The sequence below is a fragment of the Agrobacterium larrymoorei genome (assembly GCF_037722385.1).
GTDB classification, from domain to species: domain Bacteria; phylum Pseudomonadota; class Alphaproteobacteria; order Rhizobiales; family Rhizobiaceae; genus Agrobacterium; species Agrobacterium larrymoorei_C.
Genome location: NZ_JBBKAQ010000020.1, coordinates 512,055 through 567,981, shown reverse-complemented (window position 1 = coordinate 567,981; position 55,927 = coordinate 512,055). Strand labels below are relative to the sequence as shown.

At 58.1% G+C, this 55,927-nt stretch carries 57 protein-coding genes (2 of these 57 only partly in view); 24 read left to right on the top strand and 33 right to left on the bottom strand.

Annotated elements, in window-relative coordinates; all coding sequences use genetic code 11:
• Both WKI41_RS21635 and WKI41_RS21630 read right to left on the bottom strand, forming a co-directional pair.
• Positions 1-540 carry the 5' portion of a DUF58 domain-containing protein gene (locus WKI41_RS21635; protein WP_062440233.1) on the bottom strand. The gene continues 381 nt to the left of window position 1, outside the view, so the window shows 540 of its 921 coding nt (coding positions 1-540); its start codon is at positions 538-540; its stop codon lies beyond the left edge, outside the window.
• A gap of 46 nt (positions 541-586) precedes the next feature.
• Positions 587-1,597: an AAA family ATPase gene (locus WKI41_RS21630; protein WP_340195478.1), complete on the bottom strand. Its 1,011-nt coding sequence runs from the start codon at positions 1,595-1,597 to the stop codon at positions 587-589.
• Positions 1,598-1,778: 181 nt separating this feature from the next.
• Between WKI41_RS21630 and WKI41_RS21625 the strand changes: the two genes are divergently transcribed.
• The 3 genes from WKI41_RS21625 (at position 1,779) to WKI41_RS21615 (ending at position 4,490) form a co-directional block, all read left to right on the top strand.
• Complete coding sequence (locus WKI41_RS21625; protein ID WP_340195477.1) at positions 1,779-2,402, top strand: DUF1285 domain-containing protein; 624 nt, start codon at positions 1,779-1,781, stop codon at positions 2,400-2,402.
• A 169-nt stretch (positions 2,403-2,571) separates the two neighbouring features.
• Positions 2,572-3,231 (top strand): NUDIX hydrolase, encoded by a 660-nt coding sequence (locus WKI41_RS21620; protein WP_340195476.1) that lies wholly within the window; start codon positions 2,572-2,574, stop codon positions 3,229-3,231.
• The gene (locus WKI41_RS21615) at positions 3,228-4,490 is read left to right on the top strand and encodes a CCA tRNA nucleotidyltransferase (RefSeq protein ID WP_340195475.1); all 1,263 of its coding nucleotides are present in this window, start codon (positions 3,228-3,230) and stop codon (positions 4,488-4,490) included. Before WKI41_RS21620 ends, WKI41_RS21615 begins: the two co-directional genes overlap by 4 nt.
• A 56-nt stretch (positions 4,491-4,546) precedes the next feature.
• Here the strand turns inward: WKI41_RS21615 and WKI41_RS21610 are convergent, their stop codons facing one another.
• The 4 genes from WKI41_RS21610 to hemF all read right to left on the bottom strand — a co-directional run bounded on the left by WKI41_RS21610 (position 4,547) and on the right by hemF (position 6,837).
• Positions 4,547-4,735, bottom strand: coding sequence for a DUF1059 domain-containing protein (locus WKI41_RS21610; RefSeq protein WP_340195474.1), 189 nt, complete (start codon positions 4,733-4,735; stop codon positions 4,547-4,549).
• 138 nt (positions 4,736-4,873) lie between these two features.
• A complete protein-coding gene (locus tag WKI41_RS21605) occupies positions 4,874-5,140 on the bottom strand; it encodes a hypothetical protein (RefSeq protein ID WP_340195473.1) in 267 nt (88 codons plus the stop codon).
• 120 nt (positions 5,141-5,260) lie between these two features.
• Positions 5,261-5,794, bottom strand: coding sequence for a thermonuclease family protein (locus WKI41_RS21600; RefSeq protein WP_340195472.1), 534 nt, complete (start codon positions 5,792-5,794; stop codon positions 5,261-5,263).
• Positions 5,795-5,925: 131 nt separating this feature from the next.
• Complete coding sequence (hemF, locus tag WKI41_RS21595; protein ID WP_340195471.1) at positions 5,926-6,837, bottom strand: oxygen-dependent coproporphyrinogen oxidase; 912 nt, start codon at positions 6,835-6,837, stop codon at positions 5,926-5,928.
• 185 nt (positions 6,838-7,022) lie between these two features.
• On the opposite strand from hemF, the gene WKI41_RS21590 reads away from it, so the two are divergent.
• The gene (locus WKI41_RS21590) at positions 7,023-7,298 is read left to right on the top strand and encodes a hypothetical protein (protein ID WP_062440259.1); all 276 of its coding nucleotides are present in this window, start codon (positions 7,023-7,025) and stop codon (positions 7,296-7,298) included.
• Between the two features lie 169 nt (positions 7,299-7,467).
• Here the strand turns inward: WKI41_RS21590 and WKI41_RS21585 are convergent, their stop codons facing one another.
• Both WKI41_RS21585 and WKI41_RS21580 read right to left on the bottom strand, forming a co-directional pair.
• Entirely contained in the window at positions 7,468-9,120 is a 1,653-nt protein-coding gene (locus tag WKI41_RS21585; RefSeq protein ID WP_340195470.1) for a sodium-dependent inorganic phosphate transporter, read from the bottom strand.
• A gap of 190 nt (positions 9,121-9,310) precedes the next feature.
• Positions 9,311-9,772, bottom strand: a complete 462-nt coding sequence (locus WKI41_RS21580) for a tRNA (cytidine(34)-2'-O)-methyltransferase (RefSeq protein ID WP_340195469.1) — start codon at positions 9,770-9,772, stop codon at positions 9,311-9,313.
• 414 nt (positions 9,773-10,186) lie between these two features.
• On the opposite strand from WKI41_RS21580, the gene WKI41_RS21575 reads away from it, so the two are divergent.
• From WKI41_RS21575 to WKI41_RS21565, 3 genes are all read left to right on the top strand, one after another.
• Positions 10,187-12,043, top strand: a complete 1,857-nt coding sequence (locus tag WKI41_RS21575) for an ABC transporter ATP-binding protein (RefSeq protein WP_340195468.1) — start codon at positions 10,187-10,189, stop codon at positions 12,041-12,043.
• A 195-nt stretch (positions 12,044-12,238) separates the two neighbouring features.
• Positions 12,239-14,182 carry a methyl-accepting chemotaxis protein gene (locus tag WKI41_RS21570; protein WP_340195467.1) on the top strand — a complete coding sequence of 648 codons (1,944 nt, stop codon included), beginning with the start codon at positions 12,239-12,241 and terminating at the stop codon, positions 14,180-14,182.
• 167 nt (positions 14,183-14,349) lie between these two features.
• The gene (locus WKI41_RS21565; protein ID WP_340195466.1) at positions 14,350-16,212 is read left to right on the top strand and encodes an ABC transporter ATP-binding protein; all 1,863 of its coding nucleotides are present in this window, start codon (positions 14,350-14,352) and stop codon (positions 16,210-16,212) included.
• Positions 16,213-16,274: 62 nt separating this feature from the next.
• Here WKI41_RS21565 and WKI41_RS21560 read toward each other — a convergent pair whose 3' ends face one another.
• Positions 16,275-17,210 (bottom strand): endonuclease/exonuclease/phosphatase family protein, encoded by a 936-nt coding sequence (locus tag WKI41_RS21560; protein WP_340195465.1) that lies wholly within the window; start codon positions 17,208-17,210, stop codon positions 16,275-16,277.
• Between the two features lie 311 nt (positions 17,211-17,521).
• Here WKI41_RS21560 and petA point away from each other — a divergent pair, with 311 nt between their 5' ends.
• The 5 genes from petA to WKI41_RS21535 all read left to right on the top strand — a co-directional run bounded on the left by petA (position 17,522) and on the right by WKI41_RS21535 (position 21,523).
• Complete coding sequence (gene petA, locus WKI41_RS21555; RefSeq protein WP_340195464.1) at positions 17,522-18,100, top strand: ubiquinol-cytochrome c reductase iron-sulfur subunit; 579 nt, start codon at positions 17,522-17,524, stop codon at positions 18,098-18,100.
• Between the two features lie 13 nt (positions 18,101-18,113).
• A complete protein-coding gene (locus tag WKI41_RS21550; protein ID WP_340195463.1) occupies positions 18,114-19,397 on the top strand; it encodes a cytochrome b in 1,284 nt (427 codons plus the stop codon).
• A 12-nt stretch (positions 19,398-19,409) separates the two neighbouring features.
• Positions 19,410-20,327 (top strand): cytochrome c1, encoded by a 918-nt coding sequence (locus WKI41_RS21545; protein ID WP_340195462.1) that lies wholly within the window; start codon positions 19,410-19,412, stop codon positions 20,325-20,327.
• Positions 20,328-20,502: 175 nt separating this feature from the next.
• Complete coding sequence (locus WKI41_RS21540) at positions 20,503-20,895, top strand: GFA family protein (RefSeq protein ID WP_340195461.1); 393 nt, start codon at positions 20,503-20,505, stop codon at positions 20,893-20,895.
• 85 nt (positions 20,896-20,980) lie between these two features.
• The gene (locus WKI41_RS21535; RefSeq protein WP_340195460.1) at positions 20,981-21,523 is read left to right on the top strand and encodes an adenine phosphoribosyltransferase; all 543 of its coding nucleotides are present in this window, start codon (positions 20,981-20,983) and stop codon (positions 21,521-21,523) included.
• A gap of 83 nt (positions 21,524-21,606) precedes the next feature.
• Here WKI41_RS21535 and WKI41_RS21530 read toward each other — a convergent pair whose 3' ends face one another.
• The 8 genes from WKI41_RS21530 to WKI41_RS21495 all read right to left on the bottom strand — a co-directional run bounded on the left by WKI41_RS21530 (position 21,607) and on the right by WKI41_RS21495 (position 29,764).
• Positions 21,607-22,074, bottom strand: coding sequence for a MaoC family dehydratase (locus tag WKI41_RS21530; protein WP_340195459.1), 468 nt, complete (start codon positions 22,072-22,074; stop codon positions 21,607-21,609).
• A complete protein-coding gene (locus WKI41_RS21525) occupies positions 22,071-22,526 on the bottom strand; it encodes a MaoC family dehydratase (protein WP_340195458.1) in 456 nt (151 codons plus the stop codon). The genes WKI41_RS21530 and WKI41_RS21525 overlap by 4 nt, the downstream gene beginning before the upstream one ends.
• Before the next feature lie 357 nt (positions 22,527-22,883).
• Positions 22,884-23,987, bottom strand: a complete 1,104-nt coding sequence (ychF, locus tag WKI41_RS21520) for a redox-regulated ATPase YchF (protein ID WP_340195457.1) — start codon at positions 23,985-23,987, stop codon at positions 22,884-22,886.
• 113 nt (positions 23,988-24,100) lie between these two features.
• Complete coding sequence (locus tag WKI41_RS21515) at positions 24,101-24,727, bottom strand: exopolysaccharide biosynthesis protein (protein ID WP_340195456.1); 627 nt, start codon at positions 24,725-24,727, stop codon at positions 24,101-24,103.
• Positions 24,728-24,914: 187 nt separating this feature from the next.
• Positions 24,915-25,631, bottom strand: a complete 717-nt coding sequence (gene pth / locus WKI41_RS21510) for an aminoacyl-tRNA hydrolase (protein ID WP_340195455.1) — start codon at positions 25,629-25,631, stop codon at positions 24,915-24,917.
• 87 nt (positions 25,632-25,718) lie between these two features.
• Entirely contained in the window at positions 25,719-26,447 is a 729-nt protein-coding gene (locus WKI41_RS21505) for a substrate-binding periplasmic protein (RefSeq protein ID WP_340195454.1), read from the bottom strand.
• Positions 26,448-26,467: 20 nt separating this feature from the next.
• Positions 26,468-28,864, bottom strand: coding sequence for an EAL domain-containing protein (locus tag WKI41_RS21500; protein ID WP_340195453.1), 2,397 nt, complete (start codon positions 28,862-28,864; stop codon positions 26,468-26,470).
• 261 nt (positions 28,865-29,125) lie between these two features.
• Entirely contained in the window at positions 29,126-29,764 is a 639-nt protein-coding gene (locus WKI41_RS21495; protein WP_340195452.1) for a 50S ribosomal protein L25/general stress protein Ctc, read from the bottom strand.
• A 281-nt stretch (positions 29,765-30,045) separates the two neighbouring features.
• Here WKI41_RS21495 and WKI41_RS21490 point away from each other — a divergent pair, with 281 nt between their 5' ends.
• The 4 genes from WKI41_RS21490 (at position 30,046) to WKI41_RS21475 (ending at position 35,270) form a co-directional block, all read left to right on the top strand.
• On the top strand, positions 30,046-31,005 hold the full coding sequence (locus WKI41_RS21490) for a helix-turn-helix domain-containing protein (protein ID WP_340195451.1): 960 nt from the start codon (positions 30,046-30,048) through the stop codon (positions 31,003-31,005).
• A gap of 159 nt (positions 31,006-31,164) precedes the next feature.
• Positions 31,165-32,682, top strand: coding sequence for an aldehyde dehydrogenase (gene adh / locus WKI41_RS21485; protein WP_340195450.1), 1,518 nt, complete (start codon positions 31,165-31,167; stop codon positions 32,680-32,682).
• Positions 32,683-32,887: 205 nt separating this feature from the next.
• Positions 32,888-34,402, top strand: coding sequence for an ArnT family glycosyltransferase (locus WKI41_RS21480; protein ID WP_340195449.1), 1,515 nt, complete (start codon positions 32,888-32,890; stop codon positions 34,400-34,402).
• Complete coding sequence (locus WKI41_RS21475; RefSeq protein WP_340195448.1) at positions 34,392-35,270, top strand: phosphatase PAP2 family protein; 879 nt, start codon at positions 34,392-34,394, stop codon at positions 35,268-35,270. The genes WKI41_RS21480 and WKI41_RS21475 overlap by 11 nt, the downstream gene beginning before the upstream one ends.
• Before the next feature lie 46 nt (positions 35,271-35,316).
• On the opposite strand, the gene WKI41_RS21470 is transcribed toward WKI41_RS21475, so the two are convergent.
• The 6 genes from WKI41_RS21470 to lgt form a co-directional block, all read right to left on the bottom strand.
• Entirely contained in the window at positions 35,317-36,249 is a 933-nt protein-coding gene (locus WKI41_RS21470) for a ribose-phosphate diphosphokinase (protein ID WP_340195447.1), read from the bottom strand.
• A gap of 268 nt (positions 36,250-36,517) precedes the next feature.
• The gene (locus WKI41_RS21465) at positions 36,518-37,225 is read right to left on the bottom strand and encodes a hypothetical protein (protein WP_340195446.1); all 708 of its coding nucleotides are present in this window, start codon (positions 37,223-37,225) and stop codon (positions 36,518-36,520) included.
• An 83-nt stretch (positions 37,226-37,308) separates the two neighbouring features.
• The gene (locus WKI41_RS21460; protein ID WP_340195445.1) at positions 37,309-38,460 is read right to left on the bottom strand and encodes a M24 family metallopeptidase; all 1,152 of its coding nucleotides are present in this window, start codon (positions 38,458-38,460) and stop codon (positions 37,309-37,311) included.
• A 1-nt stretch (position 38,461) separates the two neighbouring features.
• Positions 38,462-39,256, bottom strand: coding sequence for a peptidoglycan editing factor PgeF (gene pgeF, locus WKI41_RS21455; protein ID WP_340195444.1), 795 nt, complete (start codon positions 39,254-39,256; stop codon positions 38,462-38,464).
• 195 nt (positions 39,257-39,451) lie between these two features.
• Positions 39,452-40,552, bottom strand: a complete 1,101-nt coding sequence (locus WKI41_RS21450; protein ID WP_340195443.1) for a class I SAM-dependent methyltransferase — start codon at positions 40,550-40,552, stop codon at positions 39,452-39,454.
• A gap of 5 nt (positions 40,553-40,557) precedes the next feature.
• The gene (gene lgt, locus WKI41_RS21445) at positions 40,558-41,379 is read right to left on the bottom strand and encodes a prolipoprotein diacylglyceryl transferase (RefSeq protein WP_340195511.1); all 822 of its coding nucleotides are present in this window, start codon (positions 41,377-41,379) and stop codon (positions 40,558-40,560) included.
• Between the two features lie 301 nt (positions 41,380-41,680).
• Between lgt and WKI41_RS21440 the strand changes: the two genes are divergently transcribed.
• The 4 genes from WKI41_RS21440 (at position 41,681) to WKI41_RS21425 (ending at position 44,192) form a co-directional block, all read left to right on the top strand.
• Complete coding sequence (locus WKI41_RS21440) at positions 41,681-41,944, top strand: accessory factor UbiK family protein (protein WP_340195442.1); 264 nt, start codon at positions 41,681-41,683, stop codon at positions 41,942-41,944.
• Between the two features lie 461 nt (positions 41,945-42,405).
• Positions 42,406-42,906 carry a YbjN domain-containing protein gene (locus tag WKI41_RS21435; protein ID WP_340195441.1) on the top strand — a complete coding sequence of 167 codons (501 nt, stop codon included), beginning with the start codon at positions 42,406-42,408 and terminating at the stop codon, positions 42,904-42,906.
• Between the two features lie 5 nt (positions 42,907-42,911).
• The gene (proC, locus tag WKI41_RS21430; protein ID WP_340195440.1) at positions 42,912-43,730 is read left to right on the top strand and encodes a pyrroline-5-carboxylate reductase; all 819 of its coding nucleotides are present in this window, start codon (positions 42,912-42,914) and stop codon (positions 43,728-43,730) included.
• A gap of 120 nt (positions 43,731-43,850) precedes the next feature.
• Positions 43,851-44,192 (top strand): tRNA-binding protein, encoded by a 342-nt coding sequence (locus tag WKI41_RS21425; protein WP_340195439.1) that lies wholly within the window; start codon positions 43,851-43,853, stop codon positions 44,190-44,192.
• Between the two features lie 34 nt (positions 44,193-44,226).
• Here the strand turns inward: WKI41_RS21425 and WKI41_RS21420 are convergent, their stop codons facing one another.
• The 4 genes from WKI41_RS21420 to WKI41_RS21405 form a co-directional block, all read right to left on the bottom strand.
• Positions 44,227-45,606 (bottom strand): ATP-binding protein, encoded by a 1,380-nt coding sequence (locus tag WKI41_RS21420; RefSeq protein WP_340195438.1) that lies wholly within the window; start codon positions 45,604-45,606, stop codon positions 44,227-44,229.
• Positions 45,607-45,656: 50 nt separating this feature from the next.
• The gene (locus WKI41_RS21415; protein WP_340195437.1) at positions 45,657-46,367 is read right to left on the bottom strand and encodes a response regulator; all 711 of its coding nucleotides are present in this window, start codon (positions 46,365-46,367) and stop codon (positions 45,657-45,659) included.
• A gap of 2 nt (positions 46,368-46,369) precedes the next feature.
• Positions 46,370-46,867 (bottom strand): MarR family winged helix-turn-helix transcriptional regulator, encoded by a 498-nt coding sequence (locus WKI41_RS21410; RefSeq protein ID WP_340195436.1) that lies wholly within the window; start codon positions 46,865-46,867, stop codon positions 46,370-46,372.
• Positions 46,868-47,085: 218 nt separating this feature from the next.
• The gene (locus WKI41_RS21405; protein ID WP_340195435.1) at positions 47,086-47,688 is read right to left on the bottom strand and encodes a DUF1236 domain-containing protein; all 603 of its coding nucleotides are present in this window, start codon (positions 47,686-47,688) and stop codon (positions 47,086-47,088) included.
• 234 nt (positions 47,689-47,922) lie between these two features.
• Between WKI41_RS21405 and WKI41_RS21400 the strand changes: the two genes are divergently transcribed.
• On the top strand, positions 47,923-48,621 hold the full coding sequence (locus tag WKI41_RS21400) for an MBL fold metallo-hydrolase (protein ID WP_340195434.1): 699 nt from the start codon (positions 47,923-47,925) through the stop codon (positions 48,619-48,621).
• 90 nt (positions 48,622-48,711) lie between these two features.
• On the opposite strand, the gene WKI41_RS21395 is transcribed toward WKI41_RS21400, so the two are convergent.
• The 3 genes from WKI41_RS21395 to WKI41_RS21385 all read right to left on the bottom strand — a co-directional run bounded on the left by WKI41_RS21395 (position 48,712) and on the right by WKI41_RS21385 (position 50,805).
• Positions 48,712-48,927, bottom strand: coding sequence for a cold-shock protein (locus tag WKI41_RS21395; protein WP_003494703.1), 216 nt, complete (start codon positions 48,925-48,927; stop codon positions 48,712-48,714).
• Between the two features lie 429 nt (positions 48,928-49,356).
• Positions 49,357-50,259 (bottom strand): DMT family transporter, encoded by a 903-nt coding sequence (locus WKI41_RS21390; RefSeq protein WP_340195433.1) that lies wholly within the window; start codon positions 50,257-50,259, stop codon positions 49,357-49,359.
• 234 nt (positions 50,260-50,493) lie between these two features.
• A complete protein-coding gene (locus tag WKI41_RS21385) occupies positions 50,494-50,805 on the bottom strand; it encodes a hypothetical protein (protein ID WP_340195432.1) in 312 nt (103 codons plus the stop codon).
• Positions 50,806-51,179: 374 nt separating this feature from the next.
• Between WKI41_RS21385 and WKI41_RS21380 the strand changes: the two genes are divergently transcribed.
• Complete coding sequence (locus tag WKI41_RS21380) at positions 51,180-52,382, top strand: pyridoxal phosphate-dependent aminotransferase (protein WP_340195431.1); 1,203 nt, start codon at positions 51,180-51,182, stop codon at positions 52,380-52,382.
• Between the two features lie 47 nt (positions 52,383-52,429).
• Here the strand turns inward: WKI41_RS21380 and WKI41_RS21375 are convergent, their stop codons facing one another.
• Both WKI41_RS21375 and WKI41_RS21370 read right to left on the bottom strand, forming a co-directional pair.
• Entirely contained in the window at positions 52,430-52,957 is a 528-nt protein-coding gene (locus WKI41_RS21375; protein ID WP_340195430.1) for a GNAT family N-acetyltransferase, read from the bottom strand.
• An 8-nt stretch (positions 52,958-52,965) separates the two neighbouring features.
• Positions 52,966-54,078 carry a calcium:proton antiporter gene (locus tag WKI41_RS21370; protein ID WP_340195429.1) on the bottom strand — a complete coding sequence of 371 codons (1,113 nt, stop codon included), beginning with the start codon at positions 54,076-54,078 and terminating at the stop codon, positions 52,966-52,968.
• A 273-nt stretch (positions 54,079-54,351) separates the two neighbouring features.
• Here WKI41_RS21370 and WKI41_RS21365 point away from each other — a divergent pair, with 273 nt between their 5' ends.
• Complete coding sequence (locus WKI41_RS21365; RefSeq protein WP_340195428.1) at positions 54,352-54,624, top strand: DUF2188 domain-containing protein; 273 nt, start codon at positions 54,352-54,354, stop codon at positions 54,622-54,624.
• A gap of 15 nt (positions 54,625-54,639) precedes the next feature.
• Here WKI41_RS21365 and WKI41_RS21360 read toward each other — a convergent pair whose 3' ends face one another.
• A complete protein-coding gene (locus WKI41_RS21360) occupies positions 54,640-55,584 on the bottom strand; it encodes a LysR family transcriptional regulator (protein ID WP_340195510.1) in 945 nt (314 codons plus the stop codon).
• Positions 55,585-55,687: 103 nt separating this feature from the next.
• Between WKI41_RS21360 and WKI41_RS21355 the strand changes: the two genes are divergently transcribed.
• Positions 55,688-55,927, top strand: partial view of an NAD-dependent epimerase/dehydratase family protein gene (locus WKI41_RS21355; RefSeq protein ID WP_340195427.1) — the start only. Its footprint extends 783 nt past the window's final position; 240 of the gene's 1,023 nt are visible here — the first part of the coding sequence; it begins with the start codon at positions 55,688-55,690; the stop codon falls past the right edge of the window.

Genomic DNA, 55,927 nt, shown 5'->3' with positions numbered 1-55,927 from the left:
GCTGGCGCCACGGATCATGCTCGTATCGGGAAGGCCGGTGGTGGCGGGTGCGTGCATGATGGCATTGGCCAATCGTTCGGCTGCGTTGCGGGCCGAGACCGGCTCCATGATGCCAGGGCAGCCGATGCGCTCGCCGGAGCGGGCAAGGATTTCCGCCAGCGCCAGCAGCAGGACGAGCGCGCGGCTTTCCTTGGAGACGGTTCCAAGCGTGGATTTATACATCATCGATGGCGATAGATCGGCCCAGAGCCAGATGGTGTGAGCGGCTTCCCATTCGCGATCGCGCACATAGGTATGATCGTCCCGCGCGGAGCGCCGCCAGTCGATGCGTGACAGGCTTTCGCCATCGGCGTACGGCCGGAACTGCCAAAAGTTTTCGCCGATGCCGCGCTTGCGGCGGCCATGCCATCCGGCGGTGACAGTGTTGGCGATGCGCCTGGCCTCCACCATGCAATCCGGCACCAGAGCGGCGCGCTGGCGCGCTCGGGCCAGCACGTCGCTGCCCGATGTCTGCTCTACGATCTGGCCGATGGATGCCACATGCGCTCCTGTCTGTTCCTGAGGCCGCTTCCTGTCGGATGGCGGCTTAGTGCTTGGCGTGCTCTACAAGGCCGGCGATCACATCACGCACCGACATGCCCTCGGCACGGGCTGCAAAGGTGAGCGCCATACGATGTTCCAGCACGGGCTCTGCCAGTGCATAGATATCGTCGAGCGAGGGCGCCAGACGGCCTTCGTACAGCGCGCGCGCACGCGCCGTCAGCATCAGCGATTGCCCGGCACGCGGGCCAGGGCCCCATGCGACGTTCTTGTCGGTCAGTTTGTTACCCTGTCCCGGGCGGGCGGAGCGGACGAGCGAAAGGATCGCATCCACCACCTTGTCGCTCACGGGCATCTGGCGGATCAGCGTCTGAATTTCGATCAGCCGCTCCGACTCGATCATGCGGCGTGCTTCTGCCGATGCGGTGCCCGTGGTGTCGAGCAGGATCTGGCGCTCAGCCGCAAGCTCTGGATAATCCACATCCACCTGCAACAGGAAGCGGTCGAGCTGGGCTTCGGGCAGCGGATAAGTGCCTTCCTGCTCCAGCGGGTTCTGGGTTGCCAGAACGTGGAAGGGTTTGGGCAGATCGTAGCGCTGGCCAGCAACGGTGATGTGATATTCCTGCATGGACTGTAGAAGGGCAGACTGGGTGCGCGGGCTGGCGCGGTTGATTTCGTCGGCCATCAGCAGCTGGCCGAAGATCGGACCCTTGATGAACCGGAAAGAGCGGCGGCCGCTTTCATCCTGGTCCATGACTTCGGAGCCAAGAATATCGGACGGCATCAGGTCGGGGGTGAACTGGATGCGGTTGGCATCGAGCCCCAGCACCGTGCCAAGCGTGGTGACGAGCTTGGTCTTTGCCAGACCCGGCACGCCGACGAGCAGCGCATGACCGCCGGAGAGAATGGCGAGAAGTGTATTCTGCACCACTTTTTCCTGACCGAAGATGACCTTGGAGACTTCGCCGCGAATGGCGGCGATGTCGGCCAGCGCCTTCTCCGCCGCGGCGACGATCGCCTTTTCGTCCAGGGTTTCGGTGGTGTTCATCACGCCCATATGGCTCTCCTCAAAACCCCGCCGCAGCGGCTTTTAACGTTCAACCTTCCTATTGGAATACAGGAGGGATTTAGCGCTGCCTATAGCTTATTGCCACGCTTACCGCTGACAAGCATCCTTTAAATGACTATCTCGTTACCCATGTTCCTTTATTGCATAATTGGCAAAGCAGGGCTCGAATATGGCAGATGACAGGATTAATGCGGCAACCGATGCGGCAGGGCTTGCGGCACTGATTTCCCGCGCCAGCGAGCAGGTCGGCGACAAGCCGCGCGGGCCGGCCCCGGTCGAGAAATGGAACCCGCCTTTCTGCGGCGATCTCGATATGGAAATCCGCGCCGATGGCACTTGGTTTTACATGGGTACGCCCATCGGCAGAGCCCCGCTTGTGCGCCTGTTTTCAACGGTTTTGCGCAAGGACGAGGACGGCAAGACCTACCTTGTAACCCCTGTGGAAAGGGTTGGCATCCGGGTGGTCGACGCACCCTTCATTGCCGTCGAGATGAGCGTGAGCGAGAAAGAGGGCGCGCCGCTTTTGACCTTTCGAACAAATGTTGGTGATGTGGTGGAAGCTGGGCCTGAGCACCCGCTGCGCTTCACCACTGGCGGCGAAAATGATGAGCTGAAACCCTATCTCCTTGTGCGCGGGCGGCTCGAGGCTCTGGTGTCGCGTGCGGTGATGTATGATCTGGTGGAACTCGGCGAAGTGATCGAGGTCGATGGCCGCGCGATGTTCTCGGTGCGCTCCGGCGGTGAGGTGTTTCCTATCATGCCGGCGGATGAATTAACTAAAGCATCTCAATGAGAATGAGGTTGGCGGAAATGTTTCTCTCCTCATTCCTGTTCCCCGGATCAAGTCCGAGGACGTCACGGGAATCCAGCCAGCCCAGTCTTGGACTGAAAGAGCCTTCCCGTCGCGCCGACGCACGACGACCGAATCCCTGTCACGAGCACAGGGATGAGGGAGATCCACGTTGACTCCCGTTGCCAAAATTCAAGGTGCAATCTTCACGGCTGCGGACTTCCGGCGGCGGGTACTGGAAGATGGCGCGGGCGTTGCCGAGCGCGAAGATCGCGAAGCGCGAGACATCGGCGATCACATCCTCAATCCCGGCGTTCAACTGTCCGGGGATGGTATTCGGCTGAAGGACGCGGCGGTGCTGGTGCCGGTTATCGATGACGGCGATGAGGCCAGGGTGATCTTCACCCAGCGGACAAAGACATTGCGAAATCACTCCGGCCAGATTTCCTTTCCGGGCGGCGGGATCGATGCGCAGGATCGCTCACCGGAAGACGCGGCACTGCGAGAGACGGAAGAGGAAATCGGGATGTCTCACCATTTCATCGAAACGGTGGGGCGGATGCCGGATTATATCTCCGGCACAGGGTTTCGCATCAAGCCGGTCCTTGCCGTCGTCAGGCGCGGCTTTACGCTGACGCCGAATCCGGCTGAAGTGGACGAGGTCTTTGAAGTGCCGCTGTCCTTCCTGATGAACCCGGCCAACCACAGCCGAGGCAGCCGGATGTTTCAGGGGAGAGAGCGGTTTTTCTACGAAATGCCCTATGGCGAGCGCTACATTTGGGGCATTACGGCGGGCATCGTGCGCAGCATTTACGAGAGGTTTTATTCATGAGCGGCATTGCCGGGCAGAGCTGGTTTTCCAAACCCGGCCTTCAGCGGATTTTTTCGCTTCTGAACGCCGATGGCGGCGAAGTGCGCGTGGTGGGCGGGGCCGTGCGCAATGCGCTGATGGGAATGTCGGTCGGCGATATCGACATGGCGACGACCTTGCCGCCGCAGGACGTGGTGGAGCGGGCAAAAGATGCCGGTATCAAAGCTGTGCCGACAGGGATCGAGCACGGCACGGTGACGCTGGTCGTCGATGGCGAAGGTTATGAAGTGACGACGCTTCGGCGCGATGTGACTACAGATGGACGCCACGCCGAGGTTGCTTTCGGCACAGACTGGCAAGAGGACGCCGAACGCCGCGACCTGACGATCAATGCGCTTTATGCCGATTCGTCGGGCGAGGTCATCGACCTGATCGGCGGACTTGCCGATATCGAAACCAAAACCGTTCGTTTCATCGGCGATGCGGAACGGCGCATCGCCGAAGATCACCTGCGTATCCTGCGGTTCTTCCGCTTCTTCGCCTATTATGGCTCCGGCCGCCCCGATGCGGATGGTCTACGGGCCAGCGCGCGTGCCAAGGACAAGCTCTCGACGCTTTCTGCCGAACGGGTGTGGAGCGAAATGAAGAAGCTGCTTTCAGCCGACGATCCATCGCGCGCACTCCTTTGGATGCGGCAAGCCGGTGTTTTGGCGCAGGTGCTACCGGAAACGGAGAAATGGGGCATCGACGCGATCCACGGTCTGGTCGCCACAGAGCAGGCGCTTGGCTGGAAGCCAGACCCGATGCTGCGGCTTGCCTCTATCATGCCACCGGTTGCCGAGCGGGTTGCTGCTCTTTCGAGCCGGCTGCGCATGTCCAAGAACGAGGCTGCTCGTCTCGATCAATGGGCAAAAGCCCCAGCAGTCGATCCGTCGCTTGCCGAGACTGCGCTCGATCGTCTCCTCTATCGACAAGGGGTTGAGGGCGTGAAGACACGATTGAAGCTCGCTCTTGCTTCCGCGAGGGCGGATCTTTCGGCGGGAGACGCGTCGATGCAAAAGATAGCGCGGCTCTCCACGCTTCTTACTCGTGCCGAAAAATTCAATAAGCCTGCATTTCCTTTGAGCGGTGCGGATGTGCTCGCAGCAGGTGTAACTCCTGGTCCTCAGGTGGGGGAAGTTCTCTCCGAACTTGAAATCGGGTGGGTGGATGGCAACTTTGCTGCCGACCGTGAGACGTTGCTCTCGCGTCTGGCGACGAAGCTGCAGCAGCGCTCATAAGATATCCCACCCCGAACAACGTCCGGGGTGATGCATGATCAGGTGCGTCGGAGCTTTTAGGCTTCGACCTGGTTTTCGTCGCGAATACGGGCCTTGATGTTCTCGACCATGTTCTCGCGAATGGTCGTTTCGCCATGCGCCTGGCGCATGTGCTCGACGCTGCGGCGTACCACTTCAGCGTCTTCATCGGCGCGGGTGTGCCATTCGCAACCGGGCACCAATGTTCCACATTCGAAAAGTCTCATTACAGCCTCCCTATATGGATTGTCGGCTGACGCTGCCACTGCAGCCAGCCATACCGTTCAAACGGGTGCGGGAAGGTAATGTTCCGGATCAAATCGCGCCCCGCATGGTGCGAGGCGCACACGCATGACGTGCCAGCTTCAGCCCTGTTCAGGCAGAGCCCAGCAGGCGAAGACAGATGAGGAGGCCGCTGCGGGGCCAGTTGGCTCGGCTACCGTGTCGTCATTGGCGGCATTTTCATTGGCCAGCTTGCGCTTCACCTGCTCAACATAGAACGACAGCGGCAGTTCGCGATCTCCCGTCTCGCGCATTTCTGCCGCCAGTCGCGCGATCAGTTCTGATGTTGGGACGATGCGCGGTTGTGCGCCGTTTACCGTAGAAATGGGCATGCTGTTCGAAGTCATCATCACGATATCTCCTCCAGTCCATCTAGGACTCACAGATTATCACTGCCCCGAATTTGCGGTAGGGCCAATTTTTCAAAAATTGACCCTTTACGCGAAAGAAGATCAAAATTTTCGTGATTGTTAGTTGAGGCCGGAAGCGGTGGGAGGCAGCCTGCCTTTCTGTCGGGCATCGGCGCGCCACAGTTTGCGCCTAGCATCCACAGTTTCAAGGTGTTTGTACTTCCCCGCAGAAAATTTCGGCCAATCCAGCGCCATGCCATTTCGGACCATCTCGGCAGACAAATCTCTGCCATCCGGCAGAAAGCACTCGGCAACGACGCGATCATAGGAGATTTCAGGTCTGATGTGTGCCGTGATGACCTGACCTTTGCAAAGCTGCACCAGCGACCATTTTGATTGCTTGCCGTATGGGTGATCCAACTCAGGCGCATCAATTCCAGCCAACCGGATGTGAGTTTTATCGATAACGATGGTGTCACCGTCGACGACCCAGCATTTACCTTGGAGCATCTTAGCTGGCACGCTTGCCTGCGAGTCTACTTTAGGCGGTAGCACCGCCTCTGGTGCCGAGATGATAACAAGTGACTCTTTCCGACGGGTCGGCGTTCTCTTTCGCCTAAACAGCAACCTGAACAAAATTCGGTAGATACTCATTTTTCCCTCGTCTCGCATCTCGCAAAGGCAGGGGCATTGAGAGACGGACGTCCAATCTCTTTCAATTTTACATTGAAGGGAAGAGGGGACACAATCTTATTTTAAGCTGATGAGCTGCCCCCTTGTGAGCACTAAGGCCAGCGCACCACGGGTGGAAGAGACGACAAGATCGACTCGACGTTGCCGCCGGTCTTCAGGCCGAAGATCGTACCGCGGTCGTGCAGCAGGTTGAACTCCACGTAGCGGCCGCGGCGGATCAGTTGTTCGTCGCGATCCTCTTCCGTCCAAGGCTGGTTGAAGTTGCCGCGCACGATCTTGGGGTAGGCGAGGTTGAAGGCGCGTCCGACATCCTGGACGAAGGCGAAATTGGCATTCCAGCCGCCCTTGTCTTCATCCGGGTGCAGCCAGTCGAAGAAGATGCCGCCGATGCCGCGGGGTTCGTTGCGATGCTTGAGGAAGAAGTATTCGTCGCACCATTGCTTGTAACGCGGATAGTCGGCGACGGCATGGCGGTTGCAGGTGATCTCGAAGACCCGGTGAAAGAGCTGCGTATCGTTGTCTTCCTGGGTGCGGCGACGGTTAAGCACCGGCGTCAGATCGGCGCCGCCGCCGAACCAGTGGCTGGTCGTCACCACCATGCGCGTGTTCATATGCACAGCCGGGACATTGGGATTGACCGGATGGGCGATCAGCGAAATGCCGGACGCCCAGAAGCGTGGGTCTTCGTCGGCGCCTGGGATCTGCTTGCGGAATTCCTCGGAAAATTCGCCGTGGACGGTGGAGGTGTGCACGCCGACTTTCTCGAAGACCCGGCCTTCCATCATCGACATGATGCCGCCGCCACCTTCTCCTTCGTCGCGCAGCCATTTCTTCTGCACGAAGCGCCCTGGCGGCTGATCGGAAAGCGGACCCTGAAGCTCGTCTTCAATGGTCTCGAAGGAGGTAACGATCGTATCGCGCAGGCTCTCGAACCAGGCTTTGGCGATCGCCTTCTTGTCCTCGATGTCGTCCGGCAGGCCCTTTGGCAAAACGGGGCGTTCCATATCCGGTCTCCTTCATGCGATTCGATGTTGTTCTGACGATTTAGAGCATTTCGATGAGAAGTGTGTAGCGGTTTTGCGCGCAGTCATGCGTCCCACCAAAAGGTGATCGCCGTCTGTTGCACATGCGATTTCGACTCGCCAAGCGGGCAGTGGCGCACTATCTTTCCAGCATAAGAGGTATTGGCATGACGAAATTTACCGGACCGCCACCGCTCGAAGGCTTGAAACGCAGGATCGCTGCCCATCGGCGCGACCGCGATGGGGGTGTGCCCAAAAATCAAAAGAGCGGCATGTTCGTGCGCCAGACCTTTTGCATGACGCGGGCGGAAGCCCGTGCCAAGGCAAAAGAATGGTTCGAGGAATATCCGAAGGCCGCTTACTGGACGGAAGTGGAGAGCTGGCGGCAGCTGGAAGGCGACCAGATCGAGTTCACCATGCGGCGTTTGCCGTCTGCTGATTGAACGACAGGCGCTGTTTTTGCTGAGCTCTCCCCACCCACTGCCGTCATCCTCGGGCTTGACCCGAGGATCCACACCCTCCTGAAAGCGTTGTATAAAGATGGATCCTCGGGTCAAGCCCGAGGATGACGGCAGTGCGAGGGGGCTTGTCCCAAAAAAACCTGCTAAATCTTCACGCCCGCGTCTCGGCTGTGCGCAGGCGGCTCTCGCCCAGCACGCCGCTCTCATCAAGGATGGGATGTGCTACGGAGACGATATGGGCGTTGATGCGCTTGAGGTCTCGCAGCATGTCGAGATGCAGCGAGCTGGTTTGCAGGCTTTCCATCAGGCCGTCGCGCAGACGTTCCAGATGACGGCCTGACGAGCGCTTTTCGAGGCGGCGGATATCGATCTTGATTTCCATCAGCCGCCGGGCAAGCGACAGGTCTCCAGTGACGAAGATGCTTTGCGCCGCGCGCAGGTTTTCGATGGTCATGTCGAAGAGCGTCTTCAACTCATCGTAGCCTTCATCGGAGAACTTGAAGCCGTTCAGGATCTTCTTGCGGATTTGTTCGCAAAGACCCTTCTCGATGATGTCGCCCATATGTTCGAGATTGATGGCGTAGTCGATGACCGTGATTGAACGGCGCGCATCGTTTTCGTCCAGCCCCTTCCGGCCAAGCTGCGAGAGGTAGATCTTCACCTCCTGCTGCAACTGATCGACCTTTTTCTCCAGCGTCGCGATCTCAGCAAGTGGCGCCAGATCATTGTGTTTGAAGGCGTTTTCGGCGCGGATCAGCATGCGCTCGATCGTATCGCCGATGACGAGGACTTCGCGTGTGGCATTGGCCAGCGCAACGACCGGCGTGTCGAGCGCCTCCTTGTCGAGAAAGCGCGGGCCGTCGTCGCTTAGCACATCGCTTGGCACGACTTTTGCCATGAAGTCAGAGACGAAGCCGGAAAGCGGCCATGCGACGATGGTCAGCAGAATATTGAAGATAAGGTGCGCGTCGACTGGCAGCATGCTTTCCGACAGCGGCAGTTGTTGCAAAGCTATCGCACCATAGGAGGCGAGCGGCATCGCGATGGCGCAGCCGATCGCGCGGATGACGAGATTGCCAAGCGTGATCCGTCGCGCGGCGGCCGGGCCGCTCATGGTCGCAATGACCGGCGGGATCGCGCCGCCCAGGTTGGCGCCGAGGACGAGAACGATGATCAGTCCCGTAGAGAGGATGCCTGCGGAGGAGAGCGACAGGATCAACACCACCATTGCGAGGCTTGAGGAGGAGAAGAACGCCATGGCAGCCGATAGAAGCAGCGCCACTGGCCAGGCATCGTCCAGCAGGCCGATGAAGGCGCCGAGTGCCGGTGAGGCGCGCATCGGCTCGGTGGCACTGCTCAGAAGATGCAGGGAGAGCAGCATCAGCCCGACCCCGACCAGAGCGGTGCCGCCGCCCTGACGGGCATTGGAGTTGCCCTTGCGCAGCACGATGCCGGAGAGGATGAGGAGCGGCGAGAGCCACGCGACGCCGGTTGCGAAAATCCAGGCGGTAACAGCGGTGCCGACATTGGCGCCGAGAAGAACGATCTGCGCCATGCGCGGGCGGATCAGATCACGCTCGGCAAAGGAGGCGACGGTGAGGGCTGTCGCCGTCGAACTTTGAAGTGCGATGGTGGCGATGAAGCCAGAGGCAAAGGAGCGGGGGCTGTTTCTGGTGCTCGTCGCCAGGATGGTTCTGAGTTTGACGCCGAATGCACGCGTGACGCCGTCCTTGACTTGCGTCAGACCGAAGAGCAGCAGCGCGACTGCTCCGAGCAAATTGACGATAACGATGGTGGATTCCATGAGCGGCCACTCCTTTCCGTCTATTCGGTCATGATCGAAGAATAGCCTTGCGCGAAGTCTTCCTTGCCGAGCGGCTGAGACGGAGAAGAAGAGATCGTGCGGGAAATCTTTCGTTGGCTAACCAACATAGGGAGGAAAAGTTCAGTGGTACAGAAGTTTCTGAAACAATCTTTTCAGATCGCCGGAAAATTTATGACCAAAATGTTTGACGAAGAACTTCGCCGGTGATCATCGCTGCCGACATGGCGACGTTGATCGAACGCTGGCCTTCCACCATGGGGATCAGAACCCGCTCATCCGCCTTGTCATGCACGTGGTCAGGCACGCCAGCGCTCTCGCGACCAAAGAGCAGAATATCGTCCGGTCGGTAATTCACCTTTGTATAGGGCAGGGCAGCCTTTGTCGAAGCCAGGATCAAACGCCGCTCAGAGGTTGCGCGCCACTCTTGAAATCGTTCCCAATTGACGTGGCGAGTGAGTGCAGCAGCGGCAATGTAATCCATTCCGGCGCGCTTCAGGTTGCGGTTGGAAATGTCGAAGCCCGCAGGCTCGATGATATCGACGCTGATGCCCAGACATGCTGCAAGCCGCAGGATCGTGCCGGTATTGCCTGGAATATCCGGCTGATAGAGAGCGATCCTGATGTTGGACATGATGACGTTCCTCTTTTCGATGAGGTGGAGGCGGTAGCATGGAGGCCGTTTCGTGACCAGCCATACGTTGCCGCGGCTGTCACTCAAACGCCACAACCTGAACCACACACGACACAATCTTGGATTTGCAGCCGTTTACGTCTGGTCAATGATTATCTTTTGAGCTAAAAGGCCTCATCTTCAACACCAGCCATAGGAGGTTCAGATGAATACGCATATTCGATATCGCCTCCCGGCCTTTGTCGTGCCGTTTCAGGCCTAGGTGTTTCTCTGCGGATCTCCCGCATTTTTCCGATTTAAGATTTCGTCATGTGGCTGTTACGGCCACGTTCCATGTGTTTTCCCGTTCTGGCTGTGGCGCTTCACGTCCGTTGCGCATGTCCTTTCGGGTTTTTCTATTCGGAGCTTAGCCTCATGTTTGGCTGGTTTGAAAAACGACTTGATCCATTTCCTTCGTCCACGCCGTCGACACCGCCGAAGACGCTGATCGCCTTTATGTGGCATTACGTGAAGCCGGCATGGCCTTGGCTTCTTCTGCTCGGGCTCATGTCCATGGGCATCGCGATTGCCGAAGCCATGCTGTACAAGTTCCTCGGAAGCATCGTCGATTGGCTTTCCACCGCCAACCGCGAGACCTTCTTTGCGGATGAGGGCTGGCATCTCGTCGGCATGGGTGCGCTCGTACTGATCGCCTTGCCATTGATGGGCGCGATCCACACGATGACCATGCACCAGACGCTGGCCGGCAATTTCGGCATGATCGCGCGCTGGCGGATGCACCGGTACCTGCTGCGCCATTCCATGACCTTCTTTGCCAACGAGTTCGCAGGCCGCGTTTCGACCAAGGTCATGCAGACCGCGCTCGCCATCCGAGAAGTGGCGTTGAAGATCATCGACGTTTTCGTCTATGCGATCAGCTTCGTCATTTCGATGCTGTTCATGGTCGCGGCTGCCGACTGGCGTTTGGTGATCCCACTGCTCGCGTGGCTCGGTATCTATCTGTGCATCCTGACCTATTTCGTGCCGAAGCTCGGGCGACTGGCGCAGGAGCAGGCGGATGCGCGCTCGATGATGACAGGCCGCATCGTCGACAGCTATACCAACATCTCCACGATCAAGCTGTTCTCTCATGCGGGGCGTGAAGAAGTTTATGCGCGCGAGGGCATGGACGTGTTCCTCGGAACGGTTCACCGCCAGATGCGCAAGATCTCCGGCTTCAACATGCTGATCGACATCAACAATGCGGTCGTCATGTTCTCGACCGCGGGTCTTGGTCTGTATTTCTGGATGCAGGGTTCGGTCACGGCCGGTTCGGTCGCGATTGCCATCAGTCTTGCGATGCGCGTGAACGGCATGTCGCAGTGGATCATGTGGGAAGTGACAGCGCTGTTTGAGAACATCGGTACCGTTTATGACGGCATGTCGATGATGACCAAGCCGCACGATATCGTCGATGCGGCCAACGCACCGACCCTGACCGCCCACAAAGGGGCGATCCTTTTCGACGACATTCGTTTCCATTACGGAAAGAACAAGGGTGTCATCGACGGGCTGACGCTGGACATCAAGGCAGGTGAGAAGGTCGGTCTCGTCGGGCGCTCCGGTGCCGGCAAGACCACGCTGATGAACCTTCTGTTGCGCTTCTACGATCTGGAAGGGGGCAGGATCACCATCGACGGACAGGATATTTCGAAGGTGTCGCAGGACAGCCTGCGAGGTCTGATCGGCGTGGTGACGCAGGACACATCGCTTCTGCACCGCTCCATTCGCGATAACATCGCCTATGGTCATCCCGGTGCGAGCGACGAGGAAATCATTGCTGCCGCCAAACGCGCCAATGCCTGGGAGTTCATTGAAACGCTGGTGGACATGCATGGCCGCCAGGGGCTCGATGCGCAGGTCGGCGAGCGCGGGGTCAAGCTCTCCGGTGGTCAGCGTCAGCGTATCGCGATTGCGCGCGTGTTCCTGAAGAATGCGCCGATCCTGATCCTCGATGAGGCAACCTCGGCGCTGGATTCGGAAGTCGAACAGGCGATCCAGGAGAACCTGTTCGCCCTGATGGAAGGCAAGACGGTGATTGCGATTGCGCACCGGCTGTCGACCCTGACCGAGATGGATCGCCTGATCATTCTCGACAAAGGCAAGATCGTCGAGTCCGGGACGCATTCCGAACTGGTGGCGCATGGTGGCATCTATGCCGATCTATGGCAGCGCCAGTCGGGCGGCTTCATTGCCGATGAGGAGCCGGAGATGAAGGAAGCTGGCGAATAGGAATCCCCTATAACTTGATGCCAGCATAATCAGTATATTGAAGTATTTGGTCCCTGCATCATCATGTGGGGACCTTATTACTTCAAGTGTCTACTCGTTTCTTGATGTTTATCAATAACATTATCTTTAAGAATCACCCGTAATAGTAGTCACAGAGGTCTGTATTTGACTATCTGTTCTACTATCGGGGGTATCATGCGTATGTTCAGCATGAAAATCAAACTGCTCTTGCCAGCGCTCTTCACGCTGTTGATCGTCCTGGGAGCTATTCAGGGCGCTCTCGCCATCTATTCCATGAGCGTGATGGAGGAGGAGGGCGCAAGGCTTGCGAACCGGCTTGAGCGCACACTTCTCATCGGCGACATGGATCGAAGCTTTGGCGATGTTCGCCGTCAGTATGTCGTTCTTCTCAGCGCCAAAACGCCAGACGACGTTCAAAAAGCATCCGTACCGCTTCAGGCCGCCATCACGGCGCAGCAGACTGCCTTCGATGCCTATGGTTCGACCGTTGTCGTTCCTGAGATGAAGCGCGTGTTCGCCGAGCTCTCATCCGCTGTTGCCGATTACGAGAAGGCGGGCAGCGAATTCATCAGCCTTCTTGCCGCCTCCAAAGTGGATGAGGCGATGGCGCTGAGGACCGCGCGGATGAACCCCGCGGCGGAGGCCTCGACCAAGGCCATCAATGCCTTGATTGCCGCGAACAAGGTCATGGCAAACGAATCCTATCATCACCTGCAGGACGCGTCGTCCCTCGCTCTGAAAGCCACGATCACAGCCCTCATTGCGGTGAGCATCATCGCTATCGGGGCGGCACTTCTATCTCTTTTCCGGATCGCGCGGCCGATCACCGACATTACCGGGGCGATGAATGCGCTTGCGGGCGGCGATACCGTGAGAGATATTCCCCATGGGCAGCGCAGCGACGAGATCGGCGAAATGGCCGCCGCTGTGTCCGTCTTTCGCGCCAATGCGATCGAGCGTGAGCGGCTTGAGAGGCAGGCGGAAGCCAATCGCAGTCTGAGCGAGCGTGAGCGCTTGGCGCGAGAGGAGCAGAAGGCAAAGGAAGCCGCAGACGTAACCTTTGCGGTGGACGGTCTTGCCGATGGCTTGAAGCATCTCGCCGATGGCGACATGACCTTCCGGCTTGAGACACCCTTCGTCAGCCAGTTGGATGGGGTGAGGCTGAACTTCAACGAGTCAGTCGAAAAGCTGCAGGCGGCGCTTCGCTCGGTCGGCGAAAACGCGCGGATGATCGACGCCGGTGCCAATGAGATCCGCTCGGCGACCGACGATCTCTCCAGGCGAACCGAACAGCAGGCCGCATCGGTTGAAGAGACGGCTGCAGCGCTTGAAGAGGTGACGACGGCAGTGAAGGATTCTGCTGTCAAGGCGGGTGATGCCGGGGAATTGGTGGCGAAGACCAGAGCCGGTGCCGAAAGATCCGGTGAGGTCGTTCGCAAGGCCGTGACCGCCATGACCGAAATCCAAAACTCGTCCAACGCGATCAGTAACATTATCGGCGTGATCGACGACATCGCCTTCCAGACCAATCTGCTTGCACTCAACGCTGGTGTGGAGGCAGCGCGTGCGGGCGAGGCGGGTAAGGGCTTTGCCGTCGTGGCTCAGGAAGTGCGCGAGCTCGCCCAACGCTCTGCCAGTGCTGCCAAGGAAATCAAGGCCTTGATCACCAAATCCGGTGAGCAGGTGCGCGACGGCGTGACACTGGTTGGAGAAACGGGACAGGCGCTGGAAGCGATCGTGGCGGAAGTTCAGGAAATCAACCGAAACGTGGCAGCTGTCGTCGCGTCTGCCCGCGAACAGTCTACCGGCCTTTCCGAGATCAACTCGGCCGTCAATCAGATGGACCAGGGCACGCAGCAGAATGCATCCATGGTCGAGCAGTCAAGTGCTGCGACCTACGGTCTGGCAACGCAAGCGGCCTCGCTGATGGCACTTCTCTCGCAGTTCAAGCTGGAGGGTGGTGCGCCAGTTCGCGTCGCCCCACAACTTGTGCAGACATCCCAACAGCCAGCACAACAATCGCCCGTGAGAGCGCTCGGACAGAAGCTCGCCTCGGCCTTCCCGTCGAGGGGTCCAGCGGCGGTTGCCGTTGCCCAGGACAATTGGACTGAGTTCTGACGATAGCCTGAGATGATCGATCCAAGGGGCGGGAACATCTCCCGCCTTTTTTCATTTGAGGATTGTGTCGCTGAGGCCAAGCACGCTTCCCTGCTGGGCTGACGCATTACCGAAATATAATCTGCCCTCTTCTTTGCCCCTCTCAAGAATCCGCCTATACAATCAATATGATCATCACCCGTGTTTTCCGCTATTTTGAAAACTGGATCGAGCCCTTCGCCCGCAAGGACGATCTGAGGCCACCGGAAAGCACCTTCGGCTTCATCTGGTTCTACCTTCGGCAGGCTAAGGCGCCGTTCTTTGCCATGCTGGTGCTGGGCGGATTGACGGCGGCGATCGAAGCTGCACTCTTCTGGTTCGTCGGGCGGCTGGTGGATATTCTCTCCACTGTCAAACCGGGTGATGGCTGGTCGGGGCTGCTTTCCACTCACGGCTACGAACTGGTCGGCATGCTGTTCCTGATCGCGGTGGTGCGCTTCGTCGTCACCATGCTGACTGCGCTTGTCGATCAGCAGATCATCACGCCGGGCTTTTACAATCTGGTGCGCTGGCAATCCTACATGCATGTGGCGCGGCAATCGCTGAGTTTCTTCCAGAACGACTTTTCCGGCCGTATCGTCACCAAGGTCTGGTCGGGCGGGCAGGCGGCCGGCGATCTCGTGACCTCGCTGATGGAAAGCGTGTGGTTCGTCGGTATCTATTCCGTGTCGATGCTCTTCCTGATCGGCGGGCTGGACTGGCGCCTCGGCCTCGTCGTTGTCCTGTGGGTTGGCATCTTCTCCATGCTGGCGCGCTACTTCGTGCCCCGCATTCGATTCCATTCGAGAGAAACCGCAGAAGCCGCCTCAATGCTGAACGGGCGTATGGTGGATGCCTATAGCAACATCCAGACACTGCGCCTCTTTGGCCGCGATGATGCCAATGACCGCTATATGCGCCAGGGGTTCGATACGTTCCAGCGCACCACCATGACCTTCACCCGGTTCATCACTGGCGTGAGAGCGTCGATGGCGCTGCTATCGGGCATCATGATCACCTCGATGGCCGCACTGTGCATCGATCTTTGGCTTTCGGGCAAGATCAGCTCGGGCGCCGTGGCCTTTACGCTTGCTCTGGTGCTGCGGCTTAACTTCCTGCTCGGACGGTTGATGACGCAGTTCAACGGCATTATGCGCAATTTCGGCACGGTGCAGAACGCTGCCGAACTGATCTCGCAGCCTATCGGCCTTGTCGATGCGGCCGATGCCAAGCCGCTCAAGGTGATGACGCCGAGCATTCAGTTCGACGACGTCAGCTTTCACTATGGGCGCGGCAAGGGTGTCATCGATCACCTCAACCTTACGATTGCTCCTGGCGAAAAGGTCGGGATCGTCGGGCGCTCGGGTGCTGGCAAGTCGACGCTCGTCAATCTGCTTTTGCGTTTTTACGACGTGGAGCAGGGGCGCATCCTGATCGACGGACAGGATATCGCGCATGTGACCCAGGAGACGCTGCGCGCCCATATCGGCATGGTGACGCAGGACACCTCGCTTCTGCATCGCTCCATTCGTGACAACATCATGTTTGGCCGGACGGAGGCGAGCGAAGAAGAGTTGCTCGAAGCCGCGCGGCGGGCGCAGGCGGATGAGTTCATTGCGCGTCTGGAAGATCAGCGCGGTCGCATGGGCTTCGATGCGCATGTGGGCGAGCGCGGCGTGAAGCTTTCCGGCGGACAGCGTCAGCGTATCGCAATTGCCCGAGTGATGCTGAAGGACGCGCCAATCCTTATACTGGATGAGGCGACGTCGGCGCTGGACTCGGAAGTTGAGGCTGCAATCCAGAACAATCTCGACGCGTTGATGAAGGGCAAGACAGTGCTGGCAATCGCGCACCGTCTGTCGACGATCGCAGCACTGGATAGGCTGGTGGTGATGGATGCCGGGCGAATTGTCGAGCAAGGCACACATGGCGAACTGGTGGCAAGCGGCGGGCTTTATGCGGAGCTTTGGGCGCGCCAGTCCGGCGGTTTTCTGGATGCGGAAGACGTTTAAGCACCTCCACCCGCTTAAGAACTAATGTGCCGTAAGCCTTTGTCTTCAATCGCTCTGTCGACTTATTCCGCAGAGATCATAAAGTCCGCAATCAGCCCGTAGTGGTTGGAGCCCAGATTGTCGGGCAAGCGCTTAACGCTGATCAACGTCGCAGGCTTGCGGGCGAAGACATGGTCAATGGCAATGCCGAAGCGACCGGCTTCAATCGGCCATGTCGCGGGTTCCCAGCTGACTTTCTGCAACTGCGCATTTTCCATGAAACGGCGCATATCCGGAACCACGCTGGCGGAGTTGAAGTCGCCACCGAGAATGACTGGCCCTTTCAGGTTTCTCAGCGACCGCGCCAAGTTGAACAGTTCGTCACTGTGGTACTCATCGAAATAGGGCTTTGTCAGATGCGCCTGCGCGAGATTGAGCGTGACGCCATCCAGGTCTATCTGTGCAAAACCGGAGCGCTCCGGACTGACAAAGCTCAGCGTGCCGATCCTGGTATTGCGCAACGGGCGCTTGGACAGCATCAGGAGATCGCAGGACGATGTTCCGGTGCCGCAGCCAAGGCGATAGGGGTAGGTCTGTTGCAGGCGCGGCAGCACGCCACGAACAGCGCCCGCTTCCATGACGTAGACCACGTCCGCCTCTGACGCCAGGATGGCATCGGCGATTGATTCGGCGCTCCTGCGATTCTCTCGCAGCACATTGAATGACATCAGGCGAAAGGGTTTGGCTCCAGCTGTATACTGGCCGTCCGTCGCAAAATCATACTGCATCGAGACCGCGTGCGCGCAGAGCACGAGCGACCAGATCAGAAGCGCGATGAAGAGGCGCGAGCGCAGGAAGATGAGGCAGATGACGCAGGCAATAGCGGCCAGCACTGCGATGTGCAGCTGAAAGCTGGTGACGAAGGCCAAAAGCCAAAAATCTTTGATATATCTGATACTTATTGAAAAAAGAGCTGCGATGATCGCCATCGAGGCGATGCAGGTGAGCCGTGCTTTCACGCGTAAATTCCCGTCTTCTCGCGCTCCCGAATGTCGCTTAGCACGGGCCATGCCCGCACACAATGTTGCACGATAGACAGCCAATCGCGAAAAACGGATGAAAAAGATGCGGCCCGAGGCGAAATTACGGCAGCTTTGTGTGCTTTCCTCTTGCCAAAGTCGAGCATATTTTGCGATCACACATATCAAGCGCGATTTTGTCTTCGCGCAAGCATGGCCGAGACCCTGGGGATGGAGTTTGTCTTGGATCAAATCGGAGCGGGAGGACTCATGCGATTTTCAACGAAATTAGCGCAGAGGATGGTGTAGCGGTGAGCGAGCACGTAAATGACCATGACGCGTCGGGTGAACCCACTCGTCGCGATTTTCTTTACCTTGTGACGGGTATGGCGGGTGCTGTGGGCGCCGCCGCCGTTGCTTGGCCTTTCATCGACCAGATGCGCCCCGATGCATCCACGCTCGCACTCGCTTCCATCGAGGTCAACGTCGCCAGCGTCGAGCCTGGCATGTCGCTGACCGTCAAATGGCGCGGAAAGCCGATCTTCATTCGCAACCGCACCGAAAAGGAAATTCAGGAAGCCAACGCCGTCGAGCTGGCTCAGCTGAAGGACCCTGTTGCCCGTAACGCCAACCTTGCGCCCGATGCACAGGCCACCGACATCGACCGCTCGGCCGGTCAGGGCAAGGAAAACTGGATCGTCATGATCGGCTCCTGTACTCACCTCGGCTGCGTTCCGCTCGGTCAGGCCGGCGATTTCGGCGGATGGTTCTGTCCCTGCCATGGCTCGCACTACGATACGGCGGGCCGCATTCGCAAAGGTCCGGCGCCGGAAAACCTGCATATTCCGACCTTCGCATTCACATCCGATAGCGTGATCAGAATCGGATAAGGGGACAGATGAAATGAGTGGTCATTCCAGTTACCAGCCATCGACCGGCATCGAGAGATGGGTCGATTCCCGCCTTCCGCTTCCGCGTATGATCTATGACAGCTTCGTAGCCTATCCGGTTCCGCGCAACCTGAACTACGCCTACACTTTCGGCGCCATGCTTTCCGTCATGCTGATCGTCCAGATCCTGACGGGCGTGGTGCTTGCCATGCATTATGCTGCGGAGACGACGGTTGCCTTCACCTCCGTCGAGAAGATCATGCGTGACGTGAACCATGGCTGGTTGTTGCGCTACATGCATGCCAATGGCGCGTCCTTCTTCTTCATCGCGGTTTATCTGCATATTGCCCGCGGTCTGTATTACGGTTCCTACAAGGCTCCGCGCGAAATCCTCTGGATTCTCGGCTGCGTCATCTTCCTCCTGATGATGGCGACCGGCTTCATGGGTTACGTTCTGCCTTGGGGCCAGATGTCCTTCTGGGGCGCAACGGTTATCACCGGCTTCTTCACCGCTTTCCCGCTGGTCGGCGAGTGGATCCAGCAGTTCCTGCTCGGCGGCTTTGCTGTCGATCAGCCGACGCTGAACCGCTTCTTCGCGCTTCACTATCTGCTCCCCTTCATGATTGCCGGTGTCGTTATCCTGCATATCTGGGCGCTGCATGTGACGGGCCAGACCAACCCGACAGGCGTTGAAGTCAAGAGCAAGACGGACACGGTTCCGTTCACGCCTTACGCAACGCTGAAAGATGCGCTCGGCGTTTCGGTCTTCCTGATCGCCTATGCCTGGTTCGTCTTCTACATGCCGAACTTCCTCGGCCACCCTGACAACTACATCATGGCGGATTCGCTGAAGACGCCGGCTCACATCGTGCCGGAATGGTACTTCCTGCCGTTCTACGCCATGCTGCGTGCCATCACCTTCAATGTCGGCCCGATCGATTCCAAGCTCGGCGGCGTTCTGGTGATGTTCGGTGCGATCGTCGTCCTGTTCTTCCTGCCGTGGCTAGATACCTCCAAGGTTCGCTCCGCCGTGTATCGTCCTTGGTACAAGCTGTTCTTCTGGATCTTCGTTGCCAATGCCATCATGCTCGGCTGGCTCGGCTCGCGTCCAGCAGAAGGTCTCTATGTGACGATGTCGCAGTTGGGCACACTCTACTACTTCGGCTTCTTCCTCGCCATCATGCCTCTTCTCGGCCTGTTCGAGACGCCACGGCGGATCCCGAATTCGATCACCGAGGCCGTTCTCGAAAAGAACGCCAAGGCGACCACAGATACGCCTGCCGGCGTGAAGATCTGAGTGCGGGAGACAATGATGACAGTAAAGAAGCTTGTAACGGGCATCGCGCTCATGGCCGTCCTCGGCGGGTTTACCGCTACGGCGGCAGAGGAAGGCCACGGCGATCTCGCGGCGGAAACGACCCATGCGATTGCAGGCGGGCACTTCCCCATCCTGAAGCCGCATGAGGAAACCTGGTCGTTTGCCGGTCCCTTCGGCAAATATGACAAGGGTCAGCTGCAGCGCGGCCTGAAAATCTACAAGGAAGTCTGTTCCGCCTGCCATTCCATGAACCTTGTTTCTTTCCGCACGCTGGAAGGCCTTGGCTATTCGGAAGATCAGGTGAAGGCTTTCGCTGCGGAATATGAAGTGCAGGACGGTCCGAACGCAGACGGTGAGATGTTCACCCGCAAGGCCGTGCCATCCGACCACTTCCCATCGCCCTATCCGAACAAGGAAGCGGCTGCTGCCTCCAACGGTGGCGCCGCCCCTCCGGATATGTCTCTGCTCGCCAAGGCGCGTGGTGTGGAACGCGGTTTCCCGCAGTTCATCATCGACATGATCCCGATCGTCGGCGGTTATCAGGAAGGCGGCCCGGATTACATCCATGCGCTGCTGACGGGATATCAGGAGCCGCCGGCTGGCATCAAGAACCCAGATGGTTCGGATTACAAGGTTCCGGAAGGAACGCACTTCAACCCGTATTTCGCCAGCGCCACATCGTTGAAGATGGCTCCGCCGATCAGCAACGATCAGGTGACATACGATGACGGCACGCCGCAGACGCTTGAGCAGTATTCGAGAGACATCTCGGCCTTCCTGATGTGGGCCGCAGAGCCGCACCTGGAACAGCGCAAGCGCACTGGCTTCATGGTGATGGTGTTCCTGTTCATCTTCACGGCACTGCTCTACCTCACGAAGAAGTCTGTTTATTCGCGCAAAGAGCACTGATAGCTTTTAGCAACTGCGTTTTACGGCCCCCACGGTCTTCCGCGGGGGCCTTTTTATTGAATTGCAACGGCTGGCGATCCTTGAGGCTTGCGATCTACGCTTCAAGATTTACCGTTCGTCCGTCGCCGCAGAACCTTTCGACACTGCGCGCGACCTGCTGTGGGAAGGAGCTATGATGGCAAGGCTTCGTCAAGGAGGTTGTCTGTGTGGCTCGATCCGCTTTGAGACAAAGGCTGAGCCGCGCAATCTTCACACCTGTTCCTGCGAGATCTGTCAGCGGCACTCAGGCGCGACCAGTCTCTCATGGGCCGAGTTCGACAGGGACGATGTTCTTTGGGCCGGTCCGGGCGGTACACCATCCACCTATCGCTCCTCCGATTATTCCAGCCGCGCCTTCTGCGCCGCCTGCGGTAGCACGCTTGGCGCGATCGACGACGATCCGATCATTGCGCTTGTCTGGGCAAGTTTCGATGACCGGGAGGATGAGGCGTTGGTGCCCGTCTCGCATTCCTTCGAGGATGTTTGCCCGCTATGGGCAAAGCTACCGGGCATGACGACCTCAGAGTGAAAGCCGTTCCTTTTTCGTTGGTTCGCGGACATCAACTTGATAAGGTGCCGCCACCCTCCAATTCGCCATCTAAAGTGGACATATCATGACGACCATCGCCACGGAACTTGCTGCCGCCATTCGCTCGATCAACGATTATCCGAAGCCCGGCATCATCTTTCGCGACATCACCACGCTGCTTGGCAATCCGCGCGCCTTCCGTCGCGCTGTCGATGAACTCGTTCATCCCTATGCCGGCACCAAGGTTGACAAGATTGCCGGCATCGAAGCGCGCGGCTTCATTCTGGGTGGCGCCATGGCGCATCAGCTTTCCACTGGTTTCGTGCCAATTCGCAAGAAGGGCAAGCTGCCACATACGACTGTGCGTGTGGCCTATAGCCTCGAATATGGCGTAGACGAGATGGAAATGCATGTGGATGCCGTACAGCCAGGCGAGAAGGTCATTCTGGTGGATGACCTGATTGCGACCGGTGGAACGGCTGAAGGTGCCGTGAAGCTCCTTCGGCAGATGGGCGCCGAGATCGTCTCGGCTTGTTTCGTCATCGACTTGCCCGATCTTGGCGGCCGCAAGAAGCTGGAAGAGCTTGGCGTCGAGGTGCGGACGCTCGTGGAGTTCTCCGGGCACTAATTGGAAGGTGGGGCACGGGGCCGTGCTCTCTATAGATGGTCCGTCGCGCAAAACCTGCTGTCTTGCGCGACGTGGCGTGAACTCTATTCGAACTCCAGCACCTTGCTTTCGAACGTCACGACAAGCTGGCCGTGCTGGTTGACGCCTTCATTCAGCGTTGTGTTCAACAGCAGGCCCGGCCGCGAGGCGAGGGGGCGGGCGGCGAGCAGAGTGGCAAAGTAGGTGACGTCGTCGCCGGCGTAGACCGGGTGCAGCCATTTGAGGTTGGCGATGCCGGGGGAGGGCCCGAGCTTAGGAGGCTCGATGCCTTCGCGTGTCAGCCGCTTCACTTCCTTCGTCCAGTAGCTGAGGAAGCACTTCATCCACGATGCGCTCGTCTGCCAGCCGGACGCGCAGAGGCCTTCGAAGACGGAGTTCTTGGCGCCGTCTTCGCTCAAGTGAAATGGCTGGGGATCGAATTTTTCCGCATATCGGATAATGGATTCAGCCGAAAAATGGATCGTGCCGAGTTCGAGCTTTTGGCCGACAGGGTAGAGCTCGGTGAATTTCATGGGGTCGCCTCCCTGGAGGTTGCCAGCATGGCATTCAGTTCGACGATGCAGACGGTTTCACCATGCTGGTTCTGCAGTTCATGGCGAAGCTTGACCACGCCCCGGTCTGGCCGGGATTTTGAGACACGCCGCTCCACGACCTTGGATGTACCGCTCAGCGTATCGCCCGCCAGAACAGGCTTCTTCCATTCGACGAAATCGACTCCGAGGCCCGCCTGCGGATCGGACTTGCCTATGTAGCTATCCACCGCCATGCGCATCAACATGCCGCAGGTGTGCCAGCCGGAAGCGGCGAGTCCACCCAGAATGCTGGCTCTACCGGCTTCCTCTGAGAGATGCATGGGCTGCGGATCAAACTCCTCGGCGAATTCGATGATCTCCTCCGCCGTCACGGTTTTGGGTCCAAGCGGAAAGCTGCGCCCAGGCGCAAAATCTTCGAAACTGTATTTCACGAGCTAACTCCTCCGTCCCGTGATGCGTAGAGCCTGAACCGAAGACTGAAAGCGTTTCGGAGCGACGATGTCTGTCACATTCCTCTGCGTCGAGCTTCAAACACACTCTGGATGCAAGCTAACGCAAATGTTATCTTTACGTAAAGGTCAGATTGCTCACGGGCTGATGAAAGTGGGTAATAGATGAGAGTCGGAAGCGGCAGGTAATAGGTGTCGTGGACGTCGATACCGCTGTAGAGGCTTGCTTTGCACGCCCCCGTAAGCCTCCACAAAATTGACGTTCAAGCGGAGGACGGCACGACGCATCGTTGCCGTCCAAGAGCCACGGGTGTTGAACCACCCGCAGCAGAAATCCGATCAGGTATTGAAGCGGAAGTGGATGACGTCGCCGTCTTGCACGACATATTCCTTGCCTTCATCGCGCCCCTTGCCAGCTTCTTTGGCGCCGACTTCGCCCTTGTAGGCCACGTACTCGTCATAGCCGATGGTGAAGGCACGGATGAAACCGCGTTCGAAATCGGTATGGATGACGCCGGCGGCCTGCGGTGCTTTGGTGCCACGAACAATGGTCCAGGCACGGCATTCCTTCGGGCCTACGGTGAAGTAGGTGATGAGGTCGAGGAGGTGGTAACCTGCGCGGATCAGACGGTCGAGACCCGCTTCTTCGAGACCGAGCGCTGACAAGAACTCCTTGGACTCGTCTTCCGGCAGCTGTGCGACTTCGGATTCGATCGCCGCGGAAATGATCACGCATTCCGCACCTTGCGCCTTTGCCATTTCGGCAACAGCCTTGGTGTGTTCATTGCCGTCAACGGCATCGGCTTCCGCCACGTTGCAGACGTAAAGGACTGGATGCGAGGTCAGAAGGTTGAGGCCCTTGAGGACTTCGATCTCATCGGTGGCAAGCGTCTTCAGCAGGAGGCGAGCTGGCTTTCCCTCATTCAAAAGCTTGATGACGGCTTCCATGACAGGAAGCTGTGCAAGCGATTCCTTGTCCTTGGAGGTGGCGCGCTTGCGGGTCTGCTCGACGCGGCGCTCCAGGCTTTCCAGATCGGCGAGCATCAGCTCGGTCTCGATCGTGTCGGCATCGCCGACCGGATTGATACGGCCTTCGACATGGGTGATGTCGTCGTCTTCAAAGCAGCGCAGAACATGAACGACGGCGTCGACTTCGCGGATGTTTGCCAAGAACTTGTTGCCGAGGCCCTCGCCCTTCGACGCGCCACGCACCAGACCGGCAATATCGACGAAGGAGATGCGGGTCGGGATGATTTCCTTCGAGCCGGCAATGTCGGCCAGAATGCGCATGCGCGAATCCGGGACGGCCACTTCACCGGTGTTCGGCTCGATGGTGCAGAAGGGATAGTTTGCCGCCTGTGCCGCTGCCGTTTTTGTCAGCGCGTTGAAGAGGGTAGACTTGCCGACATTCGGCAGGCCGACGATACCGCATTTGAAGCCCATGGCTTAAAACCTGTCTTTAACTTTTGAAATTTTCGTTGCGAGCCTTTTGCGGAAACGCCGAAGCAAGGTCAAGCCTTGTTGCAGCAAAGGGCGAGAAATCCGCCCTCTTCACCCTACATCGCTGGCTGTCCGTATCCGAACCAGGCCGATATCAGTGCCCAGCCACCATAGACGATGGCAACTGAAAAGAGCACCGATACGACCGCGAGAACCAGCCCGCCGAGAAGGGCAAGATCGTCCTTTTGTGCCAGCGCCAAGGCGATAATCAGCACCGTGATGCCAGGCAGCATGTTGCCAAAGGGGATCGGGAGCGCAATGATAACGGCCATCAGAAAGATGACGATGCCGATAAACGCCGGTCCGGCAAAGCGCGCCAGCATGTGGCCGCGTGGTTTCAGCAGCGCTTCCAGCTTCTCCAACCGTGGGGCTGCCTTGTCTGCCGTCAGCTCGATGATCGATCGTGAAACGGAAAGCCGTCCGAGCACGCCCGGAAGAACGAGCCTTCGCGCCCGAAACATCATCTGCAGCGACAGGATGGCAAGCGCCGTGCCGAAGATCATGCCAGCCGGAATGCCCGGCGTCGGGATGATGGCGGGAATGGCGAAGACAAGCAGCACGAAGGCAATGGCCTTGTCGCCAAGTCGATCCAGCAGACAATCTAGCGTCACACGTTCTGGGAGGTCATGTGGCAGACGCTTGAGCGCTGCCGCCATGCTTTGATGGGCCGCTTCCTTATCCATGGAGCGCCCTGTTCGGGAAGATCACAATCAAATGGCCGATATTGGTCATGCGCAAAGAGATGGTGAGGTCGCGCTGTGTTTCAAGGCGCCATATGCCTCAATCCTGCGTCATGCTCCCGCCTGATCAGCGGCAGAACGTTTCTATTCAACAATGAAAACGCTCTAGACCCGGCGACGACTTTTGTCCTCAATCCTTCTTGCCGAACATCTTCTTCAGCATCTCGGCCATGGGTCCGGTCTCCGGCAGTTTTTTCGGCTGCGTGTGGTTTCTCGCCTGGTGGATGTGGGATTGTGCTGCCGGCTTTGCCGCTTTGGCGGGCTTCTCCACTTCGCTCTTTGCGCCTGTCGCAAGAGCCAACTTATTCATAAGCTGGGAGTCTTCACCCTTCACCAGCATGGCAGCATTATCGGCAATAGCGTCGAGAAGGGGATCGAGCCAGGTCTTGTCGGTCTTGGCGAAATCGCCGAGCACGTGACCATGCACGCGGTCCTTGTCTCCCGGATGGCCAATGCCGAGCCGTAGGCGGCGATAGTCCTTGCCACAGTGGGCGTCGAGAGATTTCAAGCCGTTATGGCCACCATGTCCGCCACCGATCTTGATGCGAGCGCGCCCGGCGGGGAGGTCCAGCTCGTCGTGGATGGCGATGATGTCGCCGGGCGTCAGCTTGTAGAAGCGCATGGCTTCGCCGACGGATTCGCCGGACAGGTTCATGAAGGTCAATGGTTTCATCAGCAGGACCTTCTCTCCCGCGATCTCTCCTTCGGAAATTTCCGCTTTGAACTTTCTCGACCAAGGCGTGAAGGAGGGCAAGCGTTGCAGGGCATCGACAGCCATGAAGCCGATATTGTGCCGGTTGCCGGCATACTGGTTGCCAGGGTTGCCGAGGCCAGCAATGATGATCATGGACGAAATTCCGTTTCACTCAAATCGATAGACTTCACCAACGCGAAACGGGGCGGGTGTCAACTTCTTTATGCGTGCGCCAAGCGGTTAGTCGCTGATGATCAGACCGTACTTCTCGTAAATGCGTCTCTGGGTACCATCGGCGATCAGATCGTCGAGCACCTTCTGCATTTTCTCGATCAAGCTGTCCGGCACACTCCTGTTGCAGGCAAGACCAAGCCTCTGCCGGCTGAAGGTGATAATCTCTTCAAAGTCGTTGGGGGGAAGGTTCTTGAGCGCGCTTTCCGACATCGGCATCAGGTCGATACGGCCTGCGGTGAGCTTTGAGAGCGTATTGTTGAAATCTGCGCTGATATCGATTCGGGAGAAGTTCATCGAGCGGAGCAGGGCTTCGGTATAATCGTTGCGCTGCGTTCCGACGGTATACTGTTTGGCATCCTCCAAGGTCTTGATGTTCATGACATGCCCCTGACGCCCGACCAGAACATTGCGATCGGTGTGGATGGGAGAGACCCACTTGAAGCGCGGTTCGCGCTCCGCGGTGCGAGCGGCTGCGAAGACGCAGTGCATGGGAGACGTCTCGGCCAGCGTAATTGCGCGCGCCCAAGGCATTACGGTCGCTTCATATTGTGTGTCGGTGCGCTCCAGAATGATCTTCAGCTGATCCCAGTAGACACCGCTTGGCTGCCCGTCGGCATCGCGAAGATTATAGGGCGGATAATATTCGGTCGATAGAAAGAGCTTCTCAGCGCTTGCCGACGTTGCCGCCAGCATGCAAATCGACAGACCTATCGATACAAAAATTGCTCGGAACACTGCTTCCCCTCCCACAGCGTTTATTGTGCAGCTTTCAGTCTTTCTCCGTCCTCCAACGGGACCCTATAGGCCTCAATCAAAGACTGTATCGCGCGCGGTCTGGAAAACAAATAGCCTTGGCCGCAATCCACGCCGATCTCTTGCAGCATCGTCTTCTGTTCTTCGGTCTCGATGCCTTCGGCAATCACCAGGCAGTTCATCTTGTGCGAGATCGCGCTGATGCCTTCGACCAGCATTCGGCTTCTCTTGCTGATGTCGGGCGCGTCATTGCTGATAGAACGCGTGAAAGACTGGTCGATCTTGACGATATCGACAGGGAAGCGGTTGAGGTAACTCAACGACGAATAGCCCGTGCCGAAATCATCGAGCGCAATGCGGCATCCAAGTAGGCTGATAGCATTCAAGACGGCGCGCACCTGCGGATCGTCATGCATCATCACCGCTTCGGTGATCTCCACCACAAGGCGCTGGGGCAAGATACCGTAGCGGTGCAGCAGACCGGCGATGCGTGTCGGGAGACCGGCTTCAAACTGCTGGGCGGAGAAGTTGACGGCGACATAAGCCTTTTCGAGACCAGGAACATCCGAGATTTCGGCGAGGTTGCGGATGGAATGTTCAAGCACGCGGTTCCCAAGCCGCTTGATGCTGCCATTCTCCTCTGCCACGCGGATGATCGGGCCGGGCGGCAGAATGCCTTTACGCGGATGGTTCAGGCGCATCAGGGCTTCGAAGCCGCAGGTCGTGCCCGTCTGCATGTCGAGAATGGGTTGGAAGTGCGCTTCCAGCCAATTTTCATCGATGGCGAGTTCGATTTCCTGCTCGATTTCGGCCCGCTGACGTGCCTCGGTCATGATTGCGGCGTCGAAAATCTGTGCACCATTCTTGCCGGCACGCTTCTTGGTGTACATGGCAAGATCGGAATGCTGCAGCAGTTCCGAGGCGCTCGCGGCATGTTCAGGATAGATGGCAAGACCGATGCTGGCGCTGAGGCGAATGCTCTGGCCATCGACGATGAAGGGATCGTTGAACATCGCGCCGATCTTGTCGCAGAGTTTCAGCGAGCGTTCCTCGGCGTCCGATCCTGCCAGCAGGAGGGCAAACTCGTCGCCGCCAAGCCGCGAGGCTGAGTCCAGCGGATCGAGAGCAACTTTCAGGCGGCCAACGAACTGCTTGAGAACCGCATCACCCGCAGCGTGGCCGAAATTGTCGTTGATGCCCTTGAAGCGGTCGAGATCGATGAAGAGGCAGGCAAGCTTCGTCTCCGCCGCATCGGCGTCCAGAATCTTCTGGTCCAGCATCGCTTCGAAACCCTGGCGGTTCAGGAGCCCCGTGAGGTGGTCGGATATGGCCTGGAGGCCGTTGCGCTGTTCGGACTGGCGAAGCTCGGTGACATCGGTCATCACGCTCAGCACATCCGCGCTGGCCTCCTCAAGACCAGTCTCCAATGTCTTCTCGGCGATCAGCACATCCATCGAGCGCCCATCCGCGCAGATGAAGCGGACTGTGACTTCAGCCGCGTAGGATTCATCATTATGGTCAGACGGGCGGTTCTGATGACGCTGGCGAAAATCTTCGCGATCATCGGGGTGGAGAAACGCTTCAAATGCGCGGCCAAGCGCTTCCTCGCGGCTGTAGCCCGTTGCCTTGACCCAATAGTCGCTGACCGCTGCAACGCGATTTTCCGGATCAAGTGAAAACAGCATGGCAGGGGTGCGGTTGTAGATCTCGGTCGTGCGCCGATGCGCGCGTTTGATCTCGTGCTCTTCCCGTTCGAGCTGGGTCTGCATCTCGTTGAAGCTTTGGGCGAGCCGTCCCATCTCGTCGCGGGAGCGCCAGTCCACATGGTGGCGTGAGCCCAGCCTGCGGGTAGCCTCGATCGCAGCCGTCAGGCGCAGAAGCGGGCGCATGATCATCATCCGGTTACCGGCAATGGCGGCGCCGAACACCGTCAAGATTGCCAGAATGAAGATCGACAGAAAGGAGAGCTCGATACCGTTCAGCGAAGAGAACAGGCCGACATTGCGGAAGAAGATCTTGATCGTCCCGACTTTGGTTTCGCCGTCGAGGTTCTTGTAGAAAATATCGCGGCTGATCGACGACATATCCTCGCTTCGGGGTCCGCTCGATGTCTGGGTGACGTCGAGCTGGCCGAAACTGTCCTTGACCCGGACCATGTAGATTGCAGGATCGGTGATCAGTGTGCCGGTAATCTGGTTGATGCTCTCATCGTCGAGATCCCAAAGAGGACGTCCGAGCGCCTGAGCATTGGCGACGATGAGGATTTCAAGCCGGTCTGCCTGGGATGAGATCGCGGCATTATACGAGAGTGTCAGCAGAACCGTAAAAAGCGGTGCGACGATAGCCAGCAATGCGCCGGATACGATCGCCAGAAATCGCCTTTCTACCGAATGGGTCATCTGCCCCTCTTGATCCTCAAAAGCTCCTGTTCAAGCGGTAAAAGCTCAAGCGCCGTAGGACGTTTTCGATTGCGCGAGGGCCTTTTCCAGCTGCGGTTGTAGAGCCAAAGATTTGAGTTATCGTTTCGGAGAATGCTTAATCATTTCTTGAACGCGACACAGTTCAGGAAAGGCGCTGATGCCGGGATTGAGTCGTGCTTAACACGCAAAAAAGCCCCGCAGCTTTCGATACGGGGCTTCTTGAAAAAAACCGGACAGGTCTTATTCGGACTTGTTTTCGTCTTCTGCAGCGTCTGCTTCTTCAGCAACAGGTGCTTCGTCTTCAACAACGTCCAGAACCGGCGGTACGATCGTTGCAACAGTGAAGTCGCGATCGGTAATCGTCGGCGTAACCGCCTTAGGCAGCTTGATCTGCGAGATGTGAACGCTGTCGCCGATCTTCAGACCTTCGAGGTCGACGGTGATCGCGTCCGGAATCTGGTTCGCAGGAACGGTGGCTTCGATCGTGTGGCGAACGATGTTCAGAACGCCGCCGGTCTTGATCTCGGACTTCTCTTCATTGATGAAGTGAACCGGGATTTCGACGGTCACGTTCGAGTTGGCCGAAACGCGCAGGAAATCCACGTGCATCGTGAAGTCACGAACCGGGTCCAGCTGGTAGTCCTTCGGCAGTACCTTGTACTTCTGGCCGTTAACGTCGATCGTTGCGATCGTCGTCATGAAGCCGCCGCCGTGGATACGCTTGGTGATTTCGTTGGTCGAAATCGCGATAGAAATCGGGGCCTGCTTGTCACCATAGATGACAGCGGGAATCAAACCGTTGCGGCGAAGTTCACGAGAGGACCCCTTACCAACTCGTTCGCGCGCCTCGGCCTTGAGCTCATAAGTTTCTTTGCTCATGGCATTTCCTTTTCGAGGTTATATGGAGAGTTCAAACCGGCATTGCCTGGCAGGAACTGGGGCGGCGCACGCGCCAACCCGACCGTGTTGCCTCCAAGGGTGTCTACACGGATGCGCGCGCTATAGTATAAAGTCTTCGTAAACGCAAGGCCGTGCGAGCGTTCCGTTCGATCACGCGTTCCGCTTGGATCGTGACCTGCCTGCGGCACCACATGCGACTATTTTACGGTTGAAAGCATGGCGCAACGGGCGCACCATAACAGAAGCTTTGGGAGGAGCCTATGTCGAACGACGCCGCACATGCCCATCATGTCTATGAAAGCGCCAACCGTTCATCGGCTGCCGCAAGTTCCTCAATCGTCGCCTCCTGGCGGCGTTGCATGACGATGCATCATCTGGCGCCGGAGGAAAACCGCAAGCCGATCTTTCTTTCGGAGGCGGAGTTTCGCAGGGCGCGCGACGAGGCCTTCGATCTTCTGGCGGAGAGTGCCGACGAAATCGACCGCATCTTTTCGACCGTCGGCAGGGCCGGCTGCTGTCTGCTTTTGACCGATGCCAAAGGTGTGGCGCTTGAGCGGCGCGGTGCTGCGGGTGACGATGACGATTTTCGAAAGGCAGGGCTCTGGTCCGGTGCGCTGTGGAGCGAGGCGAGTGTCGGCACAAACGGAATCGGCACGGCACTGGCTGACGAGCGGCCAGCCGTAGTTTACCGCGATCAGCACTTCTTCAGCTCCAACATCAATCTCTCCTGCACCACGGCGCCAATCCGCGATCATCGGGGCCAAGTGACGGGTGCGCTCGACATATCCACCTGCCGGGATGACATCAACGAACTGACATTCTCCATGGTGACGCAGACGGTTCGAGATGCCGCACAGCGCATCGAGGGCAACCTGTTTCGCCGCGCCTTTCCAGGCGCGCGCATCCTGATCGTGCCGTCAGCGCAATCGACGATGCTGTCACTGTTGGCCGTCGATCAGGACGACATCATTCTCGGGGCAACGCGCGCCGCGCGGCTCGCACTGCGTCTCGATGACGCGAAGATTGCACAAGGCATCCCCGCATCGGATGCGCTCAAGGAAGAGCGGCACGATAAGGGGAGTGACTTGATGGAGGCAGAACGTGCGGCTCTGAGGCGGGTTTTGGCGCGTACGAACGGCAACGTCACCCAGGCGTCCGAACTGCTTGGGATCAGCCGCGCCACGCTGCACCGAAAGATGAAGAGGCTCGCGGTGCATTGAACTGGACGCGCTCGCCTTGATTGCTAAGGCTGTTGTCGCAGATGTGAAACACTGTGCACTGCGGAACGGCCTAATGCCCCTTTGATTTGCCCGATTATCGGCACACCCTCCCGACACGCGATCGTCCAATGATCGTCGTTCATCAGGGAGGATGAAAACATGAACATCCAGGTTCAGCACAAAGCGGGTGAAACTCCGTTCAAACTGAAATACGGCAACTATATCGGCGGCGAATGGGTGGAGCCGAAATCCGGCCGCTACATGGGCAATATCTCCCCAGTTACCGGTCAGAAGATTTGCGAAGTGCCGCGATCCGATGCCGACGATATCGAAGCCGCACTTGATGCCGCGCATAGGGCGCGCGCAGCCTGGGGGCGCACCAGTGTCACCGAGCGCTCCAATATTCTTCTCAAAATCGCTCAGCGGATCGAGGATAACCTCGACCTCATCGCTCGGGCGGAAACCTGGGATAACGGCAAGCCGCTTCGCGAAACCACCAACGCGGATATTCCGCTGACCATCGATCACTTCCGCTATTTCGCAGGCTGCATTCGCGCGCAGGAAGGGTCCATCGGGCAGATCGACAATGATACCGTCGCCTATCATTTCCACGAGCCCCTCGGCGTAGTTGGCCAGATCATTCCCTGGAATTTCCCGATTCTGATGGCGGCGTGGAAGCTTGCGCCGGCACTTGCTGCCGGCAACTGCGTGGTGCTGAAGCCGGCCGAACAGACGCCGGCGTCTATCCTGCTCGTCATGGAGCTGATCGAGGATCTTCTGCCGCCGGGCGTCGTCAACATTGTCAACGGGCTGGGCACCGAAGCCGGCAAGCCGCTGGCGCAGAGCAACCGTATCGCCAAGATCGCCTTTACCGGCTCGACCTCAGTCGGCAAGGAGATCATGCGCTACGCAGCCGACAACATCACCAATATTACGCTGGAACTTGGCGGCAAGTCGCCGAACGTATTCTTTGCCGATGTGATGAATGAAGACGATGCCTTTCTCGACAAGGCGCTGGAAGGCTTTGCCATGTTCGCGCTGAACCAGGGCGAAGTCTGCACATGCCCGTCGCGCGCGCTGGTGCATGAATCGATCTACGACCGCTTCATGGAAAAGGCGCTGAAGCGGGTGCAGGCGATCAGCCAGGACGATCCTCTGAATGCCTCCACCATGATCGGTGCGCAGGCGTCGCAGGAACAGTTCGACAAGATCATGAGCTACCTGGAGATCGGCAAGAAGGAAGGCGCGAAGGTGTTGACCGGTGGCGACAAGAAATCGCTTTCCGGCAATCTCAAGGACGGCTTCTACATCCAGCCGACGATCTTCGAAGGCAACAACAAGATGCGGGTCTTCCAGGAGGAAATCTTCGGTCCTGTCGTCTCCGTCACCACCTTCAAGACGGTGGAAGAGGCGATCGAAATCGCCAATGACACGGTCTATGGCCTTGGTGCCGGTGTCTGGAGCCGCGATACCAACCTGGCATACCGCGCAGGTCGCGGCATCGAAGCCGGGCGTGTGTGGACCAATTGCTACCACGCCTATCCGGCAGGGGCCGCCTTTGGTGGTTACAAGCAGTCGGGCATCGGTCGCGAGACCCACAAGATGATGCTCGATCATTACCAGCAGACCAAGAACCTGCTGGTCTCCTACAGCCCGAACAAGCTAGGCTTCTTTTGAAAGGCTTTGATGAGACACCGGCGGTGCTCCCGCCGGTATCGTAGTCCGCTTCACGCGCTGAACTCTTTATTTCGAGGCGCTTCGAATTGACGTAATGGTGTCATTAATCAGGCGCATATCGTCCTCGTTCTTTTGAGCGGTTCGATATGCGCCATTTCTTTTTTCATTTTTCGAAAGTCATTTTCTTATTCAGGTGGTGCCACCTATGAGTGGAATCGCTGGACATTTTCAAGGTGCCGACGGCACTCACCGATTCGAGACGGATAGGATGCAATGGGGGTCAATTGCGCTCTTCTCAGTCCTCGGCGTCACCCTGTTCCGCATCGTCTGTCTTGCCTTCAACCGCACCGATCTCTTTGTCGATGAAGCGCAGTACTGGCTGTGGAGCCGGGAGTTGGCGTTTGGCGCCTATTCCAAGCCGCCGCTGATCGGCTGGATCATTCGCTTGACCACGTGGATGACGGGCGGAGAGGGGGCGTTCGACATCCGTCTGGCGGCGCCCATCATGCATGCGATGACGGCTGCCGCGATGTTCTATCTAGGGCGGATGATCTACGATGCGCGGATCGGAGCGCTTGCCGCGATCACCTACATCACGTTGCCGGGCGTCTCGCTTTCCAGCCTGTTGATTTCCACCGATACGCCGATGCTGTTTTTCATCGTCATATCGCTGATCCTGTGGCGCAAGCTTGCGGCAGAGCGTGAGAACGGCGGACCACTCGGCTTGATGCTGGCGGCAGGGCTTGGCTTTGCAGTTGGGCTCGGCTTTCTGTCGAAATACGCCATGGCCTTTCTCTTTCCCTTCGTGCCGCTGGCGGCAGTGCTGGACAAAGGCTGGCGGGTGCGGTGGTCGCATGCTTTGCTGGCTGGTCTCGTTGCCACGGCTGTGGTTGCGCCGAACCTCTGGTGGAACTACGCGCATGACTTTGCCACCGCACGTCACACGGTGTCCATAGCCCATTGGAATGCCGCGGGGCTGAACTTCGGGTCGGCTCTCGGCTTTTTCGGTGCACAGGCTGGGGTGGTCGGTCCCTTCGTCTTCATTGCCATGCTGATGGCCCTGCATGACATGAGAGCGCCGACGGTTCGCTCCCTCTGTGTGCTCAGCATTCCGCTTCTCCTGCTGATGACGGCGCAGGCCCTGATCTCGCGCGCCTTCGCCAACTGGGCCGTCGGCGCCTATGCAGCAGGCCTCCTGCTGGCAACACCGTGGCTTGCGGCACGGCCGCATTGGCTGCAGGCGTCGCTCATTCTCAACACCGTTGTCGCAATCATCCTGCCGCTGCTCACCATCTTCGGCACCGACTTGCGGCTTCCCAATGGCGATCTGGCATTGAAGCGCTATCTGGGCCGGTCTGCTCTGGTATCCACAGCGATTGCGGATGCAAGAAGGTTAGGCGCTCACGTCCTCGTCGCGGACGATCGGTCGTTCCTGGCGGAAATGTTCTATCAGTTGAGAGACGATCATCACATGTCAGCGCGCGCGTGGAGCGAGGGTGCTGAGCTTCCGTTCAGTCACTATGCGCTTCTCTACCCGCTGCAGCGGCAAGAGGCGGCCAACGCGCTTCTCCTATCGCGTGCCGACTCGCTTCCGGGCTGCATGAAGGATGAGCCGGCGCAGGCTCAATGGGTTGCGACCGCCGGCTTTATGGAGCGTGCCACGGTCGGTCTCTGGAAGATTCCAGCCTCCTGTCTCGAAGGCGTGAAACATGGACCATGACATCCTCCACATGCGCCTCACCATCTGGCTGACCATCGCAACGCTCTGCGCGGTCATCGTCTTTGCGGCTTTCCCTTTTCTGGACCTTAGAACCTCCACCCTCTTCTTCAACGGACAGGCAGGCGACTGGGTGGGCCGCAGCCCCGACTTCATGTTCTGGAGAGATGTGTTGCGTCACGGCGGGGAGGTCTTTGCCGTTACCACTTTTCTCATCTTCCTCGGCAACATCCTGATTGGCCGCACGCAACAAACCGGCTGGCGCGTCTGGGCGTTCATCTGGGGCAACACCCTTCTCTGCGCAGGACTGCTGGTCAATGGCATCCTGAAGACCTGGCTCGGCCGCGCGAGACCGGACGTTATTCTCGAATTCGGTGGCGCACAGACATTTACGCCGGCGTTTCAGCTCAGCAATCAGTGCTTCAAAAACTGTTCGTTTTCATCCGGCGAGGCGGCGCTGATTGCAAGCGTCGTGCTGCCGGTCTGCGTTCTGCTCTGGCCGCAACTCCCGCGTATGGGCAGGGTCGTCTGCACCGCGGTCGCTGCCTTGCTGATTATTGCAACAGCTGCCATGCGCATGGCCGCTGGGCGGCATTTCCTCAGCGATACGATGATGTCGATCCTCTTTGCCGCACTGACGACGCTCGTTCTTTACCGTCTTCTCGCAATTGGACGGCATCGGCACGTTCTCGGCGTCCGGCCCGTCGTCCTGGACGTGTCGGTTATCCTTCGCCGATCGAGTTCTCATGGGGTTGGGTTTGCGAAGATCATGCTTAGCCAAATCGGACAGGTGGCGGCGGGGCTTCCGATGCGGATTGCGAAGGAGCGACCACTGTTCACACCGAGCCAGTCACGGGTTGCTACGGACTAGCAACGCGCGGGCTTCAGCTTTGAGATGATCGAAATGCTTCGACGTTTTAGTCGAAGAGGCCCGAAACCGACTGTTCCATCGCGGTGCGGTTGATCGCTTCGCCAAGCAGAGTTGCCGTGGTGATCACGCGGATATTGTGCGCGGACTGGACTCCGGTCGTTGGCTGGATGCTGTCGGTGATGACGAGTTCGCGCAGTTTGGAAGATGCCACGCGGGCGACGGCGCCGCCGGACAGAACGCCGTGAGTGATGTAGGCGGTGACGCTGGTCGCGCCGTTCTTGAGCAGCGCTTCTGCGGCGTTGCAGAGTGTGCCGCCGGAATCGACGATGTCGTCGATCAGAATGCAGTCCTTGCCGGAGACGTCACCGATGACGTTCATGACTTCCGATTCGCCTGGGCGGTCGCGGCGCTTGTCGACGATGGCGAGAAGACAGTCGAGACGCTTGGCAAGCGCGCGAGCGCGGACCACTCCGCCGACATCTGGAGAAACGACCATGACGTTATTGGTGTCGTAGTGTTCCTTGACGTCACGAGCGAGGATCGGCGCGGCGAAGAGATTGTCCGTCGGGATATCGAAGAAGCCCTGGATCTGACCAGCGTGAAGATCGAGCGTCAGGACGCGATCGGCACCTGCTTCGGTAATGAGATTGGCAACGAGCTTTGCCGAGATCGGTGTTCTCGGACCGGCCTTACGGTCCTGGCGGGCATAGCCGAAATAGGGAAGAACGGCGGTGATGCGCTTTGCCGAGGAACGACGCATGGCGTCGATCATGATCAGCAGTTCCATTAGATGATCGTTTGCGGGGAAAGATGTCGACTGGACGACGAAGACGTCCTCGCCGCGTACATTCTCACCGATTTCTACGAAGATTTCTTGGTCCGCAAACCGTTTTACTGTGGCATTTCCCAGGGGAACATTGAGATACTTGCAGATCGCTTCGGCCAGATGCCGGTTCGAATTGCCTGCGAAAACCTTCATGGGTGCCGCCTGTTTTCCATGCCATCGCTTGAGCCCGGGATTTTAAGTCTGTTCCGCGGCCAGTGCGTCGTTCAACGGGAAGGAATACCCGGCCCAAAAGGGGCGCCGGACATGCCGTTTTGCCATGGGCGCCTTAATAGCGCTGTTGCCTGTGAATGCAATAGGCGGAACCGCGTTACCCATGATTTTCGTGAAAACTTTGTGACTCGACTGTTGTCAAATGTCTCTTCAATCGATTGGATTGGCCAAGCTGTTTTCGACCGAGACTTTATCCACGGCTGCTCTGCCGCCACGCCTGGTAGTCATCCAGCGTCTTGGCCGCGATCTTCTGCATGACGCCATCCGTGACCGCTGACCACGGGTCGCCGCCGCGCGATGCCACTGCTTCCTGTCCCTGGAGGCGATGAAGCCGAGCACCATTGGCGTCGAGGATGTCCCAGACATAAACGATCGTCACCTTGCCGCCATCTTCGAAGGCCGAGAGGTAGCCCTTCAGGATGTTGTTGGCAGAGGTATCGGCTGAAGGCAGGATCGTCAGCCCCTTGGCGCGAGCTTCGGCGCCCAGTTGTCGCGATAAAGGGGTGACGGCTTGTACCGGCGCGCCGATGATCGGCAGGAAGCGGATGCTGGCAGCGCCGGATGGGGCGAGTGCCGCGGTTTGATGCTGCGGTTGAGCCGCAGACGGCTGCTGAGGCTGGCGGTTGACCGGCTGACCATATTGAACGCCGCTCGTCATCGCTTGCGCCTGCGCCTGCAATGTGTTCTGCGGTGCATAGGCCGGCACCTGTGGAGCAACACCGGAACCGGAGCGATCCGCGGCAGCGGCCATCTGGTCGAGATCGCCCTGGTTGACAGGAGTGGATGGCGCTTGGCTGTGCCCGACATTGACCTGCGGCGTCAGCGCATCGCTGGTGTTGCAGGCAGAAAGAGCCAATACGAAGGCCGGAACTGTAAGGACCGCGCCGAGCCGCTTCATGCCCTGTATCTCTTCATCATTGGCTCCGTCCTCCCCAGGATGGTGCGATTAAAGTGCGGTTTGGGTTTGGAGTCAAACCGCCCTCAGGCCGTCAGCATGTCGAGGCTATGACGGGATAGCGACTGCGGCGCACCCTCGGTCGTCACATAGGTCTGGCCGAGCGTCATCGCGATGCCGGCGTCGCTATCCATGATGATCATGTGGACGAAGAGCGTCATGTTGGGCAGGATTTCCTGCGTGTTTCCCGCATAGAACATCTGGTGCTCCATCCAGGACGGGGAGAAGCGCGCGCCAAGCGAGTAGCCACAGGCATTGAGCCGGTGGCGGGTCAGACCGCGCTCATCCATGATCTTCGCATGGACATCGAAGACGTCGCCGAAGGTATAGCCTGGGCGAAGGACCTCTTCGATGGCGCGCATGTTTTCTGCGCAAGCATTGTAGAGTTCCTTGTGGCGGAACTCCGGTTCGCCGATGACGACGGTGCGCATCATCGCGGCATGATAATGCGCGCTTGCACCTGCCCATTCGAGCGTGATCTGATCCTTGGCGTCGAGCTTGCGGCGGCCTGCCTTGTAGCGGCACAGTAGTGCATCCGGGCCGGAGCCGATAATGAATTCGTTGGCGGGATAATCGCCACCGCCGGAAAAGACAGCACCCTGCATTGCAGCCAGAATGTCGGCCTCATCCGCGCCCGGCTTGATGAGCGCGATGGCCGCATCCAGGGCTTCATCGGCAAGTTCTCCAGCGCGCTTTGCATAGGCAATCTCGGCTGGGCTTTTGACGAGGCGAAGCGTGCTGACAAGGTAGGAGGCGTCAACGATCTGACAGAAGCTTGCCAATTGGTTGTCGAGCAGGCGTGCCACTCTGCCGGTCATGCCATGGGTGTCGAATTCGATGCCGACGCGGCAGCCGAGCAGATCCATTTCGCTCATGAGGTTCTTCAGATCGAGCGTCGGATCGGCATTGAGGCGATCCACCCAGATGACGATGTTCTCGATATTGGAGGTATGGCGCGCCTGGCGCAGATCGGCGGAGCGGGTGAGGAGCGCCACCGAGCCATCGGCCTTGACGATCAACGTCTGGAAAAAGCAATAGCCGAACGTATCGTAGCCGGTCAGCCAATACATGCTTTCCTGGGCAAAGAGCAGGACGGCATCCAGCTTTTCCTCTGCCATCTTCTCGATCAGGCGGGCACGACGGGCCTCGAATTCGGCGGGTTCGAAGTGTAGAGCCATCTTACGTCTCCAAAATTGCTATTGCTGAGATCTGTCGACCGTAATCCGGTTCGGATAGATGCGTGGTCCTGCGGAAGGAGAAGAAACGCTTGTCATCCGGATAGGTGCAGAGATTGAGATTTTCGGCCTGGACGCCTGCTCTTGCGAGCCGGTCCATGGTCAGTTGCTTCAGGTCGAAATAGGCATGGCCCTCATTCGGAGAGGGGGCGAAATATTGTTCATAGGTGGGGTCGAGCCGCTTGAGGTCTTCAACACGCTCCGGCCCCACCTCATAATTTTCCTGCGCGATGGAGGGGCCGAGCGCGGCAACGATGTTTTCGCGGCGCGCGCCGAGCGCGATCATGTTCTCGATGGTGTTTTCCAGGACCCCATGAACTGCGCCCTTCCAACCTGCATGCGCCGCACCCACCACGCCAGCCTGGCGGTCGGCAAAGAGGATCGGGCCGCAATCGGCGCTCAGCACGCCGATGACAATCCCGGGCGTTGCGGTCACAATAGCGTCCGCCTGCGGCCTCTCGCCATCATATGTCTCGTCGACAACCACGGCATTGGGAGAGTGGATCTGATGAACGGTAGCCAACTTTTCGACCGGCAGGCCAAACCAGCTGGTGACGCGACGACGGTTCTCCAACACCGATTGACGGTCGTCTTGCGAACCAAGGCCAACGTTCAGGCCGCGGTAGATGCCTTTCGAGACGCCACCTTCGCGGGTGAAGAAACCATGGCGTATGCCGTTTTCGGATGCCGCCCCGAGCAATGGGCTCTGAACGGGAAGCGGCAGCGTGTCGTCCTGCATGAGGTGTTCAATCCTTTGCGGTGTCGCCGATATTTTGAGGGATGATTCTGAGCGCGTGTTTCCGATGAGTGCATCTCAAATAGATGCCGTGCGGCAGATGTGCTCTGCTTCGAATTGACCCAATGTTGGCCCAAGCGGACAGCCCGTGTCAATCTCCCCCTCAGGCACCGGGCGCCTGTCGCTTCATCCGCGCGCTCAATCGAGTGCGCGAAACGGCAGCAAATGCAGGGCAGGGCTGGAGACTGCAAGGACCTTGAAAAGCTCGCCCATCTTGCCGGCACCTTCGCCGGCAAGACGATTGATGGCTTCGGCGATCGCCAGTGTCTGATCTGGTGTTGCCGTTGCGGCCAAGGCCTGTCCGCGTTCTTTGAGCCCAAGGCCGTAGAGGAAATCGCCCTGGTGCACGCAGCCGTTGACATGGACGCCGTTTGCGTTCGCCGTCTTTACCAGGCTTTCAAAATCCACATGACTGGTGAGATCGGCTTCCCCTGGATGAGCGAGGACCGGATCATATTCATGCATTCTCAGCGCCTGCATGGTGTCGCCATAGCCGGACACCATGTGGCCGTAGTCGATGATGAGCGCGGTTCCGCTGTTGACCTTGAGCCTTTCGCAGAGCGCGGCCATAACCGCTTCGCGCGCCGGCGAGTATTCGAAGATCGTGCCAAGTGCTTGGCGCTCAGGCTGTGGGGGTAGAAGGTCGGGATCGAGGCCAGCGACGCCAGCGGTGAAGATGAGTTCGTCATCCTCATTGAGGCTGACGACCCGTTCCCTGAAGCCCTGCGGCGTCTTGACGAACTGGCGGATCGGGATGGCATCAAAGAGTTCATTGGCTGCAATCAGAAGGAAGCCCGGTGGCACATCCTCGAAGCTTTCGTGCCAGCTGATCTTGCCCTCATGCGCCGCGAGCGTCTTTTGCTGCGTCTCGGTCAGAAGCGGGCTGGTCTCGATCAGATGCACGCTCATCGTCTCATAGAGCGGCGCGGCAATGCGTTGGATAACCCGCAAGATATCCGCCATCATCGTACCGCGGCCGGGGCCGATTTCGACCAGTCGGACATTTGCGGGTGTACCGTGACGCTGCCAGGCGTGCACCATGAACACGCCGAGCATCTCACCGAAAAGCTGGCTGACTTCCGGTGCCGTGACGAAATCGCCGGTGCGGCCGAATGGCTGGCGCGTCTTGTAATAGCCATGCTCTGGATCTGCGAGGCAGAGCGAGAAGTAATCGGTGACGCTCAACGGGCCATTGAGACGAATAAGAGACTTGATGCGACGGGCAAGGGGCGTTGGCATGTCACTTATCCGTTCTGCGGGGAGCGGGCAGCCAAACGCGCCCGCAGGATGGCCCAGACACCAAGCGCGAACATGGGCGCGGAGAGAACCATTCCCATGGTCAACCAGTTCCCGGCCAGATAGCCGATCTGCGCATCGGGCTCGCGGAAGAATTCAACGAAGATGCGCGACAGGGCGTATCCGGCGACGAAGGTACCCGTCACGGTGCCTGGCGTCTTCAGCGCCTTGAAGGCCCAGATCAGGATGGAGAGAACAACGAGCAGCACGATGCCTTCCAGCCCAGCTTCGTAAAGCTGGCTTGGATGGCGGGCGAAGGGCCCACCCGTCGGGAAGACGACAGCCCATGGAACATCTGTCAAACGACCCCACAATTCGCCATTGATGAAGTTGGCGATGCGGCCGAAGAGCAGGCCGATCGGTGCAACCGCAGCGATAATATCGAACATGCTCCAGACGGGAATGGCGTTGCGGCGGGCAAAGAGGATCATCGCGATCGTCGTGCCAAGCAGGCCGCCATGGAAGGACATGCCGCCATTCCAAATTTCGAAGGCGCGGACCGGATTCGCCATGACGGCAGGCAGATCATAAAAAAGCACATAGCCGATGCGCCCGCCCAGCACGATGCCGGCCGCCGCCCAGATGATGAAATCGTCCAGGTGAATTGGCGTTACCGGCGATTTGTCGCCCGGCCACAGACGGTCTGTCATGCTGAGCTTGCGCGCATAATACCAGCCCAGAAGAATGCCGACGACGTAAGCGATGCCATACCAATGAATCGAGATCGGGCCGATGGAAAAGGCGATCGGATCGATGTTCGGAAACGGCATGATCGAAAGCGGGGCAAGCGGTGAAAACAAGTCGCGTATTCCATTCTCTTGTTGTTGGCGAAAACGCTGGGTTTTCGAAACGCAGGCAGTATGAGCATGATCTTTCCCGCCGGGCGAAAAATGGCGGGTGAAAAGGGAGTGGTCAAGGCGATTCTTTGGCGCTTTCAGGACAGTCACGAGTAAGGTTACCGCCTGTCACAATCCCGTTTTTGCTTGCAACGCGCCAAGGGAGTGCCTACCTGAAATGTCAGAACCGGATAGAGCAACACGTCTCTCCGGATGAAGACGAGGACACCGCGCCATGAGCACAACCGGAACAAACCGCATATTCGATGAATTCGCGAAGCTGATGACCGATGCCGCAGGTGCGGCGCAGGGTGTACGGAAGGAAGTGGAGCAGGCATTTCATGCGCAGGCCGATCGCTGGCTGAACAGCCTCGATGTGGTCAAGCGCGAGGAGTTCGATGCCGTTCGCGAGATGGCAATCAAGGCCCGCGATGAGAATGATGCTCTGCGCGCCAGGATCGAAGCGCTAGAGGCAAAACTTGCCGGAAACGCTTCCTGAGCCCAATCCGATCTACGATTTCGGACATCTGTCAGACAGGCCGCGCTCTTACAAAGGGCGCGGCCTTTCGATTTTTTGTGCCTTAAACTGCGAAGCGACGCGAGTGCGGATTCGTACGGAAAGAGCAAGCGTTTTCGTCAGCATTTTTTTCCCCTCTGTGGACACATGCAAAAAGTGCAATCGGCAGAGTCGGTTATGACTCCCAACTGATCCGACGCGCCAAGAGATATCCACGGTTCTCCCCGGAAAATGGCCGAGCAGGGGGTGGCGATGGGACTCGCTCGTTATAGACTGATTTTAAATGATGATTCGAAACGAACTCGGTAAGCTCCAGACAGGTTCACTGCGTTAATCTGGCGGCGTCGGGCAATCGTCCTAAACTGATGTACCGGCATTTGTATGTGCGTTTTTGTGCTTCGCGTGCGAAACAAAACATTCATCTCCGGCTGAAAAGGTGCCGTATGAGCCTAATAGAATTCGAAGTTGAACGTCTCTCCAACCCGGTCGACATGATCGAGTTCGTAGCGGCCGCCAACGATTGGTCTTTCGAGCGCTCGGGCGAGGACGAAATTGCCATGACGGTGGAAGGCCGTTGGGCCGACTACCACGTCTCGTTTTCCTGGATGGAACAGTTCGAAGCGCTTCATCTCGCCTGCGCCTTCGATATCCGCGTTCCCGATCATCGCGTCAATGAAGTGATCCGGCTGCTGTCGCATGTTAACGGCCAGACGCTGATGGGCCATTTCGACCTGTGGCGCCAGGAAGATGTCATCATCTTCCGTCAGTCGTTGCTGTTGGCAGGCGGTGCCGAGCCGACCAATCAGCAGGTCGAGGTTCTGCTTTCCAGCGCGCTTGAAGCTTGCGAACAATATTATCAGGCTTTTCAGTTCGTCGTCTGGTCCGGGATGGAAGCAAAGGCGGCGATGGAAGCGGCTCTTTTCGAGACCGTCGGCGAGGCCTGATACACGTGCTCTCGCTCGGCTCTAACCCTATCGTTCTCGTCGGTGCCGGCAATATGGGCGGCGCCATGCTCTCCGGCTGGCTGAAGAAGGGTGTTGCCGGTTCGTCGGTAATCGTCATCGATCCACGTCCGTCCGATGCCATGTCCTCGACTTTGAGCCAGGTCGGCGCTCGCCACTACGAGAGTGCACCGGATGGCGTGACGGCCAGCATTCTGTTTCTGGCGGTCAAGCCGCAATTGATGGATGCGGTGCTACCGGGCTTGCAAGGGCTTGTCGGGGAAGAGACCGTCATCGTTTCGATTGCCGCGGGCAAGACGCTGTCGTCGATCGAGAGCTATCTGGGCAAGACGGCGACCGTGCGTGCCATGCCCAATACGCCCGCCATGGTGGGGCGTGGCGTGACCGGCGCTTATGCTAATGAGCGTGTTTCGGCCGACCAGCGGCAGTTGGTGGAAGAACTTCTGAAAGTCAGCGGCCCGGTTGAATGGGTTGCGACTGAAGGTGACATCGATGCCGTTACTGCCGTGTCCGGTAGTGGCCCCGCTTATGTTTTCTATCTCGTGGAATGCATGGCAGAGGCAGGCCGCAAAGCTGGCCTGCAGGCGGACCTTGCCATGCGTCTCGCGCGAGAAACCGTCGCGGGGGCTGGGGAGCTTCTCTACCAGTCCCCCGACGATGCCTCGAAACTGCGCCAGAATGTGACGTCTCCCGGCGGCACAACGGCGGCGGCTCTTTCCGTGCTGATGGCCGAGGATGGCATGCAGCCCTTGTTCGACAGGGCGATTGCCGCCGCCAAGACACGCGCGGAAGAACTGGCAAATTAAAGCATTTGCCGCAAAGCACGCGCGGTTTTGCGTCAGGGGAATGGATAGAACGAAAAAAGCGAGAGCCCTGAAGGTGAGCCTTGGTTCACCGAAAGTGTTTAATACGGAGACGAAGGGCAGATGAACGCTGAAATCAGCTATGCGGATTTCGAGAAGGTCGATATTCGCGTCGGTACCATCATCGAGACGGAAGCCTTTCCGGAAGCACGCAAGCCGGCCTTCAAGCTGAAGATCGATTTCGGCCCGGAGATCGGCGTCAAGAAATCATCGGCGCAGATTACCGTCCATTATACCCTTGAAAGCCTTGTCGGACGACAGGTGCTTGCGGTCGTGAATTTTCCGCCGCGCCAGATCGGCCCATTCCGCTCGGAAGTTCTCACACTTGGTTTTGCCGATGGCAATGGCGACATCGTCTTGGCTGCCGTCGAGCGCGATGTCCCGAACGGCCAAAAGATGTGCTGATCGCCGTCAGGGTCTGATATCGCTTCCTGTTCGGTCAGGCTGGAATTTTCACGATCACGCGCAGTCCACCCAGCGGGCTGTCATCCAGCATCACGTCGCCACCATGGCTTCTTGCGATATCCCGCACAATCGAAAGACCTAGCCCTGTGCCGGAGGCGTTGAGGTTACGTGCCTCATCCAGCCGGAAGAAAGGCTTGAACACGTCTTCGCGCGATTCAGGCGGGATGCCAGGACCGTCATCATCAAAGACGAGACTGGTCGATCGCGGAGCCCGTCGCAGCTCAATGGAGAGTGTCTTCGCATAGCGCTGTGCGTTGGCAGCTAGGTTGCCGATCAGGCGCGAGAAGGCGTTGGGACGAGCGGAGAGCTGTGACACGCCGTTCAGCTGGAATGTCATCGTCTTCCCGACCATCTGGAAATCACTCTGCAGCTTCTGCAACAATGGCTCCAGTTCCAGTGTGCCGACATCCTCCTCCGCATCGTCGCGGGCAAAGGCGAGATAGGCTTCCAGCATCGACTGCATGTCGTCGACATCCTTGTCGAGACCTTCCAGATCCGGATTATCGCCTGCCAGTGCGAGTTGAAGCTTGAAGCGGGTGAGGATGGTACGCAGATCGTGGCTCACACCATTCAACATTGCGGTGCGCTGCTCCATCTGTCGCTCGATCCGCTCTCGCATGAGAATGAAGGCAAGCCCAGCGCGCCTTACCTCATCGGCACCTTTCGGCGAGTAAGCCGTGATCTTCTGGCCTCGACCGAAACTTTCGGCGGCCTTGGCGAGCGCCAGGATCGGACGGATCTGGCCGCGCAGGAAGAGGATGGAGATGCCGAGCAGGACGAGCGAAGCGCCGACCATCCAGACAAGGAAGATGTGCGTGTTGGAGGCATAGGTCTGGTTGCGGCGCGTGAAGATGCGTAGCGTCTTGTCCTTCAGCTGGATGCGGATTTCCACCAGCGAGCCGTTGCCGAACGCATCGATCCAGAAGGGCCTGCCGATTTGCGCGTTGATCTGGTCGGCCAGAATGGAATCAAGAATGGAGAAGAAGGGCTGTGGCCTTGCTGGCGGCAGCTCCGTTTTCGGCTCGATGTAGATGCTGAGATCGAGCTTCTCTCGGGCAATATTGATGACGCGCTGATAGTCGTCCTCTTCCGGATCGGTCTCGATCAGCTCGATGATCGCAGCGATGTCCCGGGTAACGGCAGCAGAAAGACGCTCCGTCACCAACTGCCAGTGCCTCTCCATAAAGACGGCCGCGACGACCGCCTGCAACAGAACCATTGGTAGAATGATGATCAGCAACGAGCGGGTATAAAGACCGGTCGGAAGCCAGTGCCGTAACCATCGCACAAAGAAGCGCCACCCTCGTGCTGGGGCGCTGTTGCGGGCGAAACTCATGAAGTCGAGGCTTGCCATTGATCACCTGTCCGTCCGGCTCTGTTCCGGACGCGCCAGAAGGGTGTGGTTCAATCGACGCTCAGCCGGTAGCCGATGCCGCGCACCGTCTGCAAATAGACGGGATTGGCGGGATCGTCCTCGATCTTGCGTCGAAGGCGATTGATCTGCACGTCGATGGTGCGCTCGCCGACATCTGCATCGGCATCCACCAGCTCATGTCTGGGGATCGTTTCGCCGGCGCGCAGTGCAAAGAGCATCATGATGTCCAGCTCCCTGTCAGTCAGCCGGATGATATCGGCGCCGCGCCGAAGCTCTTTCTTGTGGAGGGAAAAGTTGAACGGGCCAAAAATGATCTGGTCGATTTTCGGCGTATCCGGCGAGGTGTTGCGTCTGAGGATATTGTTGATACGCAGCACCAGTTCACGCGGATCGAAAGGCTTGGCGAGATAATCATCGGCACCGGCTTCAAGCCCGGCAATCCGTGAATCCGCTTCTGAGCGCGCGGTCAGAAGAATAACCGGCACGGTCTTGTTTTCATTTAGAGACTTCGTCAGCGAAAGGCCGTTCTCACCAGGCATCATCACATCGAGGATGAGGAGATCAAACTGGATGCCTTGCATCTTGCGGCGTGCCTCGGCGGCGTCTGCCGCGGCAGTAATGCGGTATCCCTTGTCGCTCAAGAAGCGCTGGAGAAGGTCGCGGATACGGGCGTCGTCATCGACGATGAGGAGATGGGGCGCGTCATCATCCGCCGGCTGTTTCGCTGTTGCTGTGGCCATCGTCATTCCGCTCCTGTCGGTTCGGCGTCGCGCATCTTGGCGAGAAATTCAAGAACGCAGGTCCTGGCTTGCGTCGACATGCCATCCAGAGCGCGCGCGATGCGGCGCGATTGCGGATCGCTTAAGGCAAGCGCCAGTTCTCGGCCTGTCAGTGTCGGGTAGAGCCTGCGCTGGCGACGGTCTTCGGGGCCTGCCATCTGGCGAATGTAGCCTTCGTCGATGAGTTGTTTAAGCACCCGCGCAAGGCTCTGCTTTGTGATCTGCAGCGTATCGAGAAGGTCGGCGACCGTCATACCGGGGTTGCGGCAGACGAAATAGACCACACGATGATGCGCTCGGCCATAGCCGAGCTTCTCCAGAATCGCGTCCGGATCGGAAACGAAGTCGCGATAGGCGAAGAAGAAGGCCTCAATCGTGTCGAAGTCGATTTTCGCATCATCGACGTGGGGCAGGGCCGGAGCCGGCTTGGCGGCAGCCTTTTTCAGCGATTGGGCAGGCACTGTTGTTCCTTCGATATCATCTTGGTCTGCAACACCATTAGCATGAGTTTGGCCCAATTGGTGTCCTAGACGGGCGTCTCACGATCATTTTCTGTTGCGTTCGATAATATGCCGCAGGTTGAACATCAATGCCAAACCACGTGTGTGCTCCCATAAGCAAAAGAGCGCGGCAAGGCCGCGCTCTTCGCTACTCATACACGCTGGTACTCTACGCGACGTTACTCGTACACATACACAACGCGGCGCGTGCTTGGTTCAACCAGAACGCGACGATCATTGACGCGGACGTAGCTATATTCGTAGTCAGGAATAGCAACGAGCTCCGCGCTGGCAGGAACAGTCGTGCCGATGGCGACATCGCCCTCGACGCGCACGACCTTGCCTGGATGCTGATCGATATAGGTGATGACCTGCTCCGGCGGGTCTACCTCACCGACACGACCGAGGTTAGGGTCGCCCGGGTTCGGTTCTTCCTGCTGGACGCTTGCCGTCTTCTCGTAGGTCACGACCGGAACATCGATGTCAGCGCGACGCTCACGCAGGATGACTGGCGAACCTTCATACATGACGTTCAGGTAGTCGGCATTGGCCCAACCGCGTACGCCGTTGACTTCAATACGGCACCAGGCGCTGCCTTCGAGGCATCCGTCAAGAACCGCATTGCTGCCGCGCGTGGCAAGACCCACTTCCGGGTAATCTTCGCCTGGGCCGGAACGTACCGAAATGTCAGATGCCGTGGTCGCAACCATGGCCGCATTGGCATAACCGGCGATCAAAGCGAAAGCGCCGCCAGCAATCATCAGTTTCAGCTTCTTGTCCATCTGTCTCACTCCTTTGAAGACTGGGGCAAGAACGCAGCTTCTGCTTTTCCGTTCCCGAAAGCACGAGAACTATGTTTGAAAAGGCGCTATATAAGTCAAGATAAGGTGCTGATTTGTCTTCTTCTTTAACATTATCGACAATGCTTTTAGAGCTTTACTTTTTTCACATTTCATTGTGCTGTCGCGCATGCCAGTCTATAGGGCAGAACGGTTTATCGTCAGCAGGAGGTCGTCATGGGAAAGTTGCAGGCAGGGATCATTCCGGTCACGCCATTTGAGCAGAACTGCACCATTCTCTTCGACGAGGGCACGAAGGAAGGCGTGGTTGTCGATCCGGGCGGGGATGTCGATGTCATCGTTCAGACTGTTGCCGAAAACGGTATCACGCTGAAAGAGATCTGGCTCACTCATGGTCATCTCGATCATGCCGGCGGCGCCAAGGAATTAAAGGAGCAGCTGTCGCTGGCGATCATCGGCCCGCATGAGGATGACCGTCCGCTGCTTGAGCGGATCGTGACCCAGGCGCAGAAGTATGGTATCACCGGTCTCCAGAACGTGCTTCCCGATCGGTGGCTGAAGGATGGAGATGTGGTGTCCTTCGGGGATCACGCATTCGAAGTCTATCACTGCCCAGGCCATGCGCCGGGCCACGTCATCTACTATAATCGGGAGCAGAACTTCGCCCATGTTGGCGACGTTCTGTTCAACGGCTCTATCGGGCGTACCGACCTTCCCGGTGGAAACCATGAGCAACTGCTCGCCTCCATCCGCGATAAAGTGCTGCCTCTCGGCGACGAGGTCGGGTTCATTTGCGGGCACGGCCCCGGCGGTCGCTTCGGTGAAGAGCGACGCTCAAACCCTTACCTGCAAAATCTCGGCCCGATTGGCGTAGCTCCGGCAGCCCCGAACGGGGTTGAGAAAAGCGTCGATTGAAGAGAGGCGAGGGAGGCTTTTCTCAAGCCGATCCATAAAAAAACCCGGCATTCCTGCCGGGCTTCAACTAGAAGAGAAAGTCGTTGTGGCTCAGCCAGCAATCTGAAGATTGACTGCCTTTGGGCCCTTGCCGCGACGATCCGGTTCCGTGTCGAAGCTCACTTTCTGGTTTTCTGACAGACCGGACAGGCCGGAGGCCTGTACGGCAGAGATGTGAACAAAGATATCAGCGCCACCATTGTCTGGCTTGATGAAGCCGAAGCCCTTGTCGGTATTGAAGAATTTTACGGTGCCAGTCTCGGCCATGCATCAGGTCCTTTTCGCTCTGCCCGTGTTCAGCTCCAGGCAGCATTACAGTTTTGCCCGCTAGGGCGTACGGCAGGCAGTTCTTGATGTTTGAGAGATTGAACCATCGCCGTGGAAGTCTTGACGTTCTGATCAACGTTTTGTTGTTCCCACCGCTCGAAGTATTGTCTCCGATGCATCTATTTCTAGGTCTTCCCACGCTCGCAAATTGCCCGAACGGCGGTAGAGTGATGTGTTTATTTAAAATTGGCAAGCAAAAGTTTTTAGGCGCCAAACACGATCAATCGCGGGCGTTTGACGCGTATAACGCGTAATGCGGAAATTTTTCCCGTTAGGGCGCAGTTAAGAAAACAAAACCATCGTTGGCGATGGGTATTCCCTGCAATTTTCGCGCACAGTCATGAAGACTTCATCAATAGACAGCGCGCCTTAGCCTGTTTCGCCAAGTTTTTGCTGGCGCCTTTTCGTAAGCTCCGGCACCAGTTCGACCAGCAGAATGGCGGCAAAGATGATGGCGCAGCCGATGTAGCCTGCGGCCGGGATGATCTCTCCCAGAAACAGCGATGCAAAAAGAGCGCCGAAAAGAGCTTCGGACGAGAGGAAGATGGCCGCCTGTGGCGCTGTCGTGTAGCGCTGGCCTATGACCTGGAGAACGAAGGCAAGACCGGACGAAACGAGGCCGACATAGAGGATCTCGCGGATCGACGCAGCAACCGCCTGGGTGTTGATCGGCTCAAAGGCCGCGCCGATCACCACGCTGAGAATGGCGCAGACGGAGAACTGGGCACAGGAAAGGGCAAGCGGTCGATTGCTGGCCATGACGGCGCGGCCGGCAAGCGTGATTTGCACAGCCCAGAAGAAGGCACAGGTGATGCTGAGGAAATCCCCTGTCGTCAGGCTGCTGAAGGCGCCCCCGGAAAGCAGAAAGATGCCGACCAGCATCATGGTGGCACCCGGCCAAACCACCCAGTGCGGGTAGCGCCGATAAATCAAGACGGCGATGACCGGTACGAAGATGACGTAAAGAGCCGTGAGAAAGCTGGAATTGGTGACAGAGGTGGTGAGCAGACCCACCTGCTGCGTGGTCGCGCCCATGAACAGTGCCAGTCCCACCAGGCCAAAGGCTCGATATTCCGCGCTGCTCGGCTTCGATCCCATGCGGCGTGTTTCCATGAGTGCAAAGGGCAAGACCGCAAGAGCGGCAATGGCAAAGCGCAGGCCGACAAACCAGAAGGGACCGATCGACGCCATGGCAGTGGACTGCGCGACAAAGCCGCCACCCCATATCGCGGCAGCGAGAAGAAGTACGAGGTTTGCCTGAATGCGCGTCATTCTTCACCACTGGCAAGCAACGGTCCGTTGCTTCATTGTCTTGTCGAAGAGGGTGATCCGTTAGCGCGAAATCCGACCAGCAGAGGTGCGTTAGAATCGGCGGTGTGCACGAAGCAGCAGATCTTGACCCTGAAGATGGCGGAGATGCTCCTACGCGTCATAGGGTGCCTCGGACAGCCATTTCATCGGTGCTCTATCAGCATGGGCGGGGTTCGGCAAGGCACAGGAAGACGGTCAGTCGCGATCGCGGCGCAGGCGACTTTCGCGAATGCTGCTGAGCGTCAGGACTACACCCCCGACCGCCATGGTGCCGAAACCGAGTGCCACCAGACCGGTGACGAAGATGCGGTCCGATGCTTTCGAGATCGGTGCACTGGCAATGGCGGATGTCGTCATGGGATCGACCGTTTCCGATGCGCGGGAGGAGGTTGCAAAGCCTGCTGCCATGGTGAGAATGACCATGATGGCCGCGAGCGCCATCCACAGAGAGAAGAGCATTCTCTGCACCTTCAGCCGATCTGCCGGGTTCCGGTCATTCATAAGCATTGTCGTCGTCCTTCTCGTTTGCCCGCATGCGAAAAAGAGGCTTGGAAGTGGACTGCTTGGAGACCGAATTTCGTCAGTCCGGCGTATTTATTGTGGCGATAAAAAGGCACGAATTAACGAGAGGTTAAGGTCATTAAAATTGCCAATTTTTTCGGCGTTCGCCTGAATTTGAAGTCGGTATCGTTCGAGGATGAAAACGGCGTCGCGTGAGCGGATGCAACTGCCCATTCCACAATAAAGTAAATACCACTCATCGCATCTTTTCATGGGTTTTGACCTTGAAAGACTTTCGGTCTTTCGACATACCACTTGCCGCAGAGAGCGGCGCCCCGCTGAACTTTCTGTCGATGTCAACTTCAATAGGACCGATAAAAATGGCCTTCCTTGCCGACATTCTCTCCCGCGTAAAGCCATCCGCCACCATCGCCGTTTCGCAGAAAGCTCGCGAATTGCAGGCGCAGGGTCGCGATGTGATTGGCCTTGGCGCCGGCGAGCCGGATTTCGATACGCCCGACAATATCAAGGAAGCTGCCATTGCCGCTATCAAAGCAGGCAAGACGAAATACACGCCTGTCTCCGGTATTCCGCAACTGCGCAAGGCGATTGCCGAAAAGTTCAAGCGCGAGAACGGTCTGGACTACAGGCCCGAGCAGACGATTGTCGGCACGGGCGGAAAGCAGATTCTTTTCAACGCCTTCATGGCAACGCTTAACCCTGGCGACGAAGTCGTTATTCCAGCACCTTATTGGGTGAGCTATCCGGAAATGGTGGCGATCTGCGGCGGCACACCGGTTTTCGTCAACACCACGCTGGAAGACAACTTCAAACTGAAGCCGGAAGCGCTTGAAAAGGCGATTACGCCCAAGACCAAGTGGTTCATCTTCAACTCGCCCTCCAACCCGTCGGGCGCGGCTTACAGCCACGACGAGCTGAAGGCTTTGACCGACGTTCTTGTCAAGCATCCGCATGTCTGGATCCTGACCGACGACATGTATGAGCACTTGACCTATGGCGACTTCAAGTTCGTGACGCCGGTTGAAGTGGAGCCTTCGCTCTACGACCGCACGCTGACGATGAACGGCGTTTCCAAAGCCTATGCAATGACCGGCTGGCGTATCGGCTATGCAGCTGGCCCGCTGCAGTTGATCAAGGCAATGGACATGATCCAAGGTCAGCAGACGTCTGGGGCCACCTCCATTGCGCAATGGGCAGCTGTCGAAGCGCTGAACGGTAGCCAGGACTTCATCCCGGCAAACAAGAAGATCTTCGAAGGCCGTCGTGACCTCGTCGTTTCTATGCTCAACCAGGCCAAGGGTATCACTTGCCCGGTTCCGGAAGGCGCGTTCTACGTTTATCCGTCCTGCGCTGGTCTGATCGGCAAGACGGCACCGTCAGGCAAGGTGATCGAGACGGACGAAGATTTCGTCACCGAGCTTCTGGAAACGGAAGGTGTTGCCGTCGTTCACGGCTCTGCCTTCGGCCTCGGCCCGAACTTCCGCATATCCTATGCGACATCGGAAAAGTTGCTGGAAGAGGCCTGCAACCGCATTCAGCGTTTCTGCGCTAATTGCCGCTAAGACTGGCAGCATTGACCAAAGGAAACCCGGCAGCGATGTCGGGTTTTTTATTGCGCTATAAGCTGGTCGAAATTGTCCCAGGCGTAGGCGATATTATCGGAACGCCAGATTGGCCCGGGATCGCGAAACTCGCCGATCTTGCGTGCGCGGAGCGCTTCATAAAATTCGCAAGCCAGTTTGTTGTCCTTGACGACGCCAAGGCCTGCAGAGCGGTAGCACATCGATCTGGCGTTAAGCGCCAAAGCTTCGAGAAGTCGCCTGCCGATCCCCTGCCGTTGGAAGCTGGACAGGATGCAGAGGTTCTTGATCTCCGCGCAGGATCCGAAAATCGGATGTGTTGGTTGGCCGATCGCGCCGATACCGACGGCCTCCCTCTCGATCTCTGCCACGAGAACACGTTGGTGCGGCTCTGGATGGGATAGTTTGCTGGTCCAGTAGCGCAGGCGATGTTCCTCATTAAGGGCTGCAAACACGGATGGCGAGGCGAGTTCCCGCATCGTTTCACGCCAGATCTGATTATGGACATGTGCGATGGCTGCCACATCGCTTAGCGTTGCCGGTCTGAGTTCAATCAATTGACGCCTCACAGCCCAAGAAACAGCAGCATGATGAAGGTGGCGAACAGGATCAGATGCGTCATGCCTTCAATGGCATTGGTCTCACCATCATTGAGATTGATCGCAGCTACGATCAGGGTGATGAAGACCATCACGGTCTGCACCGGCGTCATTGCCATGATGAAGGGTTGGCCGGAATAGAGTGCGATCGCTTCCATCACTGGGACGGTGAGGATGACCGTCGAGAGCGAGGCGCCCATGGCGATGTTGACGACGGGCTGCATGCGGTTGCGCAAGGCGGCGCGCATGGCGGTGAGGATTTCCGGCGCTGCCGAAATGGTGGCAACGACGACAGCCATCAGGCCCTCTGGGGCACCGCTTCCTTCCAGTCCATGGGTGAGGAAGGCAGCCATGAATTCCGCCAAAACGCCGATCAGCACAACGCCGACAAGGATGACACCGATCGAATAGGCAGCCGAGCCGTCCTCTTCTCCATGGCCGTGGGCATCGCCTTCCGGCGCTGCCTTTTTGCGGTCTGCACGCGGGTAGCTGTAGCTGAAGAAGTAGCTATGCGGTCCGACCTGCATTTTGAGGAAAAGGCCGTATAGCGCGATCATCGCGCAGATCGTGAAAGCAGAGTAGAGGTGCCACTTCGCTTCCGGCACGAATTCCGGCACGATCATCGAGATGCCCATGGCCGTCAGAATCATTACGCCATAGGTTCGGCCGGAATCGTCATTATAGGGTTGCTCGCCGTGACGTAGGCCTCCAAGCAAGGCAGCCAGACCCAGGATGCCGTTGATGTCGATCATCACCGCCGAGTAGATCGTATCGCGCACCAGAGTAGGGGAGCTCGACTCGCTCATGATGATGGCGAGGATCAGCACTTCGACCGCAACCGCAGACAGCGTCAGGATCATCGTGCCATAAGGATCTCCGACCTTGGCCGCGAGGATTTCGGCGTGATGGGCAACCCGCATGGAGACTGCAACGATGACAGCAATCAGCGCGGCAGCAACGACAAAGGAGAGTGCCTTGCTCGCTTCCAGCACGCTGTGCTCTGCCAGATAAGCGACGATCGCAACTGGGACGGCGAGCAAAAGCATGCGCTCCTGCTTCAAAGTGGTGGCGACGGACATATTCCCCTCCAGATCTCAGAGCCGTTCCGGTGAACACCGGCTCCGTTGCTGCAACTTTCGGCTCCTCACATTTTCACGCCTAACTATGAGCGGGCGAAAATGCTTAGGGCCGATGATCTTTTCAGTGATGGGCCGAGAGCCGGTTTGCACTCTTGGCCATTTGGTAGGATAGTGAGCGCGAGGACATGATAACGAACCGCGATCTCAGTCCTGAAATGCCTGTTTGCGGTATTGGTTGTCAATCTTCTCCACGCATAACAGGAGGACATGCGCATGACCAAGGTGTGTTATGAAATCGTCGAGCATGATGGCGGCTGGGCGTACCGAATGAACGGCGCCTATTCCGAAGCCTTCCCGACCCACTCAGACGCCGTTCAGGCCGCCAAGATCGCCGCTGCCGAACAGCAGGTCGGCGGCGAGGACGAGGAGATCAGCTACCAGGACGAGCGCGGCCGCTGGCATGAAGAGTTCAGCCAGGGCGGCGACAGGCCGGAAGCGGAGGTTGTCGACACGTATGCCCAGCGCCAGGCAAGCAATCCAGGCTGACTTTTGTTAGAGGCATTAACGCTTGGATGAGGGCGCATCGGGATCGGTCGCTTTCAGGTGCGCTTTCAGCCCATCCACCAAGGCGCTGAATACCGCACGGCAGCGTGGCGAGGTTCGAAGATTTTCATGCATGGCAACCCAGGTGTGGAGGGCCACTTCGAATTCGGGCAGGATGTGCTTGAGCGTCTCTTCGCGTTTCGCCAGTCCGATCTGACACATGCCGATACCCGCCCCGGCACGCACCAGAGCAAGCTGCGCCAGGTTGCTGTCTGCGCGAGTGGCGAAGGGGATTTGATCGGCATCGGGGATTGCCGGATTTTCTTTCTTCATGTTCTGAAGGATCGCCCTGATGAACGGCGTTTTTCGATCGAAGCCGATCAGCCTGTGCTCCTCCAAATCCTCTTTCTTCATCGGCGTTCCCATTTTCTGAAGGTAGCCGCTTGTCGCATGGAAGCCGATGCGAAAATTGCCGACATAGCGCATGACAATCGCATCCTGCACCGGTTCCGTCATGCGAATGGCGATATCCGCTTCTCGCCGCAACAGATCCTCGATTGTGTCCGATAGCGAGAGCTCAATCTCAAGCTTTGGATAGGCGTCCTGTAGCGTGGCGATGATGGGTGGCAGGACCTCGACGCCGATCACATCCGAGGCGCTGATGCGCACAGCCCCTTCGATTTTGCCAACTTCACCGGATGCGGCGCGCACGAGCGCTGCTGCAGTGGCAGAGAGATTTTCTGCGTAGGGCTTCAAGGCAATCGCCGCATCGGTTGGGACAAGACCGTGAGGTGAGCGGATGAAAAGCTGATAGCCGATCGCTTCTTCAAGAGCGCCGATATGGCGACCGACGGTGGGCTGGGTGATGCCGAGCTCTCTTGCAGCCGCTGAAAGCGAGCCGTCTCGTAGCACGCTGAGGAAGGTACGATAATAATCCCAACTGATTTCGCGATCGATGATCATAATTTTTGTATGGCCGATAAACGGGTTTGGTGAATTCTGTATGGCGGTCTTTTGCGCCATCCTCCAGTCCAAGAGTTCAATCGCCAAGGATCGGAGTTTCAACATGGTAGAGGTCAGAGAGGACGTTCAACGAACAGCACTAGTTCTCGGTGCCCGCGGCGGGATTGGCGGGCATATTACCGAGGCGCTCTTCGGACGAGGCTGGAAGGTGAGGGCTCTCGTCAGGGATATACCGCCCAAGTCTCACCACTCAATGATGGAGTGGCACATCGGAGACGCTATGAAGGCGCAGGATGTGCTTGCTGGCGCTAAAGGGGTTTCGCTTATCGTCCATGCAGTTAAC

Bases quoted from the DNA above. Each gene is read 5' to 3' on its own strand.
- WKI41_RS21630 (WP_340195478.1), bottom strand. From the start codon at position 1,597: ATGGGCGTGATGAACACCACCGAAACCCTGGACGAAAAGGCGATCGTC.
- WKI41_RS21625 (WP_340195477.1), top strand. From the start codon at position 1,779: ATGGCAGATGACAGGATTAATGCGGCAACCGATGCGGCAGGGCTTGCG.
- WKI41_RS21615 (WP_340195475.1), top strand. From the start codon at position 3,228: ATGAGCGGCATTGCCGGGCAGAGCTGGTTTTCCAAACCCGGCCTTCAG.
- WKI41_RS21610 (WP_340195474.1), bottom strand. From the start codon at position 4,735: ATGAGACTTTTCGAATGTGGAACATTGGTGCCCGGTTGCGAATGGCAC.
- WKI41_RS21605 (WP_340195473.1), bottom strand. From the start codon at position 5,140: ATGATGACTTCGAACAGCATGCCCATTTCTACGGTAAACGGCGCACAA.
- WKI41_RS21600 (WP_340195472.1), bottom strand. From the start codon at position 5,794: ATGAGTATCTACCGAATTTTGTTCAGGTTGCTGTTTAGGCGAAAGAGA.
- hemF (WP_340195471.1), bottom strand. From the start codon at position 6,837: ATGGAACGCCCCGTTTTGCCAAAGGGCCTGCCGGACGACATCGAGGAC.
- WKI41_RS21590 (WP_062440259.1), top strand. From the start codon at position 7,023: ATGACGAAATTTACCGGACCGCCACCGCTCGAAGGCTTGAAACGCAGG.
- WKI41_RS21585 (WP_340195470.1), bottom strand. From the start codon at position 9,120: ATGGAATCCACCATCGTTATCGTCAATTTGCTCGGAGCAGTCGCGCTG.
- WKI41_RS21580 (WP_340195469.1), bottom strand. From the start codon at position 9,772: ATGTCCAACATCAGGATCGCTCTCTATCAGCCGGATATTCCAGGCAAT.
- WKI41_RS21575 (WP_340195468.1), top strand. From the start codon at position 10,187: ATGTTTGGCTGGTTTGAAAAACGACTTGATCCATTTCCTTCGTCCACG.
- WKI41_RS21570 (WP_340195467.1), top strand. From the start codon at position 12,239: ATGCGTATGTTCAGCATGAAAATCAAACTGCTCTTGCCAGCGCTCTTC.
- WKI41_RS21565 (WP_340195466.1), top strand. From the start codon at position 14,350: ATGATCATCACCCGTGTTTTCCGCTATTTTGAAAACTGGATCGAGCCC.
- WKI41_RS21550 (WP_340195463.1), top strand. From the start codon at position 18,114: ATGAGTGGTCATTCCAGTTACCAGCCATCGACCGGCATCGAGAGATGG.
- WKI41_RS21545 (WP_340195462.1), top strand. From the start codon at position 19,410: ATGATGACAGTAAAGAAGCTTGTAACGGGCATCGCGCTCATGGCCGTC.
- WKI41_RS21540 (WP_340195461.1), top strand. From the start codon at position 20,503: ATGGCAAGGCTTCGTCAAGGAGGTTGTCTGTGTGGCTCGATCCGCTTT.
- WKI41_RS21535 (WP_340195460.1), top strand. From the start codon at position 20,981: ATGACGACCATCGCCACGGAACTTGCTGCCGCCATTCGCTCGATCAAC.
- WKI41_RS21530 (WP_340195459.1), bottom strand. From the start codon at position 22,074: ATGAAATTCACCGAGCTCTACCCTGTCGGCCAAAAGCTCGAACTCGGC.
- ychF (WP_340195457.1), bottom strand. From the start codon at position 23,987: ATGGGCTTCAAATGCGGTATCGTCGGCCTGCCGAATGTCGGCAAGTCT.
- WKI41_RS21515 (WP_340195456.1), bottom strand. From the start codon at position 24,727: ATGGATAAGGAAGCGGCCCATCAAAGCATGGCGGCAGCGCTCAAGCGT.
- pth (WP_340195455.1), bottom strand. From the start codon at position 25,631: ATGATCATCATTGCTGGCCTCGGCAACCCTGGCAACCAGTATGCCGGC.
- WKI41_RS21500 (WP_340195453.1), bottom strand. From the start codon at position 28,864: ATGACCCATTCGGTAGAAAGGCGATTTCTGGCGATCGTATCCGGCGCA.
- WKI41_RS21495 (WP_340195452.1), bottom strand. From the start codon at position 29,764: ATGAGCAAAGAAACTTATGAGCTCAAGGCCGAGGCGCGCGAACGAGTT.
- WKI41_RS21490 (WP_340195451.1), top strand. From the start codon at position 30,046: ATGTCGAACGACGCCGCACATGCCCATCATGTCTATGAAAGCGCCAAC.
- adh (WP_340195450.1), top strand. From the start codon at position 31,165: ATGAACATCCAGGTTCAGCACAAAGCGGGTGAAACTCCGTTCAAACTG.
- WKI41_RS21480 (WP_340195449.1), top strand. From the start codon at position 32,888: ATGAGTGGAATCGCTGGACATTTTCAAGGTGCCGACGGCACTCACCGA.
- WKI41_RS21475 (WP_340195448.1), top strand. From the start codon at position 34,392: ATGGACCATGACATCCTCCACATGCGCCTCACCATCTGGCTGACCATC.
- WKI41_RS21470 (WP_340195447.1), bottom strand. From the start codon at position 36,249: ATGAAGGTTTTCGCAGGCAATTCGAACCGGCATCTGGCCGAAGCGATC.
- WKI41_RS21465 (WP_340195446.1), bottom strand. From the start codon at position 37,225: ATGAAGCGGCTCGGCGCGGTCCTTACAGTTCCGGCCTTCGTATTGGCT.
- WKI41_RS21460 (WP_340195445.1), bottom strand. From the start codon at position 38,460: ATGGCTCTACACTTCGAACCCGCCGAATTCGAGGCCCGTCGTGCCCGC.
- pgeF (WP_340195444.1), bottom strand. From the start codon at position 39,256: ATGCAGGACGACACGCTGCCGCTTCCCGTTCAGAGCCCATTGCTCGGG.
- WKI41_RS21450 (WP_340195443.1), bottom strand. From the start codon at position 40,552: ATGCCAACGCCCCTTGCCCGTCGCATCAAGTCTCTTATTCGTCTCAAT.
- lgt (WP_340195511.1), bottom strand. From the start codon at position 41,379: ATGCCGTTTCCGAACATCGATCCGATCGCCTTTTCCATCGGCCCGATC.
- WKI41_RS21440 (WP_340195442.1), top strand. From the start codon at position 41,681: ATGAGCACAACCGGAACAAACCGCATATTCGATGAATTCGCGAAGCTG.
- WKI41_RS21435 (WP_340195441.1), top strand. From the start codon at position 42,406: ATGAGCCTAATAGAATTCGAAGTTGAACGTCTCTCCAACCCGGTCGAC.
- WKI41_RS21425 (WP_340195439.1), top strand. From the start codon at position 43,851: ATGAACGCTGAAATCAGCTATGCGGATTTCGAGAAGGTCGATATTCGC.
- WKI41_RS21420 (WP_340195438.1), bottom strand. From the start codon at position 45,606: ATGGCAAGCCTCGACTTCATGAGTTTCGCCCGCAACAGCGCCCCAGCA.
- WKI41_RS21415 (WP_340195437.1), bottom strand. From the start codon at position 46,367: ATGGCCACAGCAACAGCGAAACAGCCGGCGGATGATGACGCGCCCCAT.
- WKI41_RS21405 (WP_340195435.1), bottom strand. From the start codon at position 47,688: ATGGACAAGAAGCTGAAACTGATGATTGCTGGCGGCGCTTTCGCTTTG.
- WKI41_RS21400 (WP_340195434.1), top strand. From the start codon at position 47,923: ATGGGAAAGTTGCAGGCAGGGATCATTCCGGTCACGCCATTTGAGCAG.
- WKI41_RS21395 (WP_003494703.1), bottom strand. From the start codon at position 48,927: ATGGCCGAGACTGGCACCGTAAAATTCTTCAATACCGACAAGGGCTTC.
- WKI41_RS21390 (WP_340195433.1), bottom strand. From the start codon at position 50,259: ATGACGCGCATTCAGGCAAACCTCGTACTTCTTCTCGCTGCCGCGATA.
- WKI41_RS21385 (WP_340195432.1), bottom strand. From the start codon at position 50,805: ATGCTTATGAATGACCGGAACCCGGCAGATCGGCTGAAGGTGCAGAGA.
- WKI41_RS21380 (WP_340195431.1), top strand. From the start codon at position 51,180: ATGGCCTTCCTTGCCGACATTCTCTCCCGCGTAAAGCCATCCGCCACC.
- WKI41_RS21370 (WP_340195429.1), bottom strand. From the start codon at position 54,078: ATGTCCGTCGCCACCACTTTGAAGCAGGAGCGCATGCTTTTGCTCGCC.
- WKI41_RS21365 (WP_340195428.1), top strand. From the start codon at position 54,352: ATGACCAAGGTGTGTTATGAAATCGTCGAGCATGATGGCGGCTGGGCG.
- WKI41_RS21360 (WP_340195510.1), bottom strand. From the start codon at position 55,584: ATGATCATCGATCGCGAAATCAGTTGGGATTATTATCGTACCTTCCTC.